Here is a 54,480-nt window from a genome sequence, read left to right as displayed (position 1 = left end):
CCTGCCGCCGGAAACGCCGGTGAAGGGGCAGCCCGTTTCGCGCGCGCGCACGCGCATGGAGTCGATTCCGCTGGTGCCCGTGGGACAGATCCTGGGGCTGATGAGCATCCTCAGCGACTCGCCGGACCTCTCCAACATCTACGACATTTCCGACGAGATCGGAAAGGAGTTCGGCGAGACCATCGCCATCCTCAAGGCGGCCGAGATCCTCGATCTGATCGACACGCCGCGGCAGGAGGTGCGCTTCACGGAGCTCGGGCGGAAATTCGTCGCCGCCGACCGGCTCGGAAAGCGCGCGATCTTCGAGGAGCAGGTGTTCAAGCTGCGGCTGTTCCACATCATCATCGCGCTGCTCAAGGAATACGAGGAAGTCGAGGCCGAGCGCGTGATCAAGGACATCGGCAGCGCCCTGCCGTACGACAACCCCGAGAAGATCTTCGAGACGATGATCGCCTGGGGCCGCTACGCGGGGCTGATGGACTACAACGCGAAGACCGGGATGGTGTTCGTGCCGGAGGATGGGGAGACGGTCGGGGACGTGCACGTCTAGCGGCCCCTGAACGCGAAAAGGGCTGGCGGGGAAGTCCCACCAACCCTTTGAGTGACTGGCGGAGAGTGTGAGATTCGAACTCACGGACGCTTTCACGTCGGCAGTTTTCAAGACTGCTGGTTTAAACCACTCACCCAACTCTCCGAAGCCGACGATTTTAAGCCGACCGCGCGGCCCTACTCCTCGTCGGGCAGGAACATCGCCTGCAGATCGCTCAGAAAATCCAGTCCGCGCTCGGTCGGCCATACCCGGAACAGGTCGCGCGCCACGAGCCCCTTGCGCTCCGCTTCCTCCAGGCCTCGCTGGATCGACGTCATCGCCAGCCCCGTGCGCTCGCTGAACTGCGGCAGCGTGAAGCCCTGCTTCAGCCGCAGCGCATTGAGCATGAACTCGAACGGCAGATCGGCCAGCGCCACTTCGTCGCTCTGGGACACCGCGGCACCCGCGCGCGCGTTCTCCATGTACAGGCGCGGCTCGCGAAAGCGCACCTGGCGCACGATGCGGTGCGCAAAGCTCAGCTTGCTGTGCGCGCCCGCGCCAATGCCGAGGTAGTCGCCGAACTGCCAGTAATTGAGGTTGTGCGCACAGTGATGCCCCTCGCGCGCATAGGCCGACACCTCGTAGCGCGACATGCCGCTGGCGCCGGTGCGCTCGGTGATGCGGTCGAGCATGGCGTAGGCGATGTCGTCCTCGGGCAGCGTGGGCGGAAACTTGGCGAACCAGGTGTTGGGCTCGATGGTCAGGTGATACACCGAGAGATGCGGCGGCGCGAGCGCCAGTGCCTGCGACAGGTCGGCGTCGAGGGCCTCCAGGGTCTGGCCCGGCAGCGCATACATCAGGTCGAGGTTGAAGGTGTCGAAGGTGCTCGCGGCCTCCTCGAGGGCGGCAATGGCCTGCGCGCGGTCGTGCACGCGGCCCAGCGCCTTCAGGTGCTCGTCGTTGAAACTCTGCACGCCGACCGACAGGCGCGTGACGCCGGCTGCACGATAGGCACGGAAGCGGTTGCGCTCGAATGTGCCTGGGTTGGCTTCGAGCGTGATCTCGCAGTCGGCCGCGAGCTTCAGGCGCGCGCGCATGTCGCCCAGCAGGCGGTCGATGGCCTGCGGGGAGAACAGGCTGGGCGTGCCGCCGCCGATGAAGATGGTGTGGACGGTGCGGCCCCAGATGAGCGGCAGTGCGGCGTCGAGGTCGGCCACCAGTGCGTCGATGTATGCGGCCTCGGGAATGCCGTCGACATCCGCCTCGCTGGTGGCACGCCATTCGTGCGAGTTGAAGTCGCAGTACGGGCACTTGCGCAGGCACCACGGCAGGTGGATGTAGAGCGACAGCGGTGGCAGCGCACTGAGCTGCAGCGGGCCGGGCCGCATCCAGTGCAGCACGTCGTTGGCCTGCGGCGCACCGACGGACTGCGCCGGCTGGATCGGGAAGGTAGTAGCCATCGACTACAGCCAGCGCTCGCGTATCAACGCCAGCATGGCCTGCGCGGCGCGGCCACGGTGGCTGTTGGCGTTCTTCACTTCGGGCGGCAGTTGGGCAAAGGTCTTGCCGAAGGCCGGCAGATACATCACGGGATCGAAGCCGAAGCCGTTGTCGCCAACGGGCGCGGGCGCAATCTCGCCGACCACGCGGCCGACGGCGATGAGCGGCTCGGGGTCGTCATGGCTGCGCAGGGCGACCAGCGTGCTCACCAGCGCGGCGCGGCGGTTGGCCACGCCTGCGAGCTGTTCCAGCAGCGCCTTCACGTTGTTGGCGTCGCCCTTGGCGTAGCCGAACTGCGTGGCGTAGTAGGCGGTGTCGACGCCCGGCAGGCCGCCGAAGGCATCGACGCACAGGCCAGCGTCGTCGGCGATGGCAGGCAGGCCGGTGGCGGCGCTGGCGTGGCGCGCCTTGGTCAGCGCGTTCTCGACGAAGGTGCGGAAGGGCTCCTCGGCCTCGCCCACGCCCAGCGCCGATTGCGGCACGAGAGTGACGGCCAGCTCGGCAAAGAGTTGCTGGAGTTCGGCGAGCTTGCCTGCGTTGTTGGAAGCCAGGACCAGTTTCATGTGGGAATCGGAAGGTTGCTGCGGCGCCCGACCGGCGGGCGCCGGTGGCTGTCGTCAGTTCGCGAGCAGTGCCTGCTTCTGCAAGGCCACGAGCTCGCCGATGCCCTTCTCGGCCAGGCCGAGCAGGATGTTCATTTCTTCGCGCGTGAAGGCCACGCCCTCGGCCGTGCCCTGCACTTCGACGAAGTGGCCGGCACCGGTCATGACGACGTTCATGTCGGTGTCGCAGGCGGAGTCTTCGGTGTATTCGAGGTCGAGCAGCGGCACGCCTTCGACGATGCCCACCGAAATGGCGGCCACATGGCCCTTGATGGGCGATGCGGCCAGGGCGCCAGAGGCGATCAGCTTGTTGACGGCGTCCTGTGCAGCGACAAAGGCGCCGGTGATGGCCGCGGTGCGCGTGCCGCCGTCGGCCTGCAGCACGTCGCAGTCGAGGTGGATGGTGCGTTCGCCGAGCGCGGCGAGGTCGAACACGGCGCGCATCGAGCGGCCGATGAGGCGCTGGATTTCCTGCGTGCGGCCGGTCTGCTTGCCCTTGGCTGCCTCTCGGCTGCTGCGGGTGTGGGTGGCACGCGGCAGCATGCCGTACTCGGCCGTGACCCAGCCTTCGCCGCTGCCCTTCTTGTGCGGCGGCACCTTCTCCTCGACGGAGGCGGTGCACAGCACGCGGGTCTGGCCGAACTCGATGAGCACCGAGCCTTCGGCATGGATGGTGAAGCCACGGGTGATGCGCACCGGGCGCAACTGGTCGGCGGCGCGGCCGCCGCTTCGTGTGAAAGCAGTCATTGTCGAATCCAAAAAAAGAAAGAAGGGGCGGCCGCTCTTGTGCGGCCTGTCTAGCTCTTGCGTGCTGCCGATCGGCGAATGGCTTCGTTGATCTCGGCGATGGAACGCTCGATGGCGTCTTCGTCGAGGTCGTCGATCTCGTTGTCGGAGGGCATGCCGGCCTGGATGGTCGAGGCGAACACGCCGTCCTCGATGGTTTCGGTGGAGACGCCGCTGCGGTCATCGGCGCTGTCGGGCATTTCCCATTCGAGCGCGATGAGCGTGACGTTGTCGCTGTGTGCACCGCCCTTGCGCAGGGCCATTTCGGCGAGGTCGGGGGCGGCATCGGACACGGGCTTGCCGGAGGAAAGCGTGTGCACGATCAGCTCGTCGTCGAGCACGCCCCAGACGCCGTCGGAGCACAGCATGATGCGGTCGCCGCGCTGCAGCTGCAGCGGCGCCGAAACGTCGAAGAGCGGCGTGGTCGGCGAGCCGAGGCAGGTCAGCAGCAGGTTGCGGTTGACGGGCATGTCGGAGCCGTGCGGCTTGGGTCGCTCGGCGTGCGAGTGGTCGCGCGTGCGCACCAGCAGGCGGCCGTCGCGCACGACGTACAGGCGCGAATCGCCGCAGTGCATCCAGGTGGCGGTGGTGCCCTGGAGCACGGCCGCGACGACGGTGGTGCGCGGCGTGTCGAGCATGGCCTTGTGGCTCGCGTATCGCATGATCTGCTGGTGCGCGGCCATGGCCGATTCGGCCAGGAACGACTTCACGTCCTTCACGGTCGGGCGTGCCTCGCGCTGGTAGAGCGCGGCAATGGTCTGCAGCGCGAGCTGCGCCGCCACTTCGCCTTCCGGGTGCCCGCCCATGCCGTCCGCCAGCACGAACAACCCCGATTCCCGCGTGTAGCAATAGCCCATGCGGTCTTCGTTCTTGAGACGCCCGCCCTTGCGGCTGACCTGGAAGACGGAGAATTTCATGATGTCATGCAGGGCGCGTGGTGGGCGCGGCAGCCTTGGGCAGACCCTTCTTGTCGAAGGAACGGATGTTGTCGATCGACAGGCGCACCTTCTCGCCCACCGTGAGCTTCGTGTAGCGGCGCTCGCCCTCGCGGCTGAGTTCCTTCTGCAGCGCGAAGACCGACTGCGGGCGCGACAGCGGGTCGAGCGACATGCACCACTCGACCACCTCGATCAGGTTGTCGGAGTACACGCCGCGCAGGCGCGACAGCGACAGGCTGAGGCGGTCTTTCTCGATGCGCCGCGGCGCGTCGTTGGGCGGATAGCCCTGCATGCAGGCGTAGATGCAGGCACCGATGGCGTAGATGTCGGTCCAGGGGCCCATGGACGAATCGCGCCGGTACATCTCGGGGGCCGCGAAGCCGGGGGTGTACATCGGGCGGATGAAGATGCCTTCCTTGCTGAGCACTTCGCGCGCGGCGCCGAAATCGATCAGCACGGCGCGGTCGTCGTCGGTGACGAAGATGTTGGCCGGCTTGATGTCCAGGTGCAGCATCTTGTACTGGTGGACGATGCGCAGGCCGCGCAGGATCTCGTCGAACAGCGAGCGGATGGTCGACTCGCGGAACACCTTCTGCTTCTTCAGGTCGCGCGCCGTGACCACGAAATCCTGCAGGGTGGCGCCCTCCAGGTAGTTCATGACCATGTAGACGGTCTCGTTCTCGCGGAAGAAATTGAGCACGCTGACCACCGAGGCATGCGAGATCTGCGCGAGGGAACGCCCCTCCTCGAAGAAGCTCTTGAGGCCCAGCCGGTAGAGGGACAGCTTCTCGGGCGGCACCTGCGGCGCAAGCTCGCCCGGCCCCCGGGTGGCGAGCGACGACGGCAGATATTCCTTGATGGCCACCTGTTGTCCGCTGGAATCGATGGCGAGGTAGACGACACCGAAACCGCCCGCGGAAAGCCGGCGTACAACGCGGTAACCACCAATGACCGTATCGGGCGGCAGGGGCGTAGGCTTGACCTTTGACATAATCCGGGAGTTTCGCCCGAAGGCGATGGTGCGGCAAGCGAACGCCGTGCCGACGCCTCGGTGCATGCAAGCAAAACCACAGTGAGGCGCAATGCCAGTTTACAGCATGACCGGCTACGCCAGCGGCCAGAACGGCCCCGCAGGCAGCCACTCCGAAGCCGAGGCACGGCCTTCCGCCGCGGGCCGGCTCGGGGTTGAAATCCGCTCGGTCAACAGCCGCTTCCTCGATCTCACCTTCAAGCTGCCGGAAGAGCTCCGCCAGCATGAAACCGCCCTGCGCGAGCTGCTCACGGGCAAGCTCAAGCGCGGCAAGGTCGAAGTGCGCGCCGCCATCGAGAGTACGGCCCAGGCTGGGGTGGTCGAGCCCTCCGTGAAGCTGCTGCAGCGGCTCAACGGGGTACAGGACAGCGTCAAGGCATGGCTGCCCGGCGCTCGCGAGCTCAGCGTGGCCGACGTGCTGCGCCTGGCCGGCGGCGACAGCGCCGCCCGCGGCGACTGGGGCACCGATCTGCTCGAAGTGACGGGCAAGGCGCTCGAAGACCTGATTTCGGCTCGCCAGCGCGAAGGCACTCGGCTGGCCAGGATGCTCGAAGCCCACCTCGCCCAGCTGCGCACCCTGGTGCAACAGGCCGGCCCGCTGGTGCCGCAGCTGGTCGAACAGCAGCGCACCCGCTTTCTGGAGCGTTGGCAGGAGGCCATGGGGCTGACCGCCGGCACGGGCGGCACGCTGCCCGAAGCCGCCCAGGACCGCGCCCTGACCGAAGCCACCGCCTTCGCGATCCGCATCGACGTGGCGGAAGAACTCACCCGGCTGAATTCGCACCTCGACGAGATCGAGCGACTGCTCAAGAAGGGCGGAGAAATAGGCAAGCGCCTCGACTTCCTGATCCAGGAGCTTCATCGCGAGGCCAACACCCTGGGCTCGAAGTCGGCGGCGCTGGAGCTCACGCGCATCGGCGTGGACATGAAGGTCCTGATCGAGCAGATGCGCGAACAGGTCCAGAACATCGAATGACGACGAAGACGAGCGAAAGAATGGACTACCCCGGCAATATCTTCGTGGTGGCGGCGCCCAGCGGCGCCGGCAAATCGAGCCTGGTCAAGGCGCTGATGGAACTCGATTCGGCGGTGCAGCCTTCGGTGTCCCACACGACCCGGTCGCCGCGCGGGCAGGAAAAGCACGGCCGCGAGTACTTCTTTGCCTCGCCAACGGAGTTCGACGCGCTGATCGCGGCCGATGGCTTCGTGGAATGGGCCCATGTGCACGGCCACCGCTACGGTACTTCAAAGAAGGCCATCGAGGAGCGCATCGCCCAGGGGGCCGATGTCATCCTCGAGATCGACTTCCAGGGCGCACTGCAGATCCGCAAGACCTTTGCCAACGCGGTCATGATCTTCATCCTGCCCCCCAGCTGGGAAGAACTGCGCTCCCGGCTCGAACGGCGCGGCGAAGACAGTGCCGCGGTCATCGAAACGCGGCTGAAGAACGCCGCCGAAGAGATGGCCCAGGCCGGGCAATTCGACTTCGTTATAATCAACGAGTTATTTGAGCGCGCACTTTTCGATCTCAAGGCGATCGTCCACGCTCAGCGACTCCGGTATTCCGCGCAACGCCGTGCGCGTGCCGACACCTTCGCCGCACTGAACATCCCCTGATTTCCGAGCTCACCGCTCCCAGACCGACCGAAAGATTCTCATCATGGCCCGCATCACCGTCGAAGATTGTCTCGTCAACATTCCGAACCGCTTCCAGCTCGTTCTGGCCGCCACGTACCGTGCGCGCATGCTGAGCCAGGGCCATGCCCCCAAGATCGAGAGCAAGAACAAGCCCGCCGTGACCGCCCTGCGCGAGATCGCCGAAGGCAAGATCGGCCTCGAAATGCTCAAGAAGGTGCCGGGCTGATCTGACGCAGCCCTGCAACGAAAAGGCACCGCAAAGCGGTGCTTTTTTTATGTCCGGCCGCGTCCATACAGCGGTCACGCTAAAGTGGTAGCCATGAGCGCGGTCGCCAAATCTCAGTCCCATGCCCCGAAAGGCACGCCGAAACCGAGTCCGGCGGCGCTGAACGCGGCCGCCGCGAGCTTTGCCGCACTGACCGCCCGACTGGACTACCTGAGTCCGGAAGATACCGAACTGGTCCGCCGCGCCTACCGCTTCGCCGACGAGGCGCACCTGGGGCAACTGCGCAACAGCGGCGAGCCGTACATCACCCATCCCATCGCCGTGGCGGCACAGTGTGCCGAGTGGAAGCTCGACGCGCAGGCACTGATGGCCGCCCTGCTCCACGATGCCATCGAGGATTGCGGCGTCACCAAGCCGGAACTCATCGAACGCTTCGGCGCTCCGGTCGCGGAGCTGGTCGACGGGCTCACCAAGCTCGACAAGCTGCAGTTCAACACCCGCGAAGAGAACCAGGCCGAGTCGTTCCGCAAGATGCTGCTGGCCATGGCGCGCGACGTGCGCGTCATCCTCGTCAAGCTGGCGGACCGTACGCACAACATGCGCACGCTGGCCGATGCACCGCGTGAAAAATGGGGCCGCATTTCGCGCGAGACGCTGGACATCTACGCTCCCATCGCGCACCGGCTCGGGCTGAACCAGACCTACCGCGAGTTGCAGGAGCTGTCTTTCCGGCATCTGAAACCGTGGCGCTACGCCACGCTGTCGAAGGCCGTTGCCAAAGCCCGCGGCCGCCGACGCGACCTGATCCAGAAAGTGCAGAAAGAGGTCGAAACCGCCTTTGCGGCAGCCGGCATGACGCTGCGGATCGCAGGACGCGAGAAGACGCTCTATTCGATCTACCGCAAGATGGAAGAAAAGCACCTGAGCTTCGCCCAGGTGACCGATATCTACGGCTTCCGCCTGATCGTGCCGAACGTGATCGCCTGCTACACCGGGCTCGGCATCCTGCACCAGATGTACAAGCCCCTGCCGGGCAAGTTCAAGGATCACATCGCGATCGCCAAGCTCAACGGCTACCAGTCGCTGCACACCACGCTCGTCGGTCCGGCCGGCGTGAGTGTCGAATTCCAGCTGCGGACCGAGGCAATGCACGTGGTGGCCGAGTCCGGCGTGGCCGCGCACTGGCTGTACAAGGCAGCCGAGCCGAATGCAGCCAACAACGACCGGCTGGGCACCAAGTGGCTGCAGTCGCTGCTCGACATCCAGGACGAGACGCGCGATGCCGCCGAGTTCTGGGACCACGTCAAGGTCGACCTGTTTCCCGACGCGGTCTACGTGTTCACGCCGAAGAGCCAGATCATGGCGCTGCCCCGCGGCGCCACGGTCGTCGACTTCGCCTATGCCATCCACAGCAATATCGGCGATCACACTTCGGCAGCACGTATCAACGGCGACCAGGTGCCACTGCGCACCGAGCTCAAGAACGGCGACGTGGTCGAGGTGATCACCGCGCCAGTGTCGACGCCGAACCCGGCCTGGCTGGGCTTCGTGCGAACCGGTCGCGCGCGTTCCAAGATCCGCCACTACCTGAAGACGCTGGCGCATGCCGAATCCGAAGGGCTGGGCGAAAAGCTGCTCGCGCAGGCGCTGCGCGCCGAGGGCTTGAGCAAGTTGCCCGAGGAAGACGAGGAGCACCAGGCGCTGTGGGAAAAGCTTCTGCGCTTCACCGGCAACCGCACCCGCTCCGAGTTGCTGACCGATATCGGCCTGGGCAAGCGCATCGCGAGCATCGTCGCGAAGCGGCTGGTGGCGATGCTTTCCGAGCTGGGCGAACGGCCCGACGCACTGCTGCTGAGCCGCGAGCGCTTCATCTCGCACGAAACCGTGTCACAGGGCGCGGTCACGCTGGACGGCAGCGAGAACTCGTCGGTGCGTTTTGCGCTGTGCTGCCGGCCGATTCCCGGCGACCCGATCGTCGGCTATCTCGGCCATGGCGAAGGCCTGGTGGTGCACACGGAAGACTGCGGCGTCGGCCAGCGGCTTCGCCACAAGGACAGCGAACGCTTCTTCGCCGTCGAGTGGGCGGACGAACCCACGCGCGCCTTCGAGACCGGCGTGGTCATCACCGTGCGCAACGACAAGGGCGTGCTGGCGCGCGTCGCAGCCACGCTGGCCGATGCAGAAGCCGATATCACGCATGTGGAAATGGCCGATGAAACCCCGCAGGATTCGACCGACCTGCGCTTCGTGATCGCCGTACGCGACCGTACACACCTGGATGCGGTGCTGCGCGCCGCCCGACGCACCGCGTCGGTATTGACGGCATCCAGGACGGTTCCTGCCCCCTGACCTGCCGTTACTCCGCCGCCGGGCGCGGCGTGGGATAGCTCACCGACAAGATCTCGACCTCGTGCGCCCCGCCCGGCGTAACGAGCTTCACCACATCGCCTTCGCGCGACTTGAGCAGCGCCCGCGCAATCGGCGAGATCCAGCTGACCTGCGACTTCGCACTCTCGGCTTCGTCGATCCCGAGAATCGTGACGCTGCGCTCATCGCCTGTTTCGTCTACGTAGAGGACGGTGGCGCCAAAGAAGACCTGGTCGCGCCCGTGGTGCACTGAAGGATCGGTGACTTCCGCGATTTCGAGGCGTTTGGTGAGAAAACGGATGCGGCGATCGATCTCGCGCAGGCGCTTCTTGCCGTAGAGGTAGTCGCCGTTCTCGGAGCGATCGCCGTTCTTTGCGGCCCAGTGCACGGTCTCGACGATCTTGGGGCGCTCCTCGTCCATCAGCTGCAGCAGCTCATCGCGCAGGCGCGCGTAGCCGTCGGGGGTGATGTAGTTCTTGCCGCCCGCGGGGAGCGGGGGCAAGGCACCATCGGCGCCGTCGTCGTCTCCGTCGGAATCCGTTTCCTTGGTGAATGCCTTGTTCACGCCAATCCTCCAAAAAGAAAAAAGCCCGCAACTTGCGTTGCGGGCTTTCTTTATAGTGGTGCGGCTGGCAGGAATCGAACCCACGACCCCTTGGTTCGTAGCCAAGTACTCTATCCAGCTGAGCTACAGCCGCACAGCTAGCGATTATAGCCCGCTTTATTGTCCATTTTGGATTTACACGAGCGAACTGTCACGAAAGTAGCTCGAGAGGCCCGAAAAAGAAAAATGCCCGGAAGACGAATCTTCCGGGCATTTTCAAGATGGTGCGGCTGGCAGGAATCGAACCCACGACCCCTTGGTTCGTAGCCAAGTACTCTATCCAGCTGAGCTACAGCCGCGAAGCTCTCGATTATAGCCTGTTTTTGGCTACTCCCCGAAAGCATGACGAAACATGCAAGATCGAATCGCCAAGGGAGTGGTGGTAGGCCGTGCTGGGCTTGAACCAGCGACCAACGGATTATGAGTCCGCTGCTCTAACCAACTGAGCTAACGGCCCACGCGGGACGATTCTATTCGCGCCGCGAAGCCTACTTGCGATGACTCAGCGCATTGCTCACCAGGCGCGACGTGATGTCGACGATCTGGATCATGCGTTCGTAAGGCATGCGCGTCGGCCCGATCACGCCCAGCGTGCCCACGACCTGCCCGTCGACCTCGTAGTTGGCGCTGACGATGGACAGTTCCTCGAACGGCACCACCTGGCTCTCGCCACCGATGAAGATGCGCACGCCCTCGGCCTTGCTCGACACGTCGAGCAACCGCATCAGCTGGGCCTTCTGCTCGAAGAGCTCGAAGGCACGGCGCAGATGCCCCATGTCGCTGGAGAAATCGCTCACCGACAGCAGATTGCGCTCGCCGGAGATCACGACATCATCTTCCTGCGCCTCGGTCAGCACTTCCGAGCTGACCTGCACCGCGGCCTGCATCAGCGTGGCGATCTCGCCGCGCAGCGTCTCGATCTCGGTCTGCAGCCTGTCGCGCACCTGCTCGATGGTCAGGCCCGCATAGTTCGCGTTGATGTAGTTCGAGGCCTCGACCAGCTGCGACTGCGAGTAGTCGGCCTCCGGGAAGATCACCCGGTTCTGCACGTCGCCATCGGGCGAGACGATGATCACCAGCAGTCGCCGCTCCGACAGCCGCAGGAACTCGATCTGCTTGAACACCGAGGCGCGCCGCGGCGCCATCACCACACCGACGAACTGCGACATGTTCGACAGCAGGTGCGCGGCGTTGGCGATCACCTTCTGCGGCTGGTCGGGCGCGAGGCTCGGCGCGGTCATCTGCTCGCGCTGGGCGGTCAGCATGGTGTCGACGAAGAGGCGATAGCCGCGGTGGGTGGGAATGCGGCCGGCCGAGGTATGAGGGCTGGCGATCAACCCCAGCGCCTCGAGGTCGGACATGACGTTGCGGATGGTCGCCGGCGACAGATCGAGCCCCGAGGAGCGCGACAGCGTGCGCGACCCGACGGGCTGTCCGTCAGCGATGTAGCGCTCGACGAGCGTCTTGAGCAGCAACTTGGCACGGTCGTCCAGCATTGCAAGATTTTAGTGTTGTACGTTGAAAAATTCGGGAAACGGCGTTGCATAGCCTAGCTCACCCGCCGAGCACGAGCCCCGCCCCAGCTACGACGACCCACCCCGCACCTCACCAACGCTGACCTTACGGCAGTAGGCGACACCCCGAACAACGACGCCACCTCCCCCAGCGTGAACCCCTCAGCATAGAGCTTTGCCGCAACGCCAGCTTCCTCGCCATTCACCAGCGAAGTTCGCCCAAACTGCACCCCACGGGCCCTAGCAGCCACCCTCCCCGCCTCACACCGCTCCCGAATGATGGCCCGCTCTAGCTGGGCGACAGCACCGAGAATCTGAAGCACAAATTCGCCCATAGCCGAAGACGTGTCTATCGGCTCAGTCAGCGATTTCACCGTGCAACCTGCACGCTTCAGCCGATCAAGCAGCTGAAGCAAATCCTTCAAGCTACGCGCCAACCGATCCAGCTTGTAGACCACCAACGTGTAACCCGGCTTCAACGCATCAAGAGCCCGATGAAGCTCAGGACGCGCACCTACGCCGCTGGTCTTCTCAGCGTAAATCTCCTGAACACCAGCAACGCGCAAAGCATCGAGTTGCAGCCTCGTATCCTGCTCGCTCGTTGACACCCGTGCATAACCAACCAGCATCTGATCCCCCAGAAACAAACCATCAAAAGATGGACGTATTTGGCCGCTCCTACGATGAAACTCACACGCTGACAACCGCCACCCCGACGCGCTGTAGACTGGCCCGAAGGAGAGAACCATGAGCGTCCAAGACAGAGACTGGTACTGGAAAGACAAAGCGGAAAAAGAACGTACTGCCGCCACCCAAAGCCACACGGCGCAAGACCCAGACGAACTAGTCAGGCGAGTCAACGAGTCGGCCACCCCGAAGCTATGGGGCGCGGACTGGCATTGGTCAATCCAACTGCTGGTGTGGCTCTGCATCGCGGTTCTGCTCCTCATCGCGTGGCGGCTAGTGCGGTAACTCCCGCTCAGCCTCCTTGCAGAACCACAACCTATCGTTGAAGTGGTTCGCCCGCAGGGCAATCGTGGTGTCGCCGGGCAAATGCTCGTAGCAGAGGCCGATCAGCTCCGCATAGCTGCACTCGACTTCCATCGTGTGGACCTCGCCCACCTGGACACCATTGCTACGGCTGTAGCGATTCGACTCGCTGGGCGCGTCCTTGTAGTCCTTGGTGATGTACTTCGAGACGTAGGCGGCCATCTTCGCAAGGGTCCATTTCCGGTGCCATTTGCCGCGCTTCTTTCCACCCACGAAGCACAGCCCGTTGTTGTCGCCAACGATGGAGCGCCAGATGCGGGTGCCCAGCTCGAAAGCCTTAATCTTGGTCCCCTTCAGCTTCACGTGCTGCGGCAGCTTGTGCGTCGCGAGGTGAACGTGCATTGAGCCCCGGTCTTGCCGCTCGAACGCTGCGCAGTAGCGGAACTGACCACCGAGGGCACGCTTCATTCGGCGAACCCATTCCTTGAAGTGGACCTTGCACAGCTCGCGATCCTCTTGGTTGTCGCGGTAGGTCAGCGTCATGAGCTCGTTAAAGCCTTCGGTGATGATCACCCTTCGGCAAGTCGTTTTGGCCCTGTTGGCGGCCGATCTGAGGGCCCTCTCGCGCCGTTCCTCGATGAGGTCTGCATCCTCGACTGGATCGACCGGCCGAATCGGGGTCCACCCGTCACGCTTGAACCCGAAATCGTGGACCTCGCGCCACATGATGTACGGCGCTGCGCTGCGCTCCATAACGCCGTTGGCCTCCCAAGTGCGGATCACCCACTTGTCGGGGACCACTACCCCTTCGAACCACAGACCGTTAACATACCGCTCCATTGGCATGGTTTCCTCCTAGCTTCTCTGCCAATCCGGACCCGGGACGTTGACGCGTCGCCGGGTCTTTTTTTACCTATCGCACTCGGCGTGCGATCGACTGATTCACGTGCGCCGGCTTCGTTGATTCATCCGGCCGGGACTCAAGCGCCTCCCAGATCAACCGCCGAGCTTCACCATCAATCGAACGGCCGTTTTTCTCGGCCGCACGCTCAACAGAAGCCCACCACTCAGCAGGCATCGCAACGGACCTACGGACCCACTGACCACGTTTGAAATAGCGCGCCATAGAGGTGTGTTCCAAAGTGTTTTAAGAACAAGTTAGGCCGCGCTGCGCGCGGCCTCGGCTGGCGCTTCGCGCCTATCCTTCGGCCCCCCGCGCGCGGCTGCCATCGCCATCTGCACAACAACGGACAGGGGGCTACGGCAGCAGCGCCCCTCCGGGCACTCGCACTGCAGCCGCTCGCACTGCACCAGCTCGCACACCCCTCGCACTCGCATTCCGCTTTGCTGCATGTCTACGTGTCTACGGGGTGTGTCTACGCTGGCTCCGTGTCTACGCGTCTTCCGTGTCTCCGTGCCCTGCGTGTCGCCGCCGCCTTCGCATTGAGTCCTGGAGCCCGCAGCCGCGGGCGTTTCTTTGGCCGGCCAGAGATGAGGCAGGGGCATGTAACCCACGCGGCACCAGAGACGAGATGCCTCCGCCACAAGGGCTCCGGCGTTTTGCTTTGCAGTAGCGCGAGCGCTGGCGCAGGGGCACGTAAACAGCGTCATGCCTTGCCCGGGCAGTCCCATGCTGCGCGTGATCACCGCTTGGCATCCCTGACGCCCACGGGATCACGGCGACCCGGTGCGTCGATGATGACCGCCGAGGGCATCGGCGCGGCCTCGGCGGCGGGTTTCTCGTGCTGCAGCATGGTGGGAGCTGCCTGCGCCATCTTCACCTCGACGTAGGGGTCGAATGGCGGATTGGCGAGCCAGTCGCGGCACTCGGCCTCGCTGATGTTGGCAACAGTGCCCTGTTGCGTGTAGCAACGCACGGTCTTGCCCATCACGTAGCCCGCAGCGATGCGCGGCATCACTGTGACCTTGCGCAGCTGATCGAATGCTGGCGCTGTCTCCGGCTTCGAGCTGATGCGCGGTATCCAATCGACGCGATCGTCGATGAGCTTCGGGCCGCTGTCTGCAGAGGACAGCCCACCGGTAGCCGCCGCACCGACCTTTGCCACATTGCCGGATGGTGTTGCCGCCGGTGCGCTCATGCCGAGGGCAGACGCTGCGCCCGGCTTCGCAACGATGGTGTTCCACACGCGCCATGCCATCACGCACACGCCCACCAGCGCGGCCACCATGACGACCAGCATCCACGGAAACGAACGCACAGGCTTGACGTGCAGGCTGCTGGACTTGTAGTCCTTAAAGATTGCCTTCGGCAAACGATAGCGCTTCTTGATCGGAGCGTTCTTCCAGGCAGTACGGCAGTTGTCCGCACACTCAGGCCACTCATACCACCAGCGCCCGAGAACGCCCAGTTCCCGCAGGTGGACGTGGCGACCTATCAGCGCACGGACGTTGCTGTCCACGAGGTTCGGGCCTTGACTGATGATGTAGAAATCCAGCCCGCGATGCCGGTGCGTCTCGAGCTTGGCCACCGAGTCGGGGACCTTATTCCCAGGGCCACGGGGGCGCCAGACGTTCTGCACCTCATCGATGATGATCACCGAGCCATCGGGCACATCCTCGTGCCACTTGTTCGGATCGGTCAGCTCGGTGTGCGGAATCTTCAGCTCGGGGATGCCGAAGACGAACATCTGCCGATCCTTCGACAGCTCGCGAAGCATGGAGACGAGCGCTGCGGTCTTACCGGTGCCAGGAGCACCGCTGATGAACGTGATCATTGCGTGCCCGTCTGCAGAGCAAAGCGCTTCAGCACGAGCCACGCAAGGCCCGACATGATGCCGCCGCTGGTGATCGACATGAAGTCGAAGAAGCCCGCCATGGCGAGCAGTTGGGCCACGTCGCCAGCGAGGCCCGCGAAGGCCGTCTTAGCGGCCTGCAAGCCCTGCGAGAGCGCGGCATTAGCCCCCACGTAGGTGACGGTGCCGACACCCATCGCAGAGAGCACGCGGGTAACGATGGGCCAGCTGATGCTGGCGATCCAACCGGCTATTCCTTCCATGACAGCAACTCCTTGCGGCCTTCCCAGACCTGCATGACGACGAGCGCCCAGCCGAGGGCGTGAATGAAGAGTTCGATATCGCTCATGAATCCTTCCTTGCGAAGCCGAAGAAGGTGAGCGCAGCAGAGAACCATGCGAGCGCGATGACCATGGGACGGATGCCGCTTGCGAACAGGCACAGCGGCTCGTAGCTGAAGGCGATGGGGCCGAAGCTCAGGCTCGCGTGCTTGTCGGCAGGGCAGCTGGCGTTCGATGCACCCCAGCCGCCATCCGGTGTGATGGCGAGCGGCTTGTTCTCGTTGGGCACCGGCTTCGGTTCGAGATAGTCGGGCTTGAACACCTGACACGCGATGATGTCCGGATGCTCCTTGCAGAGATCGAACTGCTCGGGCTTGTCGCCCTGGGGACTGCCGGACGTGACGGCCTGCGGCCCGGTGATGCCGGTAGGGCTGGTGCCGGTCAGATCCTCGGGACGTGCATCGAGACGGAATGGATCGTCAATCGTCGGTGCGGGCGTGAACCGCGTGACCGGCTGCCGGTATTGCTGCGGGTTGGTGTTGGGGATCGGGACCGGGTTGCCCTGAGGGACACGCAGCGGCTGTGCGTTGGGCGGCGTGGACTGGTCCGGGTTGAAGATGAACGGTGACTGCGGGTCCAACGGATACGGATAGCCGGGAGGCAGCTGCTGCGGGAGCGGCTTCGTGGACATTTCCTCCTCGACCTGCTCCACCGTGAGCGGCTGCGGGTTCAGCGACGAGATGCAGCCTGCAGGTGTCTTGTACCAACCTGCTGGGCAGTTACTGGCATTGCCACGATTCTGCCCAACGTTTTGCGTGCTGTCCCACTCGCCCGTCGAAATACGATAACCCTTGAGCTGGCAGATGCCGTAGCCCCACGTGCCCCCGGTGGTCGAAATCACACCGACCGCTTCGTACCGAAAGGTCTCATTCGTCGCGATAGCAGCGTAAGCAGAACACGACTCCTCCCGCGTGTCTTTAAGCGCTTGGCCGTTCGTGATGTATTGATAACCATCGGACTGCGGCGGCGTATAGGGCTGGCCCTTGTCATCGACGAAGCAGGTGCGGGTCCACTGTCCGTCCACCTTGCCAATGCAGTACGAGGCAATCCAACCAACCGTGAGCGCCAAGCCGACACCGGGAATCAGACCACGTGCAGCGGCACCAGCAAGACCGCGAGCCGCACCACCTCCGATACGAAACGCACCGCCAGCAGTGGGCCCACCCGGAATCTTCGGACCCGGTACACGCGCAAAAGGCTGCCGCTCCAACACCCCCTCCAAGGCAGTCGGAGCAGACGGCGTGAAGGTTCCACCACCTGCACCACCAGCGTAACCAGCAGGAGGCGACGGCGAAACATAGCTTGCATCGGCACCAGCCGACCCAAGCAGCAGAAGAGCGGCAACGCTCAGTGAAAGACGATCCATGCTGCCCCCAAGATTGCGAGGCAGACGAGCACCGCCTCAGGTGTTATGGCCATGTTGGTTCCCCCAGTCGTGAACAGCGGTGGCAATGAACTTCACCGCCCACGTCGCAGCCCAGACCAGCACCACCAACCACGAGAGATTGACCGCATCGCCTGCGGTGATGAGCCCGCACGGTTGCGCGGTATACGGAGCAGTCAGGGTGATGGCGGAACCACCACCTACCGGCGTCAGGCTGTACGTGATCGATGCACCGTCCACCGACGATGCATTGACGACATAGCTCACTTCGCCCTGGCGAAGGAAGGAGCCGACCTGCGACGACGCGGAAGCAGCTGCAGCAGCCGCCGCCGTGTCGTAGCAAGCCGAGCCGACCTGATAGCTCACAGCGCCACCCCCGACCCGAGGCGCGCCACAAGCGCGAGAGTGGTGCTGCTAGCCATCACAGGCCCTTGCGCATGAACTTGAACGCGAACAGCGCGATCACGGCCACGAGGACCAGCGTAGCCACGGACACGCCGTCCGCCTTCGCATCGCCGAGCGACGTGGTCACCTCGGTGGGCACAGCAGCCCAGACGTTGCCTGCTGCGATGAGGGCAGCACCTTGAACGGCTGCCAACTTTGCGAAAAATGCCTTCTTCATTTCGAACTCCTGAAACAGCGCGGGATTGCGCCCGAATGCCCACGGCGTCTCTCGACGTTGGCAGGCATTCAGTCGAAATCACTCTCACAACTCCAGCTCGCGCAGGAAGGCGCGAACGTCCTTGACGATCCAGCGGAACACGCAGATGCAGACGGCAATCTGCGCGCATACCAGGAGCCACTGAATCACCGGCACAGCAGTCACTTGTCGCCCCTCCAATGCATGGACGGCACGGCAGCGTGATCGCGGTGGCGGGCATCCTCGATGCGGTAGCGACGCTCGACCACCAGCAGCGCCAGATCGAGCGCCTTACTGAGGATCGCGGAGCACATCACGCCGAAGCCAACGCCGACGACGATGGCCCAGAGGACCAAGCGCGACAGCTCGGCCTCTGGCAGCACGCAACCGTCAATCAGACAGGCGAGCATCACGAAGCCTTCGGAGCAGCAGGCTGCTGCGGAAGCCGGCCCTGCGCCGGAACGAAGCCCGTAAGCATCGACACGATGTCGCCCTTGGAATCCCCGAAGTCGGGGACGCGCAGCGAGAACGTCGCGGCAAACAGACCGACCTTCATCTGCTCGCGCAGCTCGGGCATGACCTGATCGCTGCGCAGCGTGCCCACGGTGAGCACACCGCCCTTCTCATCGCGCAGCACGCAACGAGCAGCGAAGTGGTTGTAGTCCTTGCCAGTGCGCTTGCTGGTGCGGACTTCGTTCTCGATGGCGAGGACTTCGAGGATGGAACTGAATTGCGACATGTTGAACTCCTAAAAGGCCGCATGTAGCGGCAGGCTCTAGCGACGTGCTAGCCGGAAGCCCTCGCACGAGGGCTACGAGCTAGCGAGTCAGAAGAGACGCCGCTGCACCCAGAACTCCCGGCGACGAATCAGGGACCAGCGTTGAGAGGGGGTCACAGCGCACCCCACTGAGCAGCCATCGCCTGGGCGATTCCCTGCCTGGTCGTACTGCGACGACGCCAACGATCCGGACCGGGCGACTCGCGATGCACCACGGACCACTCAGCGTGCTCGCGGGTGCGCGACTTCGGCGGCGTGAGCATCCTGGTGGGCTTGAGCGGCGGGAGGCCAATCAGCTCAAGCCCGGTGGCCTTGAACTCAGGATCACCGAACCAGTAAGGCTGCACCACCTGCCGAGGACCCGGCTTGATCAGCTCCCGGGCATAACGATGCATCACCGGGTTCTCTATGGCCTTGAGCGGGATGGGCGCATCACGCAGCTCGCAGTAGAACGCTGCAGCCTCCTCCAGCTCGGCCCACATCTGCGCCTTCGTCTTCCCCGAGGGAGGCTCGTGCAGCCAGCGCACGCCACTGTTCGCGAGCCTGGTGCACGTCGGGTGCGCCACCATCAGATCGAAACCGAGGTCCAGCACATGCCGAACATCGCCCTGGATATGCCAGGCGGAATCACCCTCTGTAGGCAGCAGATCACACGACCATGCGTGATGGCCAGCGGCTCGAAAAGCAGCACTCACGCGGCCGCTGTACTCGCACGCCACGAGCACCCTCAAGGGTGTGCCCGCCTGCTGGCCGGAGGCCGAGGGAGCGGCCAAGCTCGGCGCGACCTCGTTTACCTCTTGCGAGGCACCAGCAGGGGGGCACTCGGGTTGCCGCTGCGCCGACTGGGCGAACAGCGGGAAAGACGTTTGAGAAAGCATGGCCGCTCCTGTAAAAAACTTAACCGAGTGTTAAGTGTGCGAATGATGAAGGACGACTTAACAGGTCGTCAAGCTTTTTCTTAACAGGGTGTGATGAAATGCTCCGGTTAAAGGAGCCCGCAATGCAGACCACCATGCAACTCTTCGAGAGAGCGCTCAGCCACCACAAACAAGCCGAGTGGGCTCGCCTACTGAACCTCACCGAAGCCGCGCTCTCCCAAGCAAAAAAACGAGGCCGACTGAGCCCGACCATGGCGGGAAGCATTGCCACACAACTAGGTGAGAATCCGACCCAATGGATAGCAATCGCAGCCATCGAAGCAGAGCCCGACTCACCCGCGAAGAAGGCGCTCGTACGCGCCCTCAACATCGCAAAGTTGTAATTTGTGAGATATGACCTCTCGCTTTCGTCACGTCGCCCTGATCGGCAAATACCAGGCTTCCGGCGCCCGGGCGCAGGCCGACGCGCGCGACAGCGTCATGGAGGGCATCGGCGCCTTCCTCGAATCCCAGGGCTGCACGGTGTTCGTCGAGCGCCCGACGTGCGAGGAAGCCGATGACGGCGCTCCCGCCCATCCGCGCTATGAGGCCCTCACCGTCGAGGAAATCGGCCAGCGCTGCGACCTCGGCCTCGTGGTCGGCGGCGACGGCACCATGCTCGGCATCGGCCGGCAGCTTGCCAGCTACGGCATCCCGCTGATCGGCATCAACCGCGGCCGGCTCGGTTTCATCACCGACATCCCGCTCGACAACTACCAGGCCACGCTGATCCCGATGCTGGCCGGCGAATACGAGGAAGACCACCGCAGCCTGATGCATGCGCAGGTCGTTCGGGACGGCGCATCGGTTTTCGACGCCTTCGCCATGAACGACGTGGTCGTCAACCGCGGAGCCACCTCCGGCATGGTCGAGCTGCGCGTGTCGGTGGGTCGCCATTTCGTGGCCAACCAGCGCGCCGACGGGCTGATCATCGCCACGCCCACGGGCTCGACCGCTTATGCGCTGTCGGCCGGCGGGCCGCTGCTGCATCCGGCCGTGCCTGGCTGGGTGCTTGTGCCGATCGCGCCGCACACGCTGTCGAACCGCCCGGTATTGCTGCCCGATGCCGACGAGATCGTCATCGAGCTGGTCGGCGGACGCGACGCCAGCGCCAATTTCGACATGCAGTCGCTCGCCTCGCTCGCGATCGGCGACCGCGTGGTGGTGCGCCGCTCCGACTTCCGCGTGCGCTTCCTGCACCCGCGCGGCTGGAGCTATTTCGACACGCTGCGCAAGAAACTTCACTGGAACGAAGGGGGCTCCTGAAATGGCGCTGCGACGCATCGCACTGCGCGACTTCGTGATCGTGCGATCACTCGAACTCGACCTGTCCGGCGGCTTCACGGTGCTGACCGGCGAAACCGGCGCGGGCAAATCCATCCTGATCGACGCGCTGCAACTGGCACTGGGCAACCGGGCCGACGCCGGCGCGGTGCGCGAAGGCGCTGAGCGGCTCGACGTGAGCGCCGAATTCGACGCCGATCCGGCCCTCGACAGCTGGCTCGACGAAGGCGGCTTCGAGGCCGGCGACGCGCTGCTGCTGCGCCGCACCGTCGACCTGCAGGGCCGCAGCCGCGGCTGGATCAACGGCAGCCCCGCCACCGCCACGCAACTGCGCGAACTCGGCGACCGCCTGCTCGACATCCACGGCCAGCACGCCTGGCAGAGCCTGACGCGGCCCGAGGCTGTGCGCGGCCTGCTCGATGCCTACGCTGGCGTGCGCACCGACGCACTCGACGCCGCATGGCAGGCCTGGCGGCAGGCGCTTTCCGCGCTCGAGCACGCGCGCTCGGCGCAAGACTCGCTGCAGCGCGAACGCGAGCGGCTGCAGTGGCAGATCGCCGAAGTTGCCAAGCTCGCGCCGGGCGCCGACGAGTGGGAAGAGCTTTCGACCAACCACTCGCGCATCTCCAACGCTCAGGCACTCATCGACGCGGCCCAGGGCGCCAGCCAGGCGCTCGAAGACGACGACAACGGCGCCCTCTCAGCCCTCACGCGCGCGGCCACGCTGCTGCAGAACTGCGAGCACATCGAGCCCGAATTCCGCGCGCTGGGCGAAGTGCTTGCCTCCTGCGTGGCCCAGGCTTCCGACGCGGCCCACACGCTGCACGGCTACCTGCGCGATGCCGACACCGATCCGCAGACCCTGGCCGAGCTCGACGAGCGCATGGGCCTTTGGATGTCGCTCGCGCGCCGCTACAAGCGCCCGCCGGCCGAGCTGCCGGCGCTGCTCGCCGGCTGGCAGGCCGAGCTGCAGGCGCTCGACGCACAGAGCGATCTCGAAGGCCTGGAGCGCGCTGAACAGACTGCGCAGCAGGCCTACATGAAAGAGGCCAAGGCGCTGGGCAAGACCCGCAAGCAAGCCGCCCCTCGCCTCGCACAGGCCGTCACCGACGCAATGCAGGGCCTCGGCATGCAAGGCGGGCGCTTCGAAGTCGAACTGCAGGCGCTGGCCCAGCCCAGTCGCGCCGGCCTCGAAGACGTGGCCTTCCTCGTGGCTGGCCACACCGGCAGCACGCCTCGGGCCATCGGCAAGGTGGCTTCGGGCGGCGAACTGTCGCGCATCGCGCTGGCCATCGCCGTCACCACCAGCCAGCTCGGCGCCGCGCAGACGCTGATCTTCGACGAGGTCGATTCCGGCGTCGGCGGCGCGGTCGCTGAAACCGTCGGCCGCCTGATGAAGCAGCTCGGCCGCGATCGCCAGGTGCTCGCCGTGACCCACCTGCCCCAGGTGGCCGCATGCGCCGACCACCACCTCGTCGTGGCCAAGCGCCAGACGGCGGCGACCGGCGGCGACGGCCCGCGCACCGAAAGCGGCGTGTCGCGCCTCGACGACGACAGCCGCGCCAGGGAAATCGCCCGCATGCTGGGCGGCGAGAAGGTCTCGCAGACTTCGCTCGCCCACGCGCGCGAAATGCTTGGCCACAAGACCTCGGCGGCCTTGCAATGACCCTCGACCTTGTGCTCATCACGGGCATGTCGGGCTCCGGCAAGTCGGTGGCCCTGCATGCGCTGGAAGACGCGGGCTACTACTGCGTCGACAACCTGCCGCCCGAACTGCTGACTTCGTTCATCGCGCTGCAGCACGAGCAGCAGGCCACGCGGGTCGCCATTGCCATGGACGTGCGCAGCGGCGTCTCGCTGCCGACCGTCCCGCAGCAGCTCGAGGCGCTGCGCCGCGACGGCGGCATCTCGCTGCGCTCGCTGTTCCTCGACGCGACCACCGACGCCCTGCTGCGCCGCTATTCGGAAACCCGCCGCCGCCATCCGCTCTCGCGCCAGGAAGGGCGCACCGACGTGCCCGAGCAGCATCGCGTGCTGGTGCAGGCCATCGAACTCGAACGCGAACTGCTGGCCGACCTGCGCGACGGCGCCGACGTGATCGACACCAGCCTGATCCGGCCGGCGCAGCTGCAGAGCTACATCAAGTCGCTGATCTCGGCGCCGCAGAGCGCGCTGACGCTGGTGTTCGAATCCTTCGCCTTCAAGCGCGGCGTGCCGCTGGATGCCGACTATGTGTTCGACGTGCGCATGCTGCCCAACCCGCACTACGTGCCAGCGCTGCGCCCGCTCACGGGCCGCGACGAGCCGGTGATCGAGTGGTTGCGCGAGCATGACGACGTGGCGCGCATGTACGACGACATCGAGCAGTTCCTGACGCACTGGCTCGACGCGCTCGCGCGCGACCATCGCAGCTACGTGACGGTGGCCATCGGATGCACCGGCGGGCAACACCGCTCGGTGTTCCTGGTCGAGCAGCTGGCCCGCTCGTTCGGCGCTCGCTGGGGTGCGCTCAAGCGGCACCGCGAGCTCGACGCGAACTGATCGAACGCAGGGCTAGGCCCCGCCGCCCTCCAGCAGCTTTCGCATCGGAGCCGGCAGGCCCAGCCGACTCCATTCCTCCACCCCGACCCAGCGCGCGCCCTCGCCCTGCGGCTGGCCGCCGTCGATCTGCACCGGATGCAGGTGCAGGTCCTTGTGGGTCAGCACATGCACGAAGGCCGGCAGGTCATGCGCGCCGCGCCGCGCGGTCGCGGGCAACGCGGCCAGAAGATCTTCGCGGCTGTCGAATACCGGCAGGCAGTAGAGCCCGGCCCAGATGCCCTTCGCCGGCCGCTTCTCCAGCCACACGCGGCCTTGCGCATCGCGCGCCAGCAGCACCCAGAGCGATTGGGCGCTGCGCTTGAGCTTGCGCGTCTTGACGGGGTAGCGCTCCGGCGCGCCTTCGCGCAGGGCCGCGCAGGCCTTCTGGACCGGGCAGATCATGCAGCTCGGCTTGCGCGGCAGGCACACCGTGGCACCCATGTCCATCACGCCCTGCGTGTAGGACGCGATGGCTTCCTTTTCCCTGGCAGGCGGCAGGAGTTGCGTCGCCAGGTCCCACAGCGCACGCTCCTGTGCCGCGGAAGACATGTCGCCCGCGAAGCCAAGCACGCGCGTCAGCACGCGCTTCACGTTGCCGTCGAGGATCGCCACGCGCTCGCCGAAGCAGAAGGCGGCGATGGCAGCGGAAGTCGACCGGCCGATGCCCGGCAGGGTGACCAGCTCGGCGGCGGTGCGCGGAAACTCGCCGCCGAAGCGCGCGACGACCTCCTGCGCGCAGCGATGCATGTTGCGCGCGCGGCTGTAGTAGCCCAACCCGCTCCAGAGCCCGAACACCTCGTCCTCCGTGCCGGCGGCCAACGCCTTCACGTCGGGAAAGCGTTCGAGAAAACGCGCGAAGTAGCCGAGCACCGTCGACACCTGCGTCTGCTGGAGCATCACCTCCGACAGCCACACGCGGTACGGGTCGCGGGTGTTCTGCCACGGCAACTGGCTGCGGCCGTGGCTGCGCTGCCAGCTCACGATTTGCGCAGCGAAATCCGGGGGCAATGCCAGGGTTGCAGTCGCCGCCGCCTTGGAGGCGGAATCTTCAGGCCGCACGCAGTTCGCCGATGGTGGCCGCGGGTTGCGGCTTTCCGTGCTGTGCGATGAGCGAAGTGAACTCGCGCAGCTGCACATGCAGCTCGGCAAGATTGCTTTCCTGCGCAGCGAGTTCGATCAACCGTTCGTCGAGATTGCCCGCCGCGCTTTGGATGCGCTCGATCGCCTCGATGCGCTTGCTGAAGTTGCGGCGGCGCTCCTTGAGCTGCGCATCGATCTGCGCGCTCGCGCCCTTGCTCCAGCGCTCCACCTCGGTCATGGCGGCCTCGTTGACCAGCCTCAGCCGGCTGGCCAGCGCACGGACCAGCTTGTCGCAGAAGTCGGCCTGCGCGAGCTTCAGCAGGTTGCCCACGCCCAGGTAGTGGATGTGGCTGCGCTCGATCTGCGCCAGCTCCTGCTCGAAGCCGGTCAGATCAGGCTCGGCCGGTGCCTGCAGGGTGAAGCCCTGCTCGGCGTTGAGCTGGCGGAAGGTGGCGTGCAGCATCGACTGGATCTCGGCCGTGGTCGCCTGCACTTCGCGCAGGTTGTTGCGCAGCGAGTCGAAAGTCTCTGCGTACACCTTGCGCACGTTGAACTTGACGCCGGGGCGCTTGAGCGCTGCCGACAGCTTCACCATGTCTGCCTTCAGCGCGGTGCGGCCGAGCACGGCATACACCTCGCGCAGCAGCTTGCCCTGCACCGAGCGCAGCGCCAGGATGCGCGTGTTGCTGCCTTCGAACTCGGCATGCTCCTGGTCGATGCGCGCGCGCATGTGGCGGATCACCGAGACGTTCTTGCCGCGCAGCCCCTGCAGTTCGAGCGCCTGCTCGGCCAGGTCGCGCTGGCGCACCTTCAAAATGCGTTCGGCCTCGGCACGCAGCGCGGTCATGCCCGCGTCGACAGCGAGCCGCAGCATGGTTTCGCGCTTGCCGAGGACGCCTTCGGCCAGCAGCGATTCGAGCGCCGGCAGGCGGCTGGCCTGCAGCAGCAGGCTGTCGTGCTGGATCTTGGCCTGCAGGCCCTTCTGCGCGGACACGGGCAGCACCTGCGCCAGCGGCACTTCGAGCAGGCGGGCCGCGCCTTCGCGCTGGCGCTCGATCTGCTGTTCGATCTGCACGGGGGCGCTCAGCGTGTCCCACATCGTGTCGATCTTGTTGAGCACCACGAAGCGCGTGTCGTTACCTTCGTCCTCGGTGATCAGATGTTCGCGCCAGATCGAGAGGTCGGAGCGCGTCACGCCGGTTTCGGCGCCAAGAATGAAGACCACCGCGTGCGCCTGCGGGATCAGGCTCACGGTAAGTTCGGGTTCGGCGCCGATCGCGTTCAGGCCCGGCGTGTCGAGAATCACCAGCCCCTGCTCCAGCAGCGGGTGCGGCATGTTCAGCACCGCGTGGCGCCAGCGCGGGATTTCAACGCGGCCTTCGGCGTCCTGCACCGGGTTGTCGTCGGGCGTGTCGTCGTTCCAGAAGCCCAGCGTGCGGGCTTCGTCCTTGCTGACCCAGCGCACCTCGGCCACCTTGCTCATGGCCTGCGCCAGTTGCTCGGCATTGCCGACGTCGATGGCGATCTCGGTCCAGCGCGTGGGCTTGTCGCGCCAGTGAGCCAGCGAATGGGGCTCCAGCCGGGTCTCGATGGGCAGCAGGCGCAGCTTGGGCGCATGCGCGGCGTCGTAGCCCAGCTCGGTCGGGCACATCGTCGTGCGGCCGGCGCTCGCGGGCATGATGCGCCGCCCATAGCCGGCGAAGAAGATGGCGTTGATCAGTTCCGACTTGCCGCGCGAGAACTCCGCGACGAAGGCGACCATGACCTTGCTGGTACGGATCTGCGTCTCGAGCCCGCGCAGGCGCTCCGCCACCGCCTGGTCGAGCAACTCGTTCTCGGTCAGCCAGCGGGACAGCCACTGCAGCCGGTGGGCGAAATTGCTCCGCCATGCGCCGTGCTGATCGAGTTGTTGGTTGAAGGAGCGGCTCAAGGGGGATATGTAAGAAACAATTTACAAATATACATCGGCAGGCATGCCGCCATGGTTTCTGGATTGTTTCTATTTTTCGGTTTCTTTTGCGCGGGCCTGTGCCTACTTCTGGCAATTGGGGCAGTAATAGGTGGAGCGCTGCCCCTGGCGCAGCAGCTTGATCGGCGTTGCACAAACCCGACACGGCTCGCCAGCGCGGCCGTAGACGGTCGCTTCGAGCTGGAAATAGCCATTCTGGCCGTCCACATTGGAGAAATCGCGCAGCGTGCTGCCGCCCTTCTCCACCGCCCGCGCCAGGATTTCACGCACGGCCGCATGGAGCCTGGCCGCGCGCGGACGGCTGATGCGCGCCGCCGACAGCGTCGGCCGGATGCCCGCCTGGAACAGCGCCTCCGACGCGTAGATGTTGCCCACACCCACCACCACGTCGCCGGCCAGCAGCACCTGCTTGACGGCGGTCTTGCGCTTCCTGAGGCCGGCGTGGAAGGCATCGAGGTCGAAGCCTTCGTCCAGCGGCTCCATGCCCAGGCCGCCGAGCAGCTTGATGGCCCACGGCGCGGCTTCGTCCTCCACGTAGACCACGGCGCCGAAGCGGCGCGGATCGTTGAGCCGCAGCGTGCCCCGGTCGGTGACGAGGTCGAAATGGTCGTGCGGCCCGGGCGGCGGCAGTGCCGCATCGAAGCGCAGGCTGCCCGACATACCCAGGTGCAGCAGCAGGATGCCGCGGTCCAGGTCGATCAGCAGGTACTTGCCGCGCCTGCGCACCTCGCGCACCTGCCGCCCGACAAGCGCCTCGGGCAGCACCATCAGTGCCCAGCGCAAGGGCTTGCCGATGCGAACCGCCTCGACGCGCCCGCCTGCGATGCGATCGGCAAACCCACGGCGGGTAACTTCGACTTCGGGTAGCTCGGGCATGAAAAAAGTAAATCTCAGGCAAACGCCGGCGGCGACGAGGCCCCACGCGATGCTCGTTCAAAAGCCTGGATTATTATGACCAGATGAATCTTTCGCCCCGCCGACACCGCCTTGCGGCGGCCGCGTCTCTCGCCTTGATGGCTTGTGCCGTTCACGCGCAATCTTCCGATCCCGCAACCCCCGCCAGCCCCGCTCCCGTCATCGAACGGTCGGCACCGCCGAAGCCCGCGGCCAGGCCTCGTCCGGCCGCGGCAAAGGCGGCCAGCGAACCTGCGGCACCGTTGCAGTCTGCACTGACGGCCGACCTGTTCTACGAAATCCTGATGGGCGAAATGACGGCGCGCTCCGGCGACCCGGGCTCCGGCTACGCGCTCGTGCTCGATGCCGCCCGCCGGCTGCGCGACGGCAAGCTGTTCCAGCGCGCGGTCGAGATCGCCCTGCAATCGCGCTCCGGCGATGCGGCGCTGGCCGCGGCACGGGCCTGGCAGGAAACCTTGCCGAACTCGCGCGACGCACGCCGCATCGAGTTGCAGATCCTGATCGCGCTGAACCGCATCGGCGAAACCGTCGAGCCGCTGCGCGCCGAAGTGGCAGCCACCTCGCAGATCGAGCGCCCGCTGCTCATGGCCGTGATCGCACGCAACTACTCGCGCGCTTCGGACAAGAAGCTCGCCGCCTCGGTGGTCGAGCAGGCTTTGGTCGACGAGCTGAAGAGCCCCACCACCGGCGGGCTCGCCTGGGCCACCGTCGGTCGGCTGCGCCTCAACGCGGGCGATGCTTCCAGTGCGCTCGAGGCCGCGCGCAAGGGCCAGGAGATCGATCCGGCCTCCGAGGCACCTGCCGTGCTGGCGCTCGAAATGATCGACCCCGGCCAGCCGCTCGCCGAACCGATCGTCACGCGCTACCTGAACAACAACCCGAAGGCCGCGCCCGACCTGCGCATTGCCTATGCACGTGTGCTGGTCGAGAACCGGCGCTACAACGATGCCGCCGCGCAGCTCCAGACGGTGACCACGTCGCGCCCCGAACTCGCGGAGCCGTGGCTGCTCCTCGGCAGCCTGCAGATGCAGAACCGGCAGGACGCCGCGGCCGAGGCCTCGATCAAGCGCTTCATCGAATTGTCGGGCAGCCAGAAGGCCGCCAGCAAGGATGCCGACGCCAATGACGCAGCCGACCGCAAACGCGGCCTGTCGCAGGCGTACTTCGCGCTGTCGCAGCTGGCCGAGCGGCGCAAGGACTATGCGGCAGCCGAGCGCTGGCTCTCGCGCATCGACGGCGCCGACGAGCTGGTGGCCGCGCAGACGCGCCGCGCGACCCTGCTGGCGCGCCAGGGCAAGCTGCCCCAGGCCCGCGAAGTCATCCGCGGACTGCCCGAGCGCACGCCCGAGGACAAGAAGCAGAAGTTCCTGGCCGAAGTTCAGCTGCTGCGCGACGCTAAGCAGTTCCAGGCGGCATACGACATGCTCGCCCAAGCCTCGGCGGCGTCGCCGGACGACGGCGACCTCGTCTACGACCAGGCCATGATCGCCGAGAAGCTCAACCGCCTCGACGACATGGAGCGCCTGCTGCGCCGGCTCATCGAACTCAAGCCCGAGAACCAGAACGCATACAACGCGCTGGGCTACTCGCTCGCCGATCGCAAGATCCGGCTCGAAGAGGCACGCACGCTGATCCAGAAGGCCGTGCAACTGGCGCCGGCAGACCCGTTCATCGCCGACAGCCTGGGCTGGGTCGAGTTCCGGCTCGGAAACACGGCCGAGGCCATCCGCATCCTCGAAGCGGCCTACAAGACGCGGCCCGATCCCGAGATCGGCGCGCATTTCGGCGAAGTCCTGTGGACTTCCGGCCAGAAGGACCGCGCTGTCACGATCTGGAAGGAAGCCCTGTTGAGCGATGCCGAGAACGAGACGCTGCAGGAAACGCTGAAACGCCTGCGAGTGAAGCCCTGAGATGGCGCAGGCACTGGCTTTCGCGCCAACGCAGGCAGGCCGCCGCGCCTTTCTGGCTGTGGGCGGAGCGGGCGTTCTGCTGGCAGCCGGCTGCGCGCAGCTGTCCGGCGGCTCTTCCGCACCGAAATCCACGGACAGCTGGAGCGGCCGCATGTCGCTGCGCATCGAGAGCGAGCCGGTCCAGACCTTCGCCGCGCTGTTCGAGCTGCGCGGCTCGGCCGACACGGGCGACCTCACGCTCACCACGCCCATCGGCAGCACGCTCGCGCAGCTGCATTGGGCACCGGGCGAGGCGCTGCTGAAAGACGGCAGCAGGACACGCCGCTTCGACTCCGTCGACGAATTGATCGAAGCCGCGACCGGCGCCGCCATTCCGGTCGGTGCACTGTTCGGCTGGCTCGCGGGCCGCAACGACCCGGTGCCCGGCTGGAAGCCCGACCTTGCGCAACTCGGCAACGGGCGGCTGAATGCCGTGCGCGAGTCGCCGAGCCCGCGGGCCGATCTGCGCATCGTGTTCGAGCGGTCATGAAGGCGATCTACGACCTCCCCGCGCCGGCCAAGCTCAACCTCTTTCTTCACATCACCGGCCGGCGCGACGACGGCTATCACCTGCTGCAGTCGGTCTTCGTGCTGATCGACTGGTGCGACACGCTGCACGTCGAACTGCGGCGCGATGGCCAGCTCAGCCGGGAAGACCTGACGACGGAACTGCCCGCGGACGACCTGATCCTGCGTGCGGCGCGCGCCCTGCAGCCATTCGCGGCACCCGGGCAGGGTGCGCACATCGGCGTCGCCAAGCATGTGCCGGCCCAGGCGGGCATGGGGGGAGGCTCGTCGGATGCGGCCACCTGCCTGCTTGCGCTGAACCGCCTCTGGGGGCTGAACCTGCCGCTGTCGCGGCTGGCCCACATCGGCCTGAAACTGGGCGCCGACGTGCCTTTCTTTCTTGCCGGCCGCAATGCGTGGGTGGAGGGCATCGGGGAGGAAATCACACCGGTTACACTCCCACCGGCGCGTTTCGCGGTGGTCAAACCACCGGAGGGACTCGATACCCGATTAATTTTTTCGGCTTCGGATCTTCAACGTGCCACGCCTGTTGCTATAATCTCAGGCTTTGCTGCAGATAGCGAATCGTCTGAAGCGACAAACTTGGGAAACCAGGTTTTCGATTTCGGCCACAACGACCTGCAGCCGGTTGCCCAGCGACTTTGTCCCGCGGTCACCGACGCCATCGAATGGCTCGGCACCCAAGGATTGAAGGCCCGGATGACCGGCTCCGGAAGTTCGGTGTTCGCGAAGATGCCGCAAGCGCCGCAGGAAGCGGAACTGCTCGAAGCCCCCGAAGGCTGGCAGGTTCGTCAATGCAGCAACCTGGAAGTTCATCCACTCTGCGGATGGGCAACCTGAAGATGATCGGATCGTTCATTCGGTTCGATGCGACATATATCGGTTGGTGGTGAAAACCATCGACCCGTGTAGGGGAGTCGCCAAGCTGGTTAAGGCACTGGATTTTGATTCCAGCATGCAAAGGTTCGAATCCTTTCTCCCCTGCCAAATCTTCAACGACTGCGGCCCGATGGCCGCAGTCTTCATTTGCAGCCCACCCGCTGCAATAATCGGCGGCTCACCGGTCGCCACGCAACAAGAACCTTTTGGCGGCTTCCTAAGCCCACTTGCACTGCCGGGACGCGCTCATGCAGGCTAATCACCCTGATTTCATGGTTTTCACCGGCAACGCCAATCCGGGCCTTGCTGCAGAAATCGCGCACAACCTCGGCACCTCGCTGGGTGCTGCCCGCGTCGGCCGCTTCTCCGATGGTGAAGTCACCGTCGAGATCAACCAGAACGTCCGGGCGCGCGACGTGTTCGTGGTGCAGTCGACATGCGCTCCGACCAACGAAAACCTGATGGAATTGCTGATCATGGTCGATGCGCTCAAGCGTGCCTCGGCCGAACGCATCAGCGCCGTGATCCCCTACTTCGGCTATGCCCGCCAGGACCGCCGCCCGCGTTCCAGCCGCGTGCCGATCTCGGCCAAGGTGGTGGCCAACCTGCTGGAAACCGTCGGTGTCGAGCGCGTGCTCACGATGGACCTGCACGCCGACCAGATCCAGGGCTTCTTCGACATTCCCGTCGACAACATCTACGCGTCGCCAGTCCTGCTGGGCGACCTGCGCGCCAAGAACTACGAAGACCTGATCGTGGTCTCGCCCGACGTCGGCGGCGTGGTTCGCGCCCGCGCGCTGGCCAAGCAGCTGAACTGCGACCTCGCCATCATCGACAAGCGCCGCCCGAAGGCCAACGTCAGCGAAGTCATGAACGTGATCGGCGAGATCGACGGCCGCAACTGCGTGATCATGGACGACATGATCGACACTGCCGGCACGCTGGTGAAAGCCGCCGAAGTGCTGAAGGAACGCGGCGCCAAGAGCGTGTACGCCTATTGCACGCACCCGATCTTCTCGGGCCCGGCCATCGAGCGCATCACCCAGGGTTCGGCCCTCGACGAAGTGGTCGTGACCAACACCATTCCCCTTTCCGACGGCGCCAATGCCTGCGGAAAGATCCGCCAGCTCTCCGTGGCACCGCTGATCGCCGAAACGATCCAGCGCATTGCCAAGGGCGAGTCGGTGATGAGTTTGTTCTCGGATCAGGACAACCTGTTCTGACCGGGGCATGAAGCGGGCCTCCTTTGCTGGAGGCCTTTTTGAACCGGAGTCGCACTGGTCGCGGTGGACTCTCACAGGAGCTAGTTATGAAATTCGTCGCTTTTGAGCGCGCAAAGCAGGGCACGGGTGCGAGCCGCCGTCTCCGCATCACGGGCAAGACCCCGGGCATCGTCTACGGTGGCGACACCCAGCCGCAACTGATCGAGATCGATCACAACGCGCTGTGGCACGCCCTCAAGAAGGAAGCCTTCCACTCGAGCGTTCTCGAGATGGAACTGGGCGGCAACGTCAGCAAGGTTCTGCTGCGCGACGTGCAATACCACCCCTTCCGCCAGCTGGTGCAGCACATCGACTTCCAGCGCGTGGACGCCAAGACCCGCATGACCATGAAGGTGCCGCTGCACTTCAAGGGTGAAGAAGAATCCGAAGCCGTCAAGATCGACCTGAACCTGGTCAATCACGTGACGACCGAACTCGAACTGAACTGCCTGCCGAGCGATCTGCCCGAGTTCATCGAAGTCGACCTGTCGGGCCTGAAGAAGAACGGCACCGTCACGCTGAAGGACATCAAGCTGCCCAAGGGCGTGAAGTGGGTCAGCCACGGCAAGGTCAACCCGGTGCTGGCTTCGGCCGTGTCGCCGGCGGCTGAAGAAGTCGACGCTCCCGCCGAAGGCGCCGCTGCCGATGCAGCAGCCGCTCCGGCCGGCAAGGGTGGCAAGGCTGCGGCCAAGACGCCCGCCGCCAAGGCACCTGCCAAGAAGTAATCAGCTTCTTTCGCATCCGTTGCTTGTTGAAGGCCCGCCTCGTGCGGGCCTTCTGCTTTTCCGGCGGACCGGATAATCCACGACCATGATCAAGCTGTTTGTCGGCCTCGGAAACCCGGGCCCCGAGTACGAAGCCACGCGGCACAACGCCGGCTTCTGGTGGATCGACGCCCTCGCGCGCGAATGGAAGCTCAACCTGGTGCCAGAGCGCAGCTATCACGGCCTCGCCGCGCGCACGAGCATCGGCGGCCAGAGCATCTGGCTGCTGGAGCCGCAGACCTTCATGAACCTGTCGGGCAAGTCGGTGGCCGCCCTCGCGCGCTTCTTCAAGATCGCACCTGAAGAAATCCTCGTGGTGCACGACGAGCTCGACGTGGTCCCGGGCCAGGTCAAGCTCAAGTTCGGCGGCAGCCATGCCGGCCACAACGGGCTGCGCGACATCCACGCGCAGCTGGGCACCGGCGACTACTGGCGGCTGCGCCTTGGCATCGGACACCCCGGCGTGAAGTCGGAGGTCGTCAACTGGGTGCTCAAGAAGCCGCTCAAGGAACAACGCGAAGCGATCGAGGACGCCATCACCCGCACCCTGCACGCGATCCCCGCGCTGGTGGCGGGCGAGATGGAGAAAGCGACCCTGGTCATTCACACGAGCAAACCGCCCCGGCCCAAGCCGCCGCGGAGGGAGCCCGGCGACGGGGGCACGCCTGCCGCCACCTAGCCGGCCATCGGAGTGCAGGAGGGAGAGAAATAAAAAATGAGTGGAAAAACCAAGAAGAAGAGAGAAAAGGGAACGAAAGCAGGGAGGATTGGAATTGCTACGCTTTCGATAGCAACATGCATCTATTCCGCAGGTGCTCTCGCCCAGGGCGCTGGGCAAACCTGGCGATGCGGCAACACCTATTCCGACCAGCCCTGTGAAGGCGGCAGGACGGTGAAGGTGGACGACCACCGCAGCAACGAAGACCGCCGGGCCGCCGATGCCGGGACGCGCAACAACCAGACCCAGGCCGATCGCCTCGAACGCAGCCGGCTGTCGCTGGAAAAAGCGGCCTACGACCGCGACCAGCGGGCCGCGCGGGAGGCAAGGAGCGCAGCCCTGGCGGAGAGACGGCTCGCCATGGCCGAGCAACGGGAACGTGACCGCGCACGCAAGGAGGCCAGCGCGCCTCGCAGATCGAGCATGAGCTTCAGCGGCGGCCAGGGCGCGAAGGCGGCCGGCGACGCGCCGGCTCCCAGGAAAAAGAAGCGGAAGTCGGCCGACTAGCCGCCGGACGACGCTGCCGATGCCGCAGCAGTCACCTTGATCGCCGTGAGACGCTGGTACTTCTGCATCAGCGTCTCGCGGCTTTCCACATGCTCGGGGTTCACGGGAATACAGGCCACCGGGCAGATCTGCACGCACTGTGGCTCATCGAAGTGGCCAACGCACTCGGTGCACTTGTGCGGATCGATCTCGTAGAACGCCTCACCCATGTAGATCGCATCGTTCGGGCACTCGGGCTCGCAGACATCGCAGTTGATGCATTCGTCGGTGATCATGAGGGCCATCCCCCGATTATCGCGGGCCTTGGCCGACGGGCCGCCGGTGAATGACAAAGGCCACATTCGGGGCACATTTGTTGCAGGAGTCAGTTATGCTGCGCCCCGCCCCATGAGTCTGTTTCTAATCAAGCGCCTTGCCACGCTGATCGGCACGCTGGTCGGTGCCTCGATCATCGTCTTCCTCGTGCTCGAGATCCTGCCCGGCAACGCCGCGCAGATGCTCATGGGCCCCGACGCCTCGCCCGAGGCCGTCGCAGCCCTCGCAACCAAGCTCGGCCTCGACCAGCCCGCATGGACGCGCTACTGGCACTGGATCGGCGGCCTGCTCACCGGCAACCTCGGCGACAGCTACGCCTACAGCTCTCCGGTGCTCGACCTGATCCTCGAACGCCTCGCGCTCACCGTGCCCCTGGCCGTGCTGGCCATGGCACTGACTGTCGTGATCGCGCTGCTGGTGGGCGTGACCGCAGCGGCCCGCCACAACAAGCTCGGCGACGTCGGCCTCATGGGCATGGCCCAGGTCGGCATCGCCATTCCGAACTTCTGGTTCGCCATCCTCTTGATCCTGGTGTTCTCGGTGCAGCTGCAGTGGTTCTCCGCCGGCGGCTTCGAGGGCTGGGGCGAAGGCATCTTCGCGGGGATCAAGTCGCTGCTGCTGCCTGCCTTGTCGCTGGCTGTCGTTCAGGCCGCGATCCTCGCGCGCATCACGCGCTCGGCCGTGCTCGAAGTGATGCGCGAGGACTTCGTTCGCACGGCGCGCGCCAAAGGCGTGTCGCAGCGCATGGTGCTGTGGACCCACGTGCTGCGCAACGCGATGATCCCGGTCATCACGGTCATGGGCATGCAGTTCTCCGAACTGCTGGCCGGCACGATCGTGGTGGAGAACGTGTTCTATCTTCCCGGCCTGGGCCGGCTGATCTTCCAGGCCATCAGCAACCGCGACCTGATCGTGGTGCGCAACTGCGTGATGCTGCTGGCGGCCATGGTGGTCATTGTGAACTTCGTGGTCGACGTGCTCTACGCCGTGATCGACCCGCGCATCAAGGCCAGCGACATATGAGCACCGCAGCAGTCCCCAACGCGGCCGCGCTCAAGGTGCCGGGCTTCTGGCGCCGCGCATTGCATCACCGCAGCTTCGTGCTGGGCGGAACGCTGACATTGCTCCTGCTGCTCGCTGCCGCCGTCTCGCTGGTGTGGACGCCGTGGTCCCCCTACGAGATGGACATGGCCAACAAGCTGAAGCCGCCGACGGGCGCGCACTGGCTGGGCACCGACACCTACGGGCGCGATGTAGCGTCGCTGCTGCTGGTGGGCGCACGCGCGTCGATCCTCGTGGGCGTGATCGCCGTCGGCATCGGTCTCGTGGTCGGCACCGCGCTCGGCCTGCTCGCGGCAGCAAAGCGCGGCTGGGTCGAGGAAGCCATCATGCGGCTCACCGACTTCTCGCTGGCCTTCCCCGCGATCCTTTCGGCCATCATGATGACGGCGGTGTTCGGCGCGGGCATCGTCAACGCGATCATCGCGATCGGCATCTACAACATCCCGACCTTCGCGCGCATCACGCGCGCCTCGGCCAATGCAATCTGGTCGCGCGAGTACGTGGCCGCCGCGCGCGCCTGTGGCAAGGGCGGCTTCGCGATCACCATGCAGCATGTTCTGCCGAACATCTCGGCCGTGCTGATCGTGCAGATCACCATCCGCTTCGCCATCGCCATCCTTGCCGAGGCCGCCCTCTCCTACCTCGGCCTCGGCACGCAGCCGCCGCAGCCCTCATGGGGCCGCATGCTCAGCGAGGCCCAGACAATGATGTTCCAGGCCCCCCTGCTCGCCGTGTTCCCCGGCATGGCCATCGCGTTCGCGGTGCTGGGCCTGAACCTGCTCGGCGACGGCCTGCGCGACCTGCTCGACCCCCGACTGGCACGGGCGAGGTAAGCAAGATGCCCCTGCTCGAAGTCAAGGACCTCCGCATCGGCCTGCAGACGCAGCGTGGCCCCGCCGAGGCGGTGCGCGGCATCGGCTTCACGCTGGAGCGTGGTGAAACGCTGGGCATCGTCGGCGAATCGGGCTGCGGCAAGTCGATCACCGTGATGTCGCTCATGGGCCTGCTGCCATCGACCGCGAAGGTCGGCGGCAGCATCCGCTTCGACGGCACGGAGCTCGTCGGCCTTCCCGAAAAGCAGATGTGCCAGATCCGCGGCAACCGCATCGGCATGATCTTCCAGGAGCCGATGACTGCGCTGAACCCGGTGCACACCATCGCGCGCCAGGTCGGCGAGCCGTTGCGGCTGCACCGCGGGCTCTCGAAGGCCGACGCGCGCAAGGAAGTGCTCGCGCTGCTGGAGCGCGTGGGCATTCCCGATGCGGCTTCGCGCCTCGATGCGTACCCGCACCAGTTCTCGGGCGGCCAGCGCCAGCGCATCGGCATCGCGATGGCGCTCGCATGCGGGCCCGACCTGCTGATCGCCGACGAGCCCACCACCGCGCTCGACGTCACCATCCAGAAGCAGATCCTCGAGCTGATCAAGAGCCTCGTGGCCGAGCGCGGCATGGCGCTGATCCTGATCTCGCACGACCTCGGCGTGATCGCGCAGACGGTCTCGAAGATGCTCGTGATGTACGGCGGCAGCGTGGTCGAGAGCGGCCCGACCGAGGCCGTGTTCGCACGCCGCGCGCATCCCTACACGCAGGGCCTGTTCGCCGCGCGTCCGGCCATCGGCGCACCGCGCGGCCAGCGGCTGGCCACCATCAGGGGTAGCGTGCCCGAGCTGGTCGACCTGCCGAAGGGTTGCCCTTTCGCTGGTCGATGCAGCTACACCGTCGACGCCTGCAAGACCACGCCGCCACCGGCCACGATGCTGCCGCACGACCACGCGGTGCGTTGCATCAGGCTCGAGGAGATCGCCGCGCAAGGAGCCATCGCACCATGAGCGCGACCACCACCAACGCATCACCGCTGCTGCGGGTCACCAACCTCGTGCGTCACTACGCGCTGCCGCGCGAGAAGCTGTTCGGCCCGCCGCCGACGGTGAAGGCGCTCAACGGTGTGAGCTTCGACGTGCAGGCCGGCAAGAGCGTGGGCATCGTCGGCGAATCGGGCTCGGGCAAGTCGACCATCGCGCGCCTCGTGATGGCGCTCGATACACCCACCTCGGGCACCGTCTCGCTCGAAGGCCGCAACCTTCACGCGCTGTCGAAGGAAGAGCTGCGCGTGGCGCGGCGCGACTTCCAGATGGTGTTCCAAGACCCTTATGGTTCGCTCGATCCGCGCCAGACCGTCGCGCGCATCGTCGCCGAGCCGCTCGAGGCATTGGCAGCCACCAGCCGCGCCGAGCAGCGCGAGCGCGCCAGCGAAACGCTGGCCGCGGTGGGCCTGCGCACCACCGATCTCGACAAGTACCCGCACGAGTTCTCCGGCGGCCAGCGCCAGCGCATCGCCATTGCGCGAGCCCTCATCACGCGCCCCAAGCTCATCGTGGCCGACGAGCCCGTGAGCGCGCTCGACGTGTCGGTGCAGGCCCAGGTGCTCAACCTGATGCAGGACCTGCAGCAGCAGTTCGGCATCAGCTACCTGCTCATCAGCCACGACCTCGCGGTGGTCAACCACCTGTGCGACGACGTGTGCGTGGTGTGGAAGGGCCTGATCGTCGAGCAGGGCCCGCCCGCCGAACTCTTCCATCACGCGAAGCACGAGTACACGCGCACATTGCTCGACGCGGTGCCCCGCACGCCCACTGGCGGCACGCTGCTCGCCGCCTGACTGACATCGAAGCGTCGCCCGCCCTGCTTAGGATGAGTGGGTCATAAGCATCTGGTTGCGCATGCGCCCGCCGTCGCGGATGATGCCTGCCCCCTGTTCCGAGGACACCGCTTCATGCTCAAACGACGCACCCTGCTCGCCACCGGCGCCGCAGCCCTGACACCGCTGGCCCTGCCGACCCTCGCCCTGGCGCAGAAGAGAAAGGATGCGCTGGTCATCGGCCTCACGCTGGAGCCCACGGGCCTCGACCCCACGGCCAAGGCCGGCGCCGAGATCGCCGAGGTGGTGCTCTACACCGTCTTCGAGACCCTCACCAAGATCAACTCCGACGGCAGCGTCACACCGCTGCTGGCCGAAAGCTGGGAGGTGTCGCCCGACCTGAAGACGCTCACCTTCAGGCTCAGGCGCGGCGTCAAGTTCCAGAACGGCGAGCCCTTCAATGCGCAGAGCGTGAAGTTCTCGTTCGACCGCGCGGCCGCGGCCAACAGCACCAACAAGGACAAGCGCACCTTCACCAACATCGCGACGCAGGTGGTCGACGACCACACGGTGGTGCTGATCACGAAGGAGATCGAGCCCGACCTGCTGTTCCTGCTCGGGCAGGCCTCGGCCATCATCGTCGAGCCCAAGACGGTGGAGACCAACGCGACCAAGCCCGTCGGCACCGGCCCCTACAGGCTCGACAACTGGTCCAAGGGCTCGAGCATCGGGCTCGCCAAGTGGGACGGCTGGCGCAACGCCGAGGCGGTGCAGATCCGCAAGGCCAGCTTCCGCTTCATCTCCGAACCGGCCGCGCAGACCACCGCGCTGCTCTCAGGCGACATCGACCTGTTCCCGCATGCGTCGGTGTCGCGCAGCCTGCCGCAGTTCCAGAACGACAAGCGCTTCCAGGTGGTGTTCAACGCCTCGCGCGGCAAGACCATCCTCGCCATCAACAACAGGCGCAAGCCTCTCGACGACGTGCGCGTGCGCCGCGCGATCTCGGCTGCCATCGACCGCAAGGCGGTGATCGAAGCGGCCGTCGACGGCCGCGGCATCGCCATCGGCAGCCACTACGTGCCGGGTGCGCCGGGCTACGTCGACACCACCGGCATCAACCCCTACAACGTCGAGAAGGCGAAGCAGCTGCTGGCCGAAGCCGGCGTGAAGACGCCGCTCGAACTCGAGCTGGTGCTGCCGCCTCCGCCCTACGCACGCCAGGGCGGCGAACTCATCGCCGCGCAGCTCACCAAGGTGGGCATCGTCGCGAAGATCCAGAACGTCGAATGGGCGCAATGGATCAGCGGCACCTACGGCAACAAGAACTACGACCTCTCGCTGATCCTGCACGTCGAGCCCTTCGACCTGGTGAACTACACCAAGCCGGAGTACTACTGGGGCTACCAGTCGGCGAAGTTCAACGAGATCTTCGACAAGGCGCGCGACGCCGCGCGCCCGGCCGACCGGCTGCGCTACCTGGGCGACGCGCAGCGGCTGCTGGCGGAGGACGCGGCCAACGTCTTCCTGTTCCAGCCACAGTTCATCACCGTGGCGGGGCGCAACCTGCGCGGGCTGTGGAAGGACACGCCGATCTTCGTGAACGACATCGCGGCCCTGTCCTGGGCCTGAGCGAGGCACCACCGCCTACGGGAACGTCCCGAGGAAAAACCGGCCCGGGGCCCGCGCACCGGCGCGCCCGCTGCGAGAGAATGACCGGCCGTGCACGTGGCATCTTTCGTGCTGCGTGCCGTGTCTTTCGCGGCGTCGCGCCTCCCTTCGGGGCATGGCGCACGCCGGAGCAGTAGTCGTCATTCGAACCTGGCCTGTTTTTCCGGAGATCACACGTATGTTGAACCGTCGCACCCTCCTTACCACCGCCGGCGCCACCGTAGCGCTGGCCACCCCGCTCGCCGGCATGGCGCAGGGCAGGAAGGACGCCATCGTGATCGGCATGGCGCTCGAGCCGCCGGGGCTCGACCCGACCACCGGCGCCGCGGCCGCCATCGCCGAGGTGGTGCAGTACAACATCCTCGAGACGCTCACCAAGATCAACTCCGACGGCAGCGTCACGCCGCTGCTGGCCGAGAGCTGGGAAATCTCCCCCGACCTGAAGACCTACACCTTCAAGCTGCGCCGCGGCGTGAAGTACCAGAACGGCGAGCCCTTCAACGCGGCCACCGTCAAGTTCTCGTTCGACCGCGCCGGCAGCGAGAAGAGCACCAACAAGGACAAGCGCACCTTCGCCAACCTGAGCACGCAGGTGGTCGACGACTACACCGTCGTGGTCATCAACAAGGAGATCGACCCCGACCTGCCCTTCGTGCTGGGCCAGGCCACTGCTGTCATCGTCGAGCCCAAGAGCGCCGAGGGCAACGCCACCAAGCCGGTCGGCACCGGCCCCTACAAGCTTGACAACTGGGCCAAGGGCTCTTCGATCACGCTGAGCAAGTGGGAAGGCTTCCGCAGCCCGGCCACCGCGAAGATCAACAAGGTCACCTTCCGCTTCATCTCCGACACCGCTGCGCAGGCCGCGGCCATGCTCTCGGGCGACATCGACGTGTTCCCGCGCATCGGCACGCGCGTGGTGCAGCAGTTCAGGATGAATCCGCAGTTCCAGGTGATCCTGGCCGGTTCGCGCGCCAAGACCATCCTGTCGATCAACAACAGGAAGAAGCCGCTGGACGACGTGCGCGTGCGCCGTGCCATCCTCGCCGCCATCGACCGCAAGGCCGTCATCGAAGGCGCCGCCGACGGCTTCGGCGTGCCCATCGGCAGCCACTACGTGCCGGGCGCGGCGGGCTTCGTCGACACCACCGGCATCAACCCCTTCGACGTCGAGAAGGCCAAGAAGCTGCTGGCCGAGGCCGGCGTGAAGACGCCGCTCGAACTGAAGCTGACGCTGCCCCCGCCGCCGTACGCGCGCCAGGGCGGCGAGGTGATCGTGGCCCAACTGGCCAAGATCGGCATTGTGGTGAAGGTGCAGAACGTCGAGTGGGCTCAATGGCTCAGCGGCACCTACGGCAACAAGGACTACGACCTGTCGATCGTGTCGCACGTCGAGCCCTTCGACCTCGGCAACTACGCCAAGCCGGACTACTACTGGGGCTACCAGTCGAAGGCCTTCGACACGCTGTTCGACAAGATCAAGACCACCGCCAACGCCACCGAGCGCAACAAGCTGCTGGGCGACGCACAGAAGATGCTGGCCACCGACGCGGCCAACGGCTTCCTCTACCAGCCGCAGTTCCCGACGGTCGCAAAGAAGAGCGTGAAGGGCATCTGGAAGGAAAACCCGATCTTCGTGAACGACCTGTCGGCGCTGTCCTGGGGCTGAGCGGGCAGTGTCCGACGCCCCCTCGCTGATGAGCGACCTGTCCGCGCAGGAACTCGCCGCCGCGTACCGCGAAAAGAAGCTCTCGCCGGTGGAGGTCACGCAGGCCGTGATCGCGCAGGTCGAGCGCTGGGAGCCGCACCTGCAGGCCACCTGGCTCTTCAGGCCCGAGGCGGCGCTCGAACAGGCGCGTGCGTCGGAAGCGCGTTGGCTGCGCGGCGATGCGCGCGGGCCGCTGGACGGCGTGCCGGCCACCATCAAGGAAAACATCGCGACGCGCGGCGACCCGATGCCCGCGGGCACCGCCGCAGTCGACCTGAAGCCCGCAACCGCCGACGCACCGCCGGCCGCGCGCCTGAAGGAAGCAGGCGCGGTGATCGTGAGCAAGACGACGATGCCGGACTACGGCATGCTGTCCTCGGGGCTTTCGAGCTTCCACACGCTGGCGCGCAACCCGTGGGATCTGCGCCTCACGCCCGGCGGTTCCAGCGCGGGTGCCGGTGCGGCCGCCGCGGCGGGCTACGGCCCGCTGCACCTGGGCACCGACATCGGCGGCTCGCTGCGCCTGCCGGCGAGCTGGTGCGGCATCTTCACGCTCAAGCCGAGCCTGGGCCGCATTCCCATCGACCCGCCCTACATGGGCCGCGCCGCCGGGCCGATGACGCGCACCGTGGGCGACGCCGCACTGCTGATGCAGGCGCTGTCGAAGCCCGACGCGCGCGACAGCATGAGCCTGCCGGCACAGGACATCGACTGGGCCGGCTTCGACGTGTCGCCCGACCATCTGCGCGGCCTGCGCATCGGGTTGCTGCTGGACGCGGGCTGCGGACTGGCGGTGGAGCCCGAGATCCAGGAGGCAGTCGAGCAGGCGGCACGCCTGCTGGAAAAGGCCGGCGCCATCATCGAGCCGATGCAGCCCTTCATGTCGCAGGCCATGCTCGATGGCATGGACCACCTGTGGCGCATGCGCTCGCTGGTAGACATGAAGGGGCTGCGGGCCGACCAGCGCTCGAAGGTACTGCCCTACATCCGCGAATGGGCCGAGAGCGCGGCCGAGTTCAGCGGCGAGCATGTGTTCCGCAGCTTCAGCCAGTTCCATGCGACGCGCGTGGCCGCGGTGAGTGCCTGCGCGCGCTTCGACTACGTGATCTCGCCGGTGTCGCCCAACATGCCGGCCGCAGCCGAGGCGCCCTCGCCCACCAACGACCCGCTGCGGCCGCTGGAGCACATCGGGTTCACGGTGCCGTTCAACATGTCGGAACAACCTGCGGCTTCGGTGAATTGCGGGTACTCGGCTTCGGGATTGCCGATCGGGCTGCAGATTGCCGGACAACGCTTCGACGATCTCGGCGTGTTGCGCGTGGCGCGGGCCTTCGAGCAGATCCGGGAACCGCAGCGGCCCTGGCCCCTGCCGCCTGGTCAGCAGCAGCCTCAGGTCGCGGCGTAACGCCCCGGCTTGTGGTTGACCCAGAGAAAAATCCCCATCACGACAGCGGCTAGCACCGACCACGCCACGCGCTGCGGTGGAATCACGAACAAGGCAAGCAGGACCACCGTACAGTCGATCCCGATCTGCACCTTGCCCGCGGGCCAGCCACGTTTTTCCTGCAGGTACAGCGTCAACACGGTCGCACCACCGAGGCTCGCGCGATGGCGGGCGAGGAACAGGCAGCCGGTGCCCAGCAGCAGCCCGCCGAGCACGGCCGCAAAGGCCGGATGCAGTGAATCGATCGACAGGTAGCGCGGCGCCCAGTCGGTCATCACCGAGAGCAAGGCAATCGCGGAGAAGGTCTTGATCGTGAACGCCCGCCCCATGTGCCGCCATGCGAACCAGTAGAACGGCAGGTTGACCAGGAAGAACAGCCTTCCGAAGCTCACTCCCGTGGCGTAGTGCAGCAAGAAGGCGATACCGGCCGTGCCGCCCGTGAGCAGGCCCGCCTGGCCGAACAGCATCATGGCGATGGCGACGAAAAGCGTGCCCGAGAAGATCGCCTGGGCGTCGTCGAAGCGGGAATGGCGTAGCCAGTCTGGCTGGGTGGTGGGAGGTGGCGCGTCCATGCCGAACCTGACGCAAATCTTGCGCCACCCCGACGCCCGGCTCACACCAGATGGGTGGCCAGCAGTTCCCGGGCCCGGGTCACGAACGCCGTTTCGCCCCGGCGGCCGGGCAGGAACTCGAAGGCCACGCGCGGCAGCGCCGGCAACCCGTGGGGCGTGGCGAGCCGCGTCACCCCTTCGCTGATCGCCGACTCGTTGAGACAGGCCACGCCAAGCCCCGCCGCCAGCGCCGACTGCAGCCCCGCCACGCCCGACGCCACGTGCGCCAGCACATAGGGCACATGCCGGCGCCGCAGCAGCGCCACGGTGAACTGGTGCAGCGAACAGGTGTCGGGCAGCACCAGCAGGCGTACCGGCTCGCCGCGCACGAGCCGCATGCCCGCCGCGCCCAGCCACACCAGCGACTCGCGCCGGATCACCGACGCGCGGAGCTGTGCGGCGGAAACACCGGCGATGTTCATTCCCACCGCCACGTCGAAGTCGCCGCGTGCGTAGGCGGCGCGCAGGGCGTCGCTTTTCAGGATGGTGACGTTCAGCCGCACCTGCGGATAGCTCTCGCCGAGGCGCCCGAGCAGCCGCGTCAGGTCGCCGGGCCGGAAGTAGTCGGTGACGGCGAGCCGCAATTCGCCCTGCAGCGTCTCGCCGTGCAGGTCGCGGAAGGCCTCGTCGCTCAATGCCAGGATGCGCCGCGCATAGCCCAGCAGCCGCGCGCCTGCCTCGGTGGGCGACACACCGGCCTTGCTGCGCGTGAGCAGCGACTGCCCCGCGCGCTCTTCCAGCTTGCGGATCTGCTCGCTCACGGACGACTGAGAAAGAAAGACGCGCGGCGCCGCCGCAGTGAGGCTGCCGGCGTCTACGACGGCAGCCAGCGTGCGCAGTTGCTCCAGGTCGAATCCCTGCATGGCTTTTTATCCATCCGTTATTCCGATGGAATGCATCATATCTTCCCGCTTTTCCGATGACGAACAGACTTCCACAATCACCCCATCGACAACCCGTTCATCCAAGGAGTTCACCATGCCCCACATCGTCGTCCACCTCTCCGGCCAACCCGACGCCGACCTCACCCGCAAGACCGTCGACGCAGTCGCCGAGCTCACGCAGAGCGTGCTCGGCAAGCAGCTGCCGGTCATCGCCATCACCGTGCAGTACATCGCAGCCGACGCCTGGTTCATCGGCGGGCAGTCACTGGCCTCTCTGGGCAAGTCGGCCTTCCATCTCGACATCAGCATCACCGACGAGACCAACACCAAGGCCGAGAAGGCGCGCTACCTTCGCGAAGTGCATGCGGCGATGGCGAGGATCCGGCCGGACCTGCATGAGGTGTCGTACATCCACGTGATCGACGCGCGCGGCGCGGCCTACGGCTACGGCGGCAAGACACAGGAGTACCGCCATCAACAAGCCGGTGTCTAGATGGGCTCACCCCCAGGCTTCGCGCACTTCGTGTCGCTACGCCAACCCCCTTCCGGGGGCAACACCTGCGGCCCGGCCAAGCCGGTTCCGCGGTGTTCCTGGCCTTGGCAGTGGCAATTTCATGCATAGCGAACCAGCAACAGCGCCGTGAAAAAGCCAGTGCTGTGCCGAAGCAATCCGGGGCATGGCACCATGCCGCCATGCCCTCCGGAAAATCTTCCGCCGACAGCCTCGGCAACCCTCTCACCCTCGAAGACCCCGCCAGCCTGCCGCTGGTCGACGACTTCGTCATGGGCTTCATCTCCAGCGAGGCCCGTGCCGTCAACCTGATCGCGGTGGCCGATGCCGATGCGAGCCCCATCGTGCAGGCCTATTGCGCCACGTTGCACCTGTTCGCCGAATCGCGCGAGGCCGCGGCCAATGCGCGGCCGTTCCTCGCGAAGGCCCGCGCCGGTGCTGCGCGCGCAACACCGCGCGAGCAACGCTACATCGCGGCCATCGAAGCCTGGGCCGACGGCGACATCGCCCGCGCCATCACGCTGCACACGGAGCAGGCCCACGAGCATCCGCGCGATCTGGTGTCGGTCAAGCTCGGCCAGTACCACTGCTTCAACACCGGCGACTGCCCCGGCATGCTGCGGCTCGCGCTGGCTGTGCTGCCGCATGCGGCCGACGTGCCCTACGTGCACGGCATGGCGGCCTTCGGCTACGAGCAATGCCACCTGATGCGCGAGGCCGAGGCGAGCGCGCGCCGCGCCGTCGCCATGTGCCGCAAGGAGCCGTGGGCGCATCACGCGCTGGCGCACGTGATGCTCACCGAAGGCCGTCTCGCCGAGGGGCTGGCGTTCATGCGGGGCGTGAGCGACACGTGGACCGGGCTGAATTCATTCATGGTCACGCACAACTGGTGGCACATGGCGCTGTTCCTGATCGACCTGGGCCGCGATGCCGAGGCGCTCGCCGTGTACGACGAGCACGCCTGGGGCGTGGTGAAGGACTATTCGCAGGACCAGATCGGCGCCGTGTCGCTGCTCGCGCGGCTGGAGCTCGCGGGCATCGACGTGGGCAATCGCTGGGACGACGTGGCGGGCTACCTGCAGCAACGCCAGGCCGACCATGTGCTGCCCTTTCTCGACCTGCAATACCTCTACGGCCTCGCGCGCGCCGGCCGCCCGGAGGCCGAAGTGCTGCTGCGCAATATCGTGGCCTTCGCGCCGGACGCACCGGCATCGACTCGCGCGGCATGGCAGCGCGTGTGCGTGCCGGCCGCGCACGGACTGGTGGCGCATGCGCGCGGCGATCTGGCAGCGACCATCGAAGGCCTTGGCGCGGCGCTGCCGCGCATGATCGAGATCGGCGGCAGCCATGCGCAGCGCGACCTGTTCGAGCAGGTGTACCTCGATGCGCTGGTGCGCAGCGGCACCGAAGCCTCGCTGGCAGCGGCGCAAGGCATCCTGCAGCAGCAGCTCAACGGCCAGCCCGAGTCGCTGCGGCTGCGCCGGCAGACGGCTGCGGTGTACGAGCGGCTCGGCCTCGGGCAGCTCACGACACACACCTGAACATAGCCCGGCAGCCCATGCCTTCAGGTCATGGGGCATGGTGCAAAAGGAATTGGCGAGGGCGCGGAGGCGGCTCCTAAACTGGCCGCACTCCTTCTACAAGAAGCCTTCACGGGCCAGACACTCCATGCGCAAGTCCTTCGTCACGCTGGCCGTTCTCTCGACCCTCGCGCCCTTCGCTCCCACCCTGCATGCCGCCGGCGACACCCCCGTCGCGCTCGACCTGCTGCTGCGCGGCGGCACCGTCTACACCGGCGACTCCGACACGCCGGTGGTAGGCGACGTGGGCATCGCAGGCGACCGCATCGTGTTCGCCGGCAAGGCGGCATCGGCGCAGTTCACCGCGAAGCGCGTCATCGATGCCACGGGCATGGTGGTGGCGCCGGGTTTCATCGACGCGCACACGCATGCGGATGCCGACCTGCACTCCAACGACCCGAAGAAGCGCCTGAACATTCCGTTCCTCACGCAAGGCGTGACCACCGCGGTGATCGGCAACGACGGCTTCGGCGGCTTCGACATCGCGGCGCAGACGCAGAAACTGCGCGCCGCGCCCGTGGGCACCAACGTCGCCATGTACGTGGGCTTCGGCCCGGTGCGCATGAGCGAACTGGGCGAAGCCAATCGTGCGCCGACGCCCGAACAGCTCGAGGCGATGAAGAAGCGCGTGAGCCAGGGCATGTGCGAAGGCGCATTGGGCCTTTCCACCGGCCTGTTCTACACGCCGCAGAACTTCTCGAAGACCGAGGAAGTCATCGAGCTCGCGAAGGTGGCGGCGCGGCATGGCGGCATCTACGACAGCCACATCCGCGACGAGTCGATGTACAACATCGGCCTCAAGGGTTCCATCGACGAGGTGATCCGCATCGGCCACGAGGCGAAGCTGCCGGTGCACGTGGCACACATCAAGGCGCTGGGCGTCGACGTGCAGGGCCAGAGCGGCGACATCATCAAGCGCATCGAGAAGGAACGCGCGGGCGGCCTGGACATCACGGCCGACCACTATCCATGGACCGCGTCGAGCACCCGCTTCTCCGCCGCGCTGCTGCCGCCCTGGGCCAACGAAGGTGGCCGCGCCGCGACGCTGCAGCGCTTCGACGACGCTTCGCAGCAGGAACGCCTGCGCAAGGACATGCGCGAGAACCTGCGGCTGCGCGGCGGCCCCGAGGCCATTTTGTTCTCGGCCGGCAGCACGAAGTACGTAGGCAAGACGCTGGCCGACGTGGCCAAGGCGTCGAACGCCGATCCTATCGACGCCGCCATCGCCGTGCTGCGCGACGGCGACCTGATGATCGCCTCGTTCAACCAGAGCGACGACGACGTGTGCGCCTTCATGAAGCGGCCGTGGGTCATGACATCGTCCGACTCGTCGATGGGCCATCCGCGCGCCTACGGCACCTTCGCTCGCAAGTACGACCAGTACGTGGTGAAGGAACACACGATCTCGCTGGCGCAGTTCATCCGCGGCAGCTCGTCGCTCACGGCCGACACGCTGGGGCTGAAGCAGCGCGGCCATCTGCGCCCGGGCTACTACGCCGATGTGGTGGTGTTCGATCCGGCGCGCTATGCGGCCAAGGCCACCTACACGCAGCCGACGCTGCTGTCGGAGGGCGTGACCACGGTGCTGGTGAACGGACAGCTCGCTGTCGACGGCGGCAAGCCCACGGGCGTGGGCGCCGGCCAGCCGCTGCTGCGCACGCCGAAGGCTGGAAGCTGCAGCTCGAGCGGCTGAGCCTGCCTCAGTCCTTGTTCTTCAGGTGCCGCGTCTGGTCGTAGGTCGGCTGCGGCGGCAGGTCGGCCAGATGGCGCGTGTCGGCCCACTCGACGATCTCGATGTCGTCGGGCCGCTGCGGATCGGCAATGCGGATGCGGTTGAAGCCCGCATTGGGAATCTCGCTGCGGCGCGGCCCGCTCAGGCTCAGCCCCCTGGCGGTGCGCCACACCATGTCGAGCACGCCGCCGTGGGTGACCACGATCAGGTGCTGGCCCTTGTGCGCGGCGGCGATGCCGCCCAGCGCAGCGACGATGCGCGTGTGGAACTCGCGCGCCGTCTCGCCCTCGGGCATGGCGTGGTCCTCGCGGAACTCCAGCCACTCTTCCCAGGCGCGGGGGTGCAGGCTCTGGATCTCTTCGGAGCGCATGCCCTCGACCACGCCGAAGAACTGCTCGCGCAGCGCCGCCGAGGTCACCACCGGCAGCGACAGCTGCTGCGCCCCCGGCGCGGCAGTCTGCTGCGCGCGCATGAGGTCGCTGCTGATGATGTGCTGCGCCGCCGTCTCGCTCGCCAGCCGCAGGCCGAGCCGGCGGGCCTGCTCGTGGCCGATGTCGTTGAGTGGAACGTCGGCATGGCCCTGGAAGCGCAGCTCGCGGTTCCAGGCGGTCTCGCCGTGGCGGATGAGGATCAGGTCGGTGGTGGTGTCGGGCTTGGGCGTTGGCATTGCCGCCCATTTTCCACCTTGCGCGTGACGCTCAGGTTTTCAGGCCCGTGCCCTGTTGCACGACCGCCACCACCGCATCGGCCGCGGACGCAGCGCCCAGTCGCATCGGCGACGGCGTGAGCAACGCCAGCACCCACGCGATGATGAAGCCACCGACGATGGCGCAGACCACCACCACGGCGGTGTACGCGACTGCCTTGTCGGGCGGGCACTTCATGAGCACCGGCAGGCCGGTGTAGAGCAGGTAGACGCCATAGAGCGCCGCCAGCGCGCCGATGACCGACAGCGAAGGCAGCAGGCTGAAGACACCGCCGACGAAGGCCGCCGTGCTGGCATAGGCGGACAGCTTGAGCGCGCCGATCTGGCTGCGGGTGCCCTCGAAGGTCGGCGCCATCGCGTCGATGATGAGCGCGAGCACGAACACCATCACCAGCGACAGCACGTAGCCCACGACCATGTTCGCGATTCCCGAGACGATCGGCACGCGAAAGCTCACGCCGAAGGCGCCGATGCCGATCAGCGACAGGCCGATGAAGCTGGCCACCGCGGGAATCAGCGCGAGGATCATCACGTAGTTCTTGTAGAGCGATGCGGCGTCGTCCGGCTCCGAGTCGATCTCGGGCCAGGTGGCCTTCGGCTTGAGCAGGATGGCTTGGACGCGTTCGACCAGATTCATTGCAGGGTTCCCGGACATGTGCCTTGGAGTATGTCGAGGCCGGCCTCCGGTGGCTGCTGGCCATGAGGCCTATGCCGCGACCTATGCCATTGCCCGACCGCCACGCCGGTGGCTGCAATCGCGCAGAATCCGTCTCCATGCCCAACCTGATCCTGCTGCCCGGCCTCGCCTGCGACGAGCGCATCTGGGAAGCCCAATTGCCCGCCCTTCCCTCCGCCTTCGGCGCGCGCGTGAGCGACGCCCAGCGGCACAACGACACCATCGAGGGCATGGCCGCAGCCGTGCTGCGCGACAACGACGGGCCGCTGGTGCTCTGCGGCGCCTCGATGGGCGGCATGGTCGCCATGGAAGCGGCCCGGCAGGCACCCGGTCGCATCGCCGGGCTGGCATTGCTCGGCACCAGCGCGCGGCCCGAGACGCCTGAGATGTTCACGCTGCGCGAAGGCGCCATCGAATACTTCGAGCGCGGCGAGCTGCGCGACGTGATCGAGCCGAACGTCTATTTCGCCTTCCACCCCGCGCAGGCCGCCGACGAGGTGCTGGTGCAGCGCTACCTCGACATCGTGCTCGGCGCGGGCGCCGCGCAGCTCATCAGCCAGAACCGCGCGGTGATGCGCCGGCCCGATGCGCGCCTGCACCTTGCGTCGGTGCGCGCCCCCGTGCTGCTGGTGTGCGGCAACGAGGACCGGCTCGCGCCGCCGGAGTGCACGACCGAGATGGCGGCGATGCTGCCGCAGGCGCAGGTCGTGTGGGTGCCCGATTGCGGCCACATGCTGACGATGGAAAAGCCCGATCTCGTCAACGCCGCGCTCAACGGCTGGCTGGCGAAGCACTTCCCCGCCACGGCAGCCTGAACCCGCAGCTTCAGTGCAGTTGGCCGCCGGTCTCGGCGATGTCCTGCTGCACCGCGAGCGCGGTGGTCACGGCGATGCGCAACGCCTTGACCAGCGTTTCGAGCGACATGCTCGGCGCCCCCGGAAAGCGCGCGGCCTGCTCCGGCAGGTAGGGAATGTGGATGAAGCCGCCGCGCAGCCCCGGCACCGGATGCATCGCGATGCGGTGCATCAGGCCGTAGAAGATGTGGTTGCAGACGAAGGTGCCCGCGCTGTTCGACACCGAGGCAGGCACACCGGCCGCACGCAGCTCGCGCACCATGGCTTTGATCGGCAAGGTCGAGAAGTAGGCGGCGGGGGCACCGGGCACCACGGGCACGTCGATGGGCTCCTGGCCCTTGTTGTCGGTGGTGCGCGCGTCGTCGATGTTGATCGCGATGCGCTCCGGCGTGAACTCCGCGCGCCCGCCGGCCTGGCCGATGCACAGCACCAGCTGCGGCTGCAACTCGTCCATCGCGCGCATCAGCGCATCGATGGCGTCGCCGAAGACGCATGGCACCAGGCGCGCATGCACGGTCGCGCGGCCAACATTCCAGCCGTCGAGGGCGCGCACGGCGTCCCACGAGGGGTTGAGCGTCTCCTGCTCGAAGGGCTCGAAGCCCGTGAGCAGCACGCGCAGAGGCGTCGATGAGGAAGGCGGCGGTGGAGCTTTCGGTTTCCTGGTCATGGCGATGTCCGGCAGTACCCCGGAAGGTACTGCAAGACGCCAGCCGCCGCCCTGACGCTTTTGCTTCCTCTCTACTTCTTGGGCGCCAGGTCGAGCGGGTTCGCAGGCAGGTCGGTGCGCACGGGCTCGGACTTCTGCTCGATCTTGCAGTCCTGGTCCTTGAACGGCCCCGCCTGCCGGACCCAGTCCGGGCTGATCGGGTTCTGCGAGCACAGGACCTTGCCGCTCTCCTTGTTCTTCAGCAGGTAGAAGCCGCCGCTGGGCTGGGCCAGCGCGGCGCCGCAGATGGCCAGGCTGGCGAGGACAGCAGCGTGAAGCGCTTGTTTGATCATGTTCATGCTCCTGATTCGATTAGGGTGCCGGCGCCGCCACGAGGCTGTTCGCCAGCGCGATCACCAGGTTGCGGGCCTGAGCCACGATGGAGTCGCGACGGCCCTCGAAGGTTGCGTCCGTGATCTTCCCGTCGCTGCCGCTGCCGAAGGCCGTCATGACGGGCGTGTGGATATGCCCCGCCGGTATCTGCAGCTTGAAAACATCCCGCAGCAGGGTATTGCGGTAGGCGCTCGCGTTGGAAAGATAGTTGCCGCCGCCGCCCGTGCTCGCGCAGCTCTGGTCGAAGGGCCCCACCGCACCCTTGAAGCAGGCCCGTGTCGAATAGGAGTCGCGGCGCACGACAGCCCAGCCCGTCGTCGGCTTCTGCGGGTTGTCCCAGTTGGTGACGCCCGCGCCGGTGTTGGCGTCGATCATCTTCTGGAACGGCAGCGTGGATTCGGTGAACTGCGGCGGCGAATTCATCACCCACGGCTTCGAGGCATAGCCCAGCCAGCGCTCGGGCGGATGGATGTCGCAGTCGAGCGAGGAAGGGAAGGAGCCGCCATCCGCGCAGGCCGGCCAGACGTTGTCGTTGCCCGGAATGCTCGCCAGGTGGTAGCGGCCGTTGAAATGCTCCAGGTCGAACTCGCCGCCGCCCTGGCTCATGCTGACCGACGCGTCGGCGCGCTTCATGCCGGGCTTGAACCAGGCCCCCAGCGTGTCTTCCTGCATGCCCAGGATGAACGGCCCGTAGTTGACCGGCAGGATGAAGGTGCGGATCACCGCCGTGCTGCCGTCGGCCAGTGCCACGGTATTGCCGTCCAGCGAAAGGATGGTCGCCCCGGAGGGATTGCCGATGCGGATGTTCGGGTTGCCGTCCACGCCCGGCGTGCCCAGCGTGAAGGGGTCGAAGCCGCTCACCAGGATGCGCTTGTACTTCGGCCCCTCGGGAAAGTCGATGGCGTACTGGCCGCGCGAGGCACGCTCGAATTCGTTCTGCAGGGCCGCGCGCTGGTCGTCGGAAAGCGGGAAGTCGGGCTTCCACTGGCGCAGCACCAGCGTCATCGTGAGGCGGGCCCAGTACAGCATGCGATCGTCGCTCTTCGGCAGCGTGCCCTGCACCTTGCGGCCCTGCACGCGGTCGAGCGCGGCCTGCCAGAGCTTCGTGCCCTCGGTCCTGAGCAGGGTCACGGCCTGGTCGTAGCTCGAAGCGCCCGCCATGCCGTTGGTGCACAGCGTGCTGGCGAAGTCGGGGCCGAACCTGTCGAAGCCGCTGGCCTGCAGGAGCTGCGCCGAGAAGCTGGACGCGTCGCTGCTGGAGAGCTTGTTGGGCAGCCGCTGCTCTTCGTAGGACGGCTGCACGCTGGTGTCCATGGCGCACTTGGCCTGGACCGGCGGGGGAGCCGGCGGCGCAGGCGCAGGTGCAGGTGGCGGACTTCCCGCTGGCGGCTGCACCGCGGGCGCCGGCGGCGCCGTGGTGCCAGAGCCGGCCGCGGCGGCGGCCGCGGCAGCAGCAATGGCCGCCAGCGTCGCCGGATCTGCCCCGCCGCCGCCGCCTCCACCGCCGCAACTGGCCAGCGCCAGTGCACAACACGCTCCGAGCGTGGCGCGCGCCGCCAGCCGGCGGGTAGCCGTCGTCCGTTTCATTCTTCATCCTTCCCTGTTGATGTGTGACATGAAAGCCGGGAGGCCCCGCCTGGCACGACTTCTGCAGCCATGGAAAGGACGGGTTGCACCTCTGTGTCTGTATGACGGCTTCATGAAAACATGTGCCCCCGACGGCTGTCGAACGAGTTTTTGTTGAACAAACCGATAACAAAAACTCAACGAACGCCGAAGCCAGGGAGAAGATTTACCAATGAACACCCGTTTTCTCGAGACGCTGGTCATGCTCGACCGACTCAAGAGCTTCCGCCAGACGGCGCAGGTCCTGTGCACCACGCAGGCCGCGGTGTCCAAGCGCATCGAGGCACTGGAAGAAGAGCTGGACGTACCGCTCGTCGACCGCTCGCAGCGCGGGTTCAAGCTCACCATCATCGGAGAGCAGGTGGTGAGCCAGGCCGAGCAGATGCTCGCGCTGGAGCGCCAGCTCAAGCTCTCCGTGCGGCCGGACGCGCCGCCGTCGGGCCGGGTGCGCATCGGCGTCATCGAAACCGTGGTCCACACCTGGCTGACGCAGCTGATCCACGCGCTGGGCGACCGGCTGCCGGCGATCGAGCCCGACATCACCGTGGACACGGCCCACAACCTGCGCGAGCAGTTCCGCCAGCGCAAGTTCGACCTGCTGATCCAGAACGACGACATGACCGAGGCGGCCGGCGACGGCGAGACGGCCGTCGCGCCGCTGTGCCGCTTTCCGATGCGGTGGATCGCCCGCCCCGCGATGCTGCCGGACGGGAGGGACCTGCGGCTGGAGGACCTGGAGCGGGTGCCCCTGCTCACCTTCTCGCGGACATCGGGGCCGCGGGCGCATGTCAGGGCGCTGTTCGCCGGATGCGCCGCGGAGCCGCGCGTGTGCAGCTTTCCTTCGGTGCAGTCGATCATCCAGCTCACGAAGGGCGGCTTCGGCGTGGCGGCGATCCCGCCGATCTTCGTGCGCGACGAGCTGGGCGCGGGCTATCTCGAACTGCGCGATGGGCCGGTGCTTCCGCCGATGACGATCACCGTGGCCCACCTGCGCGACACGGCGCCGGCGGTGCATGCAGTCGCGCGGCTGACGCGGGCGATCGTGGTCGACTACTGCGTCGAGGCGGGGGAGCGCTGGGTCAGCAACCTCACGGGCGCGTGAGCCGCGCCGGAAGGCGGGAAAAGCTCAGATCAGGCGCGCACCGAGATGCCCTCGGCCTGCAGCCGCTCGCGGATGCGGCGCGCGAAGGCAAGCGCATGAGCGCCGTCGCCGTGCAGACACACGGTCTGCGCATTGACCGGCACGATGCTGCCGTCGATGGCGGTCACGCGGCGGTCGCGCACCAACGAGAGCGTCTGAGCGATCGACTGCTCCTCGCTCTCGATCAGCGCCCCCGGCTGGCTGCGCGGCACGAGGCTGCCGTCGGGCATGTAGCCGCGGTCGGCGAACACTTCCTCCACGGGCACGAGGCCGGCGCGGCGGGCCGCGTCGATCATGTTGCTGCCCGCGAGGCCGAA

At 66.3% G+C, this 54,480-nt stretch carries 58 protein-coding genes and 5 tRNA genes (2 of these 63 only partly in view); 30 read left to right on the top strand and 33 right to left on the bottom strand.

Annotation, left to right across the window (positions count from 1 at the left end):
- Positions 1–550, top strand: partial view of a nitrate/sulfonate/bicarbonate ABC transporter ATP-binding protein gene (locus EJO71_RS15425; RefSeq protein WP_125949250.1) — the 3' portion only. It extends 806 nt beyond the left edge of the window; the window shows 550 of its 1,356 coding nt (coding positions 807–1,356); its start codon lies beyond the left edge, outside the window; it ends in the stop codon at positions 548–550.
- 56 nt (positions 551–606) lie between these two features.
- Here EJO71_RS15425 and EJO71_RS15420 read toward each other — a convergent pair.
- The 6 genes from EJO71_RS15420 to EJO71_RS15395 form a co-directional block, all read right to left on the bottom strand.
- Positions 607–694: transfer RNA gene (locus EJO71_RS15420), tRNA-Ser, on the bottom strand.
- A gap of 32 nt (positions 695–726) precedes the next feature.
- A complete protein-coding gene (gene hemW / locus EJO71_RS15415) occupies positions 727–1,989 on the bottom strand; it encodes a radical SAM family heme chaperone HemW (RefSeq protein WP_125949251.1) in 1,263 nt (420 codons plus the stop codon).
- Between the two features lie 3 nt (positions 1,990–1,992).
- Positions 1,993–2,592: a non-canonical purine NTP pyrophosphatase gene (locus EJO71_RS15410; protein WP_125949252.1), complete on the bottom strand. Its 600-nt coding sequence runs from the start codon at positions 2,590–2,592 to the stop codon at positions 1,993–1,995.
- A 54-nt stretch (positions 2,593–2,646) separates the two neighbouring features.
- On the bottom strand, positions 2,647–3,378 hold the full coding sequence (gene rph, locus EJO71_RS15405; RefSeq protein ID WP_125949253.1) for a ribonuclease PH: 732 nt from the start codon (positions 3,376–3,378) through the stop codon (positions 2,647–2,649).
- 50 nt (positions 3,379–3,428) lie between these two features.
- Positions 3,429–4,334, bottom strand: coding sequence for a PP2C family serine/threonine-protein phosphatase (locus tag EJO71_RS15400; protein ID WP_125949254.1), 906 nt, complete (start codon positions 4,332–4,334; stop codon positions 3,429–3,431).
- 4 nt (positions 4,335–4,338) lie between these two features.
- Positions 4,339–5,346 carry a serine/threonine-protein kinase gene (locus EJO71_RS15395; RefSeq protein WP_019656438.1) on the bottom strand — a complete coding sequence of 336 codons (1,008 nt, stop codon included), beginning with the start codon at positions 5,344–5,346 and terminating at the stop codon, positions 4,339–4,341.
- 91 nt (positions 5,347–5,437) lie between these two features.
- On the opposite strand from EJO71_RS15395, the gene EJO71_RS15390 reads away from it, so the two are divergent.
- The 4 genes from EJO71_RS15390 to EJO71_RS15375 all read left to right on the top strand — a co-directional run bounded on the left by EJO71_RS15390 (position 5,438) and on the right by EJO71_RS15375 (position 9,598).
- A complete protein-coding gene (locus tag EJO71_RS15390) occupies positions 5,438–6,361 on the top strand; it encodes a YicC/YloC family endoribonuclease (RefSeq protein WP_125949255.1) in 924 nt (307 codons plus the stop codon).
- 20 nt (positions 6,362–6,381) lie between these two features.
- Complete coding sequence (gmk, locus tag EJO71_RS15385; RefSeq protein WP_125949625.1) at positions 6,382–7,002, top strand: guanylate kinase; 621 nt, start codon at positions 6,382–6,384, stop codon at positions 7,000–7,002.
- 43 nt (positions 7,003–7,045) lie between these two features.
- Positions 7,046–7,249 (top strand): DNA-directed RNA polymerase subunit omega, encoded by a 204-nt coding sequence (gene rpoZ / locus EJO71_RS15380; protein ID WP_007835875.1) that lies wholly within the window; start codon positions 7,046–7,048, stop codon positions 7,247–7,249.
- A 93-nt stretch (positions 7,250–7,342) separates the two neighbouring features.
- Entirely contained in the window at positions 7,343–9,598 is a 2,256-nt protein-coding gene (locus EJO71_RS15375) for a bifunctional (p)ppGpp synthetase/guanosine-3',5'-bis(diphosphate) 3'-pyrophosphohydrolase (RefSeq protein ID WP_125949256.1), read from the top strand.
- A 7-nt stretch (positions 9,599–9,605) separates the two neighbouring features.
- Here the strand turns inward: EJO71_RS15375 and greB are convergent, their stop codons facing one another.
- From greB to EJO71_RS15345, 6 genes are all read right to left on the bottom strand, one after another.
- Positions 9,606–10,181, bottom strand: a complete 576-nt coding sequence (gene greB, locus EJO71_RS15370; protein WP_125949257.1) for a transcription elongation factor GreB — start codon at positions 10,179–10,181, stop codon at positions 9,606–9,608.
- Between the two features lie 56 nt (positions 10,182–10,237).
- Positions 10,238–10,314, bottom strand: a tRNA-Arg gene (locus EJO71_RS15365).
- A gap of 128 nt (positions 10,315–10,442) precedes the next feature.
- A tRNA-Arg gene (locus tag EJO71_RS15360) sits at positions 10,443–10,519 on the bottom strand.
- Between the two features lie 81 nt (positions 10,520–10,600).
- Positions 10,601–10,677: transfer RNA gene (locus EJO71_RS15355), tRNA-Ile, on the bottom strand.
- A 31-nt stretch (positions 10,678–10,708) separates the two neighbouring features.
- A complete protein-coding gene (gene hrcA, locus EJO71_RS15350; protein ID WP_125949258.1) occupies positions 10,709–11,716 on the bottom strand; it encodes a heat-inducible transcriptional repressor HrcA in 1,008 nt (335 codons plus the stop codon).
- Between the two features lie 53 nt (positions 11,717–11,769).
- Complete coding sequence (locus EJO71_RS15345; RefSeq protein WP_125949626.1) at positions 11,770–12,363, bottom strand: recombinase family protein; 594 nt, start codon at positions 12,361–12,363, stop codon at positions 11,770–11,772.
- A 118-nt stretch (positions 12,364–12,481) separates the two neighbouring features.
- Between EJO71_RS15345 and EJO71_RS15340 the strand changes: the two genes are divergently transcribed.
- Complete coding sequence (locus EJO71_RS15340) at positions 12,482–12,706, top strand: hypothetical protein (protein ID WP_116266997.1); 225 nt, start codon at positions 12,482–12,484, stop codon at positions 12,704–12,706.
- On the opposite strand, the gene EJO71_RS15335 is transcribed toward EJO71_RS15340, so the two are convergent.
- The 9 genes from EJO71_RS15335 to EJO71_RS15295 form a co-directional block, all read right to left on the bottom strand.
- A complete protein-coding gene (locus EJO71_RS15335; RefSeq protein ID WP_125949259.1) occupies positions 12,695–13,570 on the bottom strand; it encodes a hypothetical protein in 876 nt (291 codons plus the stop codon). The two genes, EJO71_RS15340 and EJO71_RS15335, sit on opposite strands and share 12 nt — an antisense overlap.
- A gap of 797 nt (positions 13,571–14,367) precedes the next feature.
- The gene (locus EJO71_RS15330; protein ID WP_116268605.1) at positions 14,368–15,459 is read right to left on the bottom strand and encodes a zonular occludens toxin domain-containing protein; all 1,092 of its coding nucleotides are present in this window, start codon (positions 15,457–15,459) and stop codon (positions 14,368–14,370) included.
- Positions 15,456–15,740, bottom strand: a complete 285-nt coding sequence (locus EJO71_RS15325) for a DUF2523 domain-containing protein (RefSeq protein WP_116266952.1) — start codon at positions 15,738–15,740, stop codon at positions 15,456–15,458. Before EJO71_RS15325 ends, EJO71_RS15330 begins: the two co-directional genes overlap by 4 nt.
- 82 nt (positions 15,741–15,822) lie before the next feature.
- Positions 15,823–16,887, bottom strand: a complete 1,065-nt coding sequence (locus tag EJO71_RS15320) for a virulence factor TspB C-terminal domain-related protein (RefSeq protein ID WP_164546826.1) — start codon at positions 16,885–16,887, stop codon at positions 15,823–15,825.
- 333 nt (positions 16,888–17,220) lie between these two features.
- A complete protein-coding gene (locus EJO71_RS15315) occupies positions 17,221–17,568 on the bottom strand; it encodes a hypothetical protein (RefSeq protein ID WP_116267097.1) in 348 nt (115 codons plus the stop codon).
- Positions 17,569–17,623: 55 nt separating this feature from the next.
- Complete coding sequence (locus tag EJO71_RS15310) at positions 17,624–17,824, bottom strand: major capsid protein (protein WP_116266886.1); 201 nt, start codon at positions 17,822–17,824, stop codon at positions 17,624–17,626.
- A 200-nt stretch (positions 17,825–18,024) separates the two neighbouring features.
- Positions 18,025–18,252 carry a hypothetical protein gene (locus tag EJO71_RS15305; protein WP_125949261.1) on the bottom strand — a complete coding sequence of 76 codons (228 nt, stop codon included), beginning with the start codon at positions 18,250–18,252 and terminating at the stop codon, positions 18,025–18,027.
- The gene (locus EJO71_RS15300) at positions 18,252–18,581 is read right to left on the bottom strand and encodes a hypothetical protein (protein ID WP_116266888.1); all 330 of its coding nucleotides are present in this window, start codon (positions 18,579–18,581) and stop codon (positions 18,252–18,254) included. The genes EJO71_RS15305 and EJO71_RS15300 overlap by 1 nt, the downstream gene beginning before the upstream one ends.
- A gap of 152 nt (positions 18,582–18,733) precedes the next feature.
- Positions 18,734–19,498, bottom strand: coding sequence for a hypothetical protein (locus tag EJO71_RS15295; protein ID WP_240651389.1), 765 nt, complete (start codon positions 19,496–19,498; stop codon positions 18,734–18,736).
- Positions 19,499–19,620: 122 nt separating this feature from the next.
- Here EJO71_RS15295 and EJO71_RS15290 point away from each other — a divergent pair, with 122 nt between their 5' ends.
- The 4 genes from EJO71_RS15290 to rapZ are packed head-to-tail and all read left to right on the top strand — an operon-like array spanning position 19,621 to position 23,362.
- Positions 19,621–19,881 carry a hypothetical protein gene (locus EJO71_RS15290; protein ID WP_125949262.1) on the top strand — a complete coding sequence of 87 codons (261 nt, stop codon included), beginning with the start codon at positions 19,621–19,623 and terminating at the stop codon, positions 19,879–19,881.
- Between the two features lie 10 nt (positions 19,882–19,891).
- The gene (locus EJO71_RS15285; RefSeq protein WP_125949263.1) at positions 19,892–20,803 is read left to right on the top strand and encodes an NAD kinase; all 912 of its coding nucleotides are present in this window, start codon (positions 19,892–19,894) and stop codon (positions 20,801–20,803) included.
- Position 20,804: 1 nt separating this feature from the next.
- Positions 20,805–22,487 (top strand): DNA repair protein RecN, encoded by a 1,683-nt coding sequence (recN, locus tag EJO71_RS15280; protein ID WP_125949264.1) that lies wholly within the window; start codon positions 20,805–20,807, stop codon positions 22,485–22,487.
- Positions 22,484–23,362 carry an RNase adapter RapZ gene (gene rapZ, locus EJO71_RS15275; RefSeq protein ID WP_125949265.1) on the top strand — a complete coding sequence of 293 codons (879 nt, stop codon included), beginning with the start codon at positions 22,484–22,486 and terminating at the stop codon, positions 23,360–23,362. Before recN ends, rapZ begins: the two co-directional genes overlap by 4 nt.
- Before the next feature lie 12 nt (positions 23,363–23,374).
- Here the strand turns inward: rapZ and mutY are convergent, their stop codons facing one another.
- The 3 genes from mutY to mutM form a co-directional block, all read right to left on the bottom strand.
- The gene (gene mutY, locus EJO71_RS15270) at positions 23,375–24,409 is read right to left on the bottom strand and encodes an A/G-specific adenine glycosylase (RefSeq protein WP_125949266.1); all 1,035 of its coding nucleotides are present in this window, start codon (positions 24,407–24,409) and stop codon (positions 23,375–23,377) included.
- 40 nt (positions 24,410–24,449) lie between these two features.
- Complete coding sequence (locus EJO71_RS15265) at positions 24,450–26,411, bottom strand: dynamin family protein (RefSeq protein WP_125949267.1); 1,962 nt, start codon at positions 26,409–26,411, stop codon at positions 24,450–24,452.
- A 102-nt stretch (positions 26,412–26,513) separates the two neighbouring features.
- The gene (gene mutM, locus EJO71_RS15260) at positions 26,514–27,326 is read right to left on the bottom strand and encodes a bifunctional DNA-formamidopyrimidine glycosylase/DNA-(apurinic or apyrimidinic site) lyase (protein ID WP_125949268.1); all 813 of its coding nucleotides are present in this window, start codon (positions 27,324–27,326) and stop codon (positions 26,514–26,516) included.
- 83 nt (positions 27,327–27,409) lie between these two features.
- Here mutM and EJO71_RS15255 point away from each other — a divergent pair, with 83 nt between their 5' ends.
- From EJO71_RS15255 to EJO71_RS15220, 8 genes are all read left to right on the top strand, one after another.
- Positions 27,410–29,275 carry a tetratricopeptide repeat protein gene (locus tag EJO71_RS15255; RefSeq protein ID WP_125949269.1) on the top strand — a complete coding sequence of 622 codons (1,866 nt, stop codon included), beginning with the start codon at positions 27,410–27,412 and terminating at the stop codon, positions 29,273–29,275.
- A 1-nt stretch (position 29,276) separates the two neighbouring features.
- Positions 29,277–29,804, top strand: coding sequence for a lipoprotein insertase outer membrane protein LolB (locus EJO71_RS15250; RefSeq protein WP_125949270.1), 528 nt, complete (start codon positions 29,277–29,279; stop codon positions 29,802–29,804).
- Entirely contained in the window at positions 29,801–30,682 is an 882-nt protein-coding gene (ispE, locus tag EJO71_RS15245; RefSeq protein ID WP_125949271.1) for a 4-(cytidine 5'-diphospho)-2-C-methyl-D-erythritol kinase, read from the top strand. Before EJO71_RS15250 ends, ispE begins: the two co-directional genes overlap by 4 nt.
- Positions 30,683–30,752: 70 nt before the next feature.
- A tRNA-Gln gene (locus EJO71_RS15240) sits at positions 30,753–30,829 on the top strand.
- 140 nt (positions 30,830–30,969) lie between these two features.
- Positions 30,970–31,944, top strand: coding sequence for a ribose-phosphate pyrophosphokinase (locus EJO71_RS15235; RefSeq protein WP_081269883.1), 975 nt, complete (start codon positions 30,970–30,972; stop codon positions 31,942–31,944).
- A gap of 86 nt (positions 31,945–32,030) precedes the next feature.
- Positions 32,031–32,708, top strand: a complete 678-nt coding sequence (locus EJO71_RS15230; RefSeq protein ID WP_125949272.1) for a 50S ribosomal protein L25/general stress protein Ctc — start codon at positions 32,031–32,033, stop codon at positions 32,706–32,708.
- An 85-nt stretch (positions 32,709–32,793) separates the two neighbouring features.
- Positions 32,794–33,426, top strand: a complete 633-nt coding sequence (pth, locus tag EJO71_RS15225; protein WP_125949273.1) for an aminoacyl-tRNA hydrolase — start codon at positions 32,794–32,796, stop codon at positions 33,424–33,426.
- A gap of 213 nt (positions 33,427–33,639) precedes the next feature.
- Complete coding sequence (locus EJO71_RS15220) at positions 33,640–33,972, top strand: hypothetical protein (RefSeq protein WP_240651390.1); 333 nt, start codon at positions 33,640–33,642, stop codon at positions 33,970–33,972.
- On the opposite strand, the gene EJO71_RS15215 is transcribed toward EJO71_RS15220, so the two are convergent.
- Complete coding sequence (locus tag EJO71_RS15215; protein ID WP_125949275.1) at positions 33,969–34,256, bottom strand: YfhL family 4Fe-4S dicluster ferredoxin; 288 nt, start codon at positions 34,254–34,256, stop codon at positions 33,969–33,971. The two genes, EJO71_RS15220 and EJO71_RS15215, sit on opposite strands and share 4 nt — an antisense overlap.
- A gap of 103 nt (positions 34,257–34,359) precedes the next feature.
- Here EJO71_RS15215 and EJO71_RS15210 point away from each other — a divergent pair, with 103 nt between their 5' ends.
- The 7 genes from EJO71_RS15210 (at position 34,360) to EJO71_RS15180 (ending at position 42,764) form a co-directional block, all read left to right on the top strand.
- A complete protein-coding gene (locus tag EJO71_RS15210) occupies positions 34,360–35,310 on the top strand; it encodes an ABC transporter permease (protein ID WP_125949276.1) in 951 nt (316 codons plus the stop codon).
- Entirely contained in the window at positions 35,307–36,182 is an 876-nt protein-coding gene (locus EJO71_RS15205) for an ABC transporter permease (protein ID WP_125949277.1), read from the top strand. The genes EJO71_RS15210 and EJO71_RS15205 overlap by 4 nt, the downstream gene beginning before the upstream one ends.
- A gap of 5 nt (positions 36,183–36,187) precedes the next feature.
- Entirely contained in the window at positions 36,188–37,177 is a 990-nt protein-coding gene (locus tag EJO71_RS15200) for an ABC transporter ATP-binding protein (protein WP_125949278.1), read from the top strand.
- Positions 37,174–38,007, top strand: a complete 834-nt coding sequence (locus tag EJO71_RS15195; protein WP_125949279.1) for an ATP-binding cassette domain-containing protein — start codon at positions 37,174–37,176, stop codon at positions 38,005–38,007. The genes EJO71_RS15200 and EJO71_RS15195 overlap by 4 nt, the downstream gene beginning before the upstream one ends.
- A gap of 114 nt (positions 38,008–38,121) precedes the next feature.
- A complete protein-coding gene (locus EJO71_RS15190) occupies positions 38,122–39,615 on the top strand; it encodes an ABC transporter substrate-binding protein (RefSeq protein ID WP_125949280.1) in 1,494 nt (497 codons plus the stop codon).
- A gap of 217 nt (positions 39,616–39,832) precedes the next feature.
- On the top strand, positions 39,833–41,320 hold the full coding sequence (locus EJO71_RS15185) for an ABC transporter substrate-binding protein (protein WP_125949281.1): 1,488 nt from the start codon (positions 39,833–39,835) through the stop codon (positions 41,318–41,320).
- A gap of 28 nt (positions 41,321–41,348) precedes the next feature.
- The gene (locus tag EJO71_RS15180) at positions 41,349–42,764 is read left to right on the top strand and encodes an amidase (RefSeq protein WP_125949627.1); all 1,416 of its coding nucleotides are present in this window, start codon (positions 41,349–41,351) and stop codon (positions 42,762–42,764) included.
- On the opposite strand, the gene EJO71_RS15175 is transcribed toward EJO71_RS15180, so the two are convergent.
- Both EJO71_RS15175 and EJO71_RS15170 read right to left on the bottom strand, forming a co-directional pair.
- Positions 42,749–43,375 carry a YitT family protein gene (locus tag EJO71_RS15175; protein ID WP_125949282.1) on the bottom strand — a complete coding sequence of 209 codons (627 nt, stop codon included), beginning with the start codon at positions 43,373–43,375 and terminating at the stop codon, positions 42,749–42,751. The two genes, EJO71_RS15180 and EJO71_RS15175, sit on opposite strands and share 16 nt — an antisense overlap.
- A 41-nt stretch (positions 43,376–43,416) precedes the next feature.
- Positions 43,417–44,277: a LysR substrate-binding domain-containing protein gene (locus tag EJO71_RS15170; RefSeq protein WP_125949283.1), complete on the bottom strand. Its 861-nt coding sequence runs from the start codon at positions 44,275–44,277 to the stop codon at positions 43,417–43,419.
- Between the two features lie 115 nt (positions 44,278–44,392).
- Here EJO71_RS15170 and EJO71_RS15165 point away from each other — a divergent pair, with 115 nt between their 5' ends.
- From EJO71_RS15165 to EJO71_RS15150, 3 genes are all read left to right on the top strand, one after another.
- A complete protein-coding gene (locus EJO71_RS15165; protein WP_125949284.1) occupies positions 44,393–44,791 on the top strand; it encodes a 4-oxalocrotonate tautomerase in 399 nt (132 codons plus the stop codon).
- Positions 44,792–44,991: 200 nt separating this feature from the next.
- Positions 44,992–46,350: a tetratricopeptide repeat protein gene (locus EJO71_RS15155; RefSeq protein ID WP_125949628.1), complete on the top strand. Its 1,359-nt coding sequence runs from the start codon at positions 44,992–44,994 to the stop codon at positions 46,348–46,350.
- Between the two features lie 127 nt (positions 46,351–46,477).
- Complete coding sequence (locus EJO71_RS15150; RefSeq protein ID WP_125949285.1) at positions 46,478–48,082, top strand: amidohydrolase family protein; 1,605 nt, start codon at positions 46,478–46,480, stop codon at positions 48,080–48,082.
- A gap of 7 nt (positions 48,083–48,089) precedes the next feature.
- Here the strand turns inward: EJO71_RS15150 and EJO71_RS15145 are convergent, their stop codons facing one another.
- Positions 48,090–48,788, bottom strand: coding sequence for a histidine phosphatase family protein (locus EJO71_RS15145; protein ID WP_125949286.1), 699 nt, complete (start codon positions 48,786–48,788; stop codon positions 48,090–48,092).
- A gap of 31 nt (positions 48,789–48,819) precedes the next feature.
- Positions 48,820–49,464, bottom strand: a complete 645-nt coding sequence (locus EJO71_RS15140) for a Yip1 family protein (protein ID WP_125949287.1) — start codon at positions 49,462–49,464, stop codon at positions 48,820–48,822.
- A 137-nt stretch (positions 49,465–49,601) separates the two neighbouring features.
- On the opposite strand from EJO71_RS15140, the gene EJO71_RS15135 reads away from it, so the two are divergent.
- Complete coding sequence (locus EJO71_RS15135; RefSeq protein WP_125949288.1) at positions 49,602–50,318, top strand: alpha/beta fold hydrolase; 717 nt, start codon at positions 49,602–49,604, stop codon at positions 50,316–50,318.
- A gap of 10 nt (positions 50,319–50,328) precedes the next feature.
- On the opposite strand, the gene pcp is transcribed toward EJO71_RS15135, so the two are convergent.
- From pcp to EJO71_RS15120, 3 genes are all read right to left on the bottom strand, one after another.
- On the bottom strand, positions 50,329–51,024 hold the full coding sequence (gene pcp / locus EJO71_RS15130) for a pyroglutamyl-peptidase I (protein WP_125949289.1): 696 nt from the start codon (positions 51,022–51,024) through the stop codon (positions 50,329–50,331).
- Between the two features lie 71 nt (positions 51,025–51,095).
- Positions 51,096–51,356, bottom strand: a complete 261-nt coding sequence (locus tag EJO71_RS15125) for a hypothetical protein (RefSeq protein ID WP_125949290.1) — start codon at positions 51,354–51,356, stop codon at positions 51,096–51,098.
- Positions 51,357–51,375: 19 nt separating this feature from the next.
- Positions 51,376–52,983 carry a hypothetical protein gene (locus EJO71_RS15120; protein WP_240651391.1) on the bottom strand — a complete coding sequence of 536 codons (1,608 nt, stop codon included), beginning with the start codon at positions 52,981–52,983 and terminating at the stop codon, positions 51,376–51,378.
- Positions 52,984–53,194: 211 nt separating this feature from the next.
- On the opposite strand from EJO71_RS15120, the gene EJO71_RS15115 reads away from it, so the two are divergent.
- Positions 53,195–54,124, top strand: a complete 930-nt coding sequence (locus EJO71_RS15115; protein WP_125949291.1) for a LysR family transcriptional regulator — start codon at positions 53,195–53,197, stop codon at positions 54,122–54,124.
- A gap of 29 nt (positions 54,125–54,153) precedes the next feature.
- Here EJO71_RS15115 and pxpA read toward each other — a convergent pair whose 3' ends face one another.
- A protein-coding gene (gene pxpA / locus EJO71_RS15110) for a 5-oxoprolinase subunit PxpA (protein ID WP_125949292.1) crosses the window boundary here: on the bottom strand, positions 54,154–54,480 show its 3' end. The gene runs 408 nt beyond the window's last position; the window shows 327 of its 735 coding nt (coding positions 409–735); the start codon falls outside the window, past its right edge; its stop codon occupies positions 54,154–54,156.

This window comes from Variovorax sp. 679, from assembly GCF_003952185.1.
Taxonomy (GTDB): Bacteria; Pseudomonadota; Gammaproteobacteria; order Burkholderiales; family Burkholderiaceae_C; genus Variovorax.
This window is presented reverse-complemented; position numbering and strand designations above follow the sequence as displayed.

What these genes read in the sequence shown, in the direction of transcription:
- EJO71_RS15335 (WP_125949259.1), bottom strand. Translation starts at nt 13,570, where the DNA reads ATGCCAATGGAGCGGTATGTTAACGGTCTGTGGTTCGAAGGGGTAGTG.
- EJO71_RS15150 (WP_125949285.1), top strand. Translation starts at nt 46,478, where the DNA reads ATGCGCAAGTCCTTCGTCACGCTGGCCGTTCTCTCGACCCTCGCGCCC.
- EJO71_RS15300 (WP_116266888.1), bottom strand. Translation starts at nt 18,581, where the DNA reads ATGTCGCAATTCAGTTCCATCCTCGAAGTCCTCGCCATCGAGAACGAA.
- EJO71_RS15180 (WP_125949627.1), top strand. Translation starts at nt 41,349, where the DNA reads ATGAGCGACCTGTCCGCGCAGGAACTCGCCGCCGCGTACCGCGAAAAG.
- EJO71_RS15140 (WP_125949287.1), bottom strand. Translation starts at nt 49,464, where the DNA reads ATGAATCTGGTCGAACGCGTCCAAGCCATCCTGCTCAAGCCGAAGGCC.
- EJO71_RS15230 (WP_125949272.1), top strand. Translation starts at nt 32,031, where the DNA reads ATGAAATTCGTCGCTTTTGAGCGCGCAAAGCAGGGCACGGGTGCGAGC.
- hemW (WP_125949251.1), bottom strand. Translation starts at nt 1,989, where the DNA reads ATGGCTACTACCTTCCCGATCCAGCCGGCGCAGTCCGTCGGTGCGCCG.
- EJO71_RS15165 (WP_125949284.1), top strand. Translation starts at nt 44,393, where the DNA reads ATGCCCCACATCGTCGTCCACCTCTCCGGCCAACCCGACGCCGACCTC.
- EJO71_RS15285 (WP_125949263.1), top strand. Translation starts at nt 19,892, where the DNA reads ATGACCTCTCGCTTTCGTCACGTCGCCCTGATCGGCAAATACCAGGCT.
- EJO71_RS15200 (WP_125949278.1), top strand. Translation starts at nt 36,188, where the DNA reads ATGCCCCTGCTCGAAGTCAAGGACCTCCGCATCGGCCTGCAGACGCAG.
- hrcA (WP_125949258.1), bottom strand. Translation starts at nt 11,716, where the DNA reads ATGCTGGACGACCGTGCCAAGTTGCTGCTCAAGACGCTCGTCGAGCGC.
- EJO71_RS15135 (WP_125949288.1), top strand. Translation starts at nt 49,602, where the DNA reads ATGCCCAACCTGATCCTGCTGCCCGGCCTCGCCTGCGACGAGCGCATC.
- rph (WP_125949253.1), bottom strand. Translation starts at nt 3,378, where the DNA reads ATGACTGCTTTCACACGAAGCGGCGGCCGCGCCGCCGACCAGTTGCGC.
- EJO71_RS15250 (WP_125949270.1), top strand. Translation starts at nt 29,277, where the DNA reads ATGGCGCAGGCACTGGCTTTCGCGCCAACGCAGGCAGGCCGCCGCGCC.
- EJO71_RS15400 (WP_125949254.1), bottom strand. Translation starts at nt 4,334, where the DNA reads ATGAAATTCTCCGTCTTCCAGGTCAGCCGCAAGGGCGGGCGTCTCAAG.
- EJO71_RS15340 (WP_116266997.1), top strand. Translation starts at nt 12,482, where the DNA reads ATGAGCGTCCAAGACAGAGACTGGTACTGGAAAGACAAAGCGGAAAAA.
- EJO71_RS15325 (WP_116266952.1), bottom strand. Translation starts at nt 15,740, where the DNA reads ATGGAAGGAATAGCCGGTTGGATCGCCAGCATCAGCTGGCCCATCGTT.
- EJO71_RS15205 (WP_125949277.1), top strand. Translation starts at nt 35,307, where the DNA reads ATGAGCACCGCAGCAGTCCCCAACGCGGCCGCGCTCAAGGTGCCGGGC.
- EJO71_RS15155 (WP_125949628.1), top strand. Translation starts at nt 44,992, where the DNA reads ATGCCCTCCGGAAAATCTTCCGCCGACAGCCTCGGCAACCCTCTCACC.
- EJO71_RS15190 (WP_125949280.1), top strand. Translation starts at nt 38,122, where the DNA reads ATGCTCAAACGACGCACCCTGCTCGCCACCGGCGCCGCAGCCCTGACA.
- EJO71_RS15120 (WP_240651391.1), bottom strand. Translation starts at nt 52,983, where the DNA reads ATGAAACGGACGACGGCTACCCGCCGGCTGGCGGCGCGCGCCACGCTC.
- EJO71_RS15310 (WP_116266886.1), bottom strand. Translation starts at nt 17,824, where the DNA reads ATGAAGAAGGCATTTTTCGCAAAGTTGGCAGCCGTTCAAGGTGCTGCC.
- rpoZ (WP_007835875.1), top strand. Translation starts at nt 7,046, where the DNA reads ATGGCCCGCATCACCGTCGAAGATTGTCTCGTCAACATTCCGAACCGC.
- EJO71_RS15115 (WP_125949291.1), top strand. Translation starts at nt 53,195, where the DNA reads ATGAACACCCGTTTTCTCGAGACGCTGGTCATGCTCGACCGACTCAAG.
- EJO71_RS15395 (WP_019656438.1), bottom strand. Translation starts at nt 5,346, where the DNA reads ATGTCAAAGGTCAAGCCTACGCCCCTGCCGCCCGATACGGTCATTGGT.
- EJO71_RS15255 (WP_125949269.1), top strand. Translation starts at nt 27,410, where the DNA reads ATGAATCTTTCGCCCCGCCGACACCGCCTTGCGGCGGCCGCGTCTCTC.
- EJO71_RS15390 (WP_125949255.1), top strand. Translation starts at nt 5,438, where the DNA reads ATGCCAGTTTACAGCATGACCGGCTACGCCAGCGGCCAGAACGGCCCC.
- mutM (WP_125949268.1), bottom strand. Translation starts at nt 27,326, where the DNA reads ATGCCCGAGCTACCCGAAGTCGAAGTTACCCGCCGTGGGTTTGCCGAT.
- EJO71_RS15195 (WP_125949279.1), top strand. Translation starts at nt 37,174, where the DNA reads ATGAGCGCGACCACCACCAACGCATCACCGCTGCTGCGGGTCACCAAC.
- EJO71_RS15175 (WP_125949282.1), bottom strand. Translation starts at nt 43,375, where the DNA reads ATGGACGCGCCACCTCCCACCACCCAGCCAGACTGGCTACGCCATTCC.
- pth (WP_125949273.1), top strand. Translation starts at nt 32,794, where the DNA reads ATGATCAAGCTGTTTGTCGGCCTCGGAAACCCGGGCCCCGAGTACGAA.
- pcp (WP_125949289.1), bottom strand. Translation starts at nt 51,024, where the DNA reads ATGACCAGGAAACCGAAAGCTCCACCGCCGCCTTCCTCATCGACGCCT.
- EJO71_RS15215 (WP_125949275.1), bottom strand. Translation starts at nt 34,256, where the DNA reads ATGGCCCTCATGATCACCGACGAATGCATCAACTGCGATGTCTGCGAG.
- recN (WP_125949264.1), top strand. Translation starts at nt 20,805, where the DNA reads ATGGCGCTGCGACGCATCGCACTGCGCGACTTCGTGATCGTGCGATCA.
- EJO71_RS15345 (WP_125949626.1), bottom strand. Translation starts at nt 12,363, where the DNA reads ATGCTGGTTGGTTATGCACGGGTGTCAACGAGCGAGCAGGATACGAGG.
- EJO71_RS15410 (WP_125949252.1), bottom strand. Translation starts at nt 2,592, where the DNA reads ATGAAACTGGTCCTGGCTTCCAACAACGCAGGCAAGCTCGCCGAACTC.
- gmk (WP_125949625.1), top strand. Translation starts at nt 6,382, where the DNA reads ATGGACTACCCCGGCAATATCTTCGTGGTGGCGGCGCCCAGCGGCGCC.
- EJO71_RS15235 (WP_081269883.1), top strand. Translation starts at nt 30,970, where the DNA reads ATGCAGGCTAATCACCCTGATTTCATGGTTTTCACCGGCAACGCCAAT.
- rapZ (WP_125949265.1), top strand. Translation starts at nt 22,484, where the DNA reads ATGACCCTCGACCTTGTGCTCATCACGGGCATGTCGGGCTCCGGCAAG.
- EJO71_RS15295 (WP_240651389.1), bottom strand. Translation starts at nt 19,498, where the DNA reads ATGCTTTCTCAAACGTCTTTCCCGCTGTTCGCCCAGTCGGCGCAGCGG.
- EJO71_RS15125 (WP_125949290.1), bottom strand. Translation starts at nt 51,356, where the DNA reads ATGATCAAACAAGCGCTTCACGCTGCTGTCCTCGCCAGCCTGGCCATC.
- EJO71_RS15290 (WP_125949262.1), top strand. Translation starts at nt 19,621, where the DNA reads ATGCAGACCACCATGCAACTCTTCGAGAGAGCGCTCAGCCACCACAAA.
- EJO71_RS15210 (WP_125949276.1), top strand. Translation starts at nt 34,360, where the DNA reads ATGAGTCTGTTTCTAATCAAGCGCCTTGCCACGCTGATCGGCACGCTG.
- EJO71_RS15185 (WP_125949281.1), top strand. Translation starts at nt 39,833, where the DNA reads ATGTTGAACCGTCGCACCCTCCTTACCACCGCCGGCGCCACCGTAGCG.
- EJO71_RS15330 (WP_116268605.1), bottom strand. Translation starts at nt 15,459, where the DNA reads ATGATCACGTTCATCAGCGGTGCTCCTGGCACCGGTAAGACCGCAGCG.
- EJO71_RS15145 (WP_125949286.1), bottom strand. Translation starts at nt 48,788, where the DNA reads ATGCCAACGCCCAAGCCCGACACCACCACCGACCTGATCCTCATCCGC.
- EJO71_RS15305 (WP_125949261.1), bottom strand. Translation starts at nt 18,252, where the DNA reads ATGCTCGCCTGTCTGATTGACGGTTGCGTGCTGCCAGAGGCCGAGCTG.
- EJO71_RS15375 (WP_125949256.1), top strand. Translation starts at nt 7,343, where the DNA reads ATGAGCGCGGTCGCCAAATCTCAGTCCCATGCCCCGAAAGGCACGCCG.
- ispE (WP_125949271.1), top strand. Translation starts at nt 29,801, where the DNA reads ATGAAGGCGATCTACGACCTCCCCGCGCCGGCCAAGCTCAACCTCTTT.
- EJO71_RS15170 (WP_125949283.1), bottom strand. Translation starts at nt 44,277, where the DNA reads ATGCAGGGATTCGACCTGGAGCAACTGCGCACGCTGGCTGCCGTCGTA.